A 57,671-nucleotide genomic window follows, 5' to 3' on the forward strand; every position below is an offset into this window, starting at 1 on the left:
TCCACGCGACCACGGATGTAGAGAAGATGGCCGTGTTGACGTACCACTCGGTGAAGATGATCGAGAAGGCGTGGCGGCTGCTGGATCAGCGAGCGCGGACGCCCTACTGAGGCGTCTACTCAAACCGCTCGCGATTGCAACTCGCTCCGCAGCAGGCGCCCCGACTTGTTGTGGCTACTCTGCCCACAAGGCCGACAACCGCGGGAGGGCCGGCCTCGCTTGTTGCCGCTCGAACGTTGACGGGATAGCGAACGCTCCTGGCGGGGGCCGCCAGGCCCTCGCGCGTGCCGTGCAAAGGTAGTCGTGCTGCGTGGTCATGGTCCGTGTCTGGGACTCCAGCCGGGTCCGTTCCAGCCGGTGTTCTGGCCGGCGAGTTGCAGGCCAAAGTGGCGAAGTGCTTCGTAGGCGGCGGACTTCCCCTTCGGCGCCGCCACCCCTCGGGAGGCGCCGTAGTGCTGCGGTCGGCGGGGAGTCGGGCATGTTCGTCCACGACGTCATTCGGATCGCCGACCTGTGTTGGAGATTTGTCGAGGCGTTGCGGAGACTGCAGGCGCTCTTCCAGAGCGACCGCACCTTGGTCGACGCCACTGCGCAAGCTCCGCGCCTCGACCACTAGGCGGATGGCCGCTGCAGGCGGCTGATCAACAGTCCCTTTCGCCGCAGAGCGTCGGCCATGGAAGTATGCACGCATGGCGTTGTCTTTCGAGGTGGTCACCGAGAGTCTCTCCCCTCGGCGTGAGCATGTGATTCCAGCTTTTGTGAAGGACGCGCGATTCAACTCCTCTTGGTGGTGCAGCGGCAGTGCGAAGAGTCCGGTTTCCTACTCCCGCTTCCTGGATGACGATGAGGAGGTGGTGCGAGCAAAGGTCCTTCCGGGCTCTGGCGAGTACCGCGGATACACGTCGTGGGAATGCCCTGTTGGTGGCGGGACGGAGATCGACCTCATCGAAGTTCGCATTGACCTCCGCAGGTCAGACCGTGGTTACGGACGGCAGGCGGTTGAGGAGATCGCGCATCACTACGGCCAGCCTGTCGTCGCAATGTCTCTGGACGAGACTTCAGACGGCTTCTGGCGTTCGCTCGGCTGGACCGCTCACGTCCACCCAGATGACGAGGGCTACCGGACTCTGTTCACTTCCGTCTAGGCCATGGCGGGGCTGCTGCGGCGGCCGGCTTCGCGCGCAAGCGGCGTCAGTCGCCGAGCAGCGTTAGTCACTTTGGCCTCTGCCGGCCGGCTGCGTTGCTGTCAGCGCTGCTGTCGGGGCGCATCCGGTCCACTTCGGCGCTGCTAGAGGCGGATATGCCCGGAGCCGTCGAGGAAGTAGAACTCCACCGGCGCAGTCAACGGGCGCACCCGTCGCAGGTATCGCTCGGCGACCTCGATGTCCTGGCCGAACACCATGAAAACACGGTCTGCCTTTACCTTCTGCAGCAGCCAGATGTACTCCGCGATGGCCTGCCACTTCGCCGCCGGCACTGCGATGTTTTTCAACCACTTGGCGTCGCCCACCGTGCGCGCGTCTTGACTAACGAGATCGAACTTCCAAGGTACCTGTCCAGCTACGTCGATACGGCGCTCCAGCAGGTCGAGGCCCCAGAGCTCGGAGAAGTAGCGACGTGCATAGTCTTCGAACGGTCGCCAGTCTGTGACCCCTGGAATCGGAACGCCCATGTGCTTAGCCTTCAGCGGCGGCTGTCCAACGACAAGACCCCTGTGGCGTGTTGATCGGTCATTGCCCGGCAGTCACGCATCCCCAGCCTGGAACGCGTGTTGTGCGGCCCCCAGTGGCCTCAGGCGGGGCGATCTCGGCGGCCGACGAGGAGCGGCAGGGCCCGCCGGGGTCTCGGGTTGCTCACAACGGGCCGAGGACTTCCTCGGGTAATGCATCCGGCGAGAGTGTCTCGAGCACGGTGAGCAGCTAACGTTCCTCGTACCGGAAATGGTTCTCCATGAGGGCTGCGATGCCCTCGATGTGACGTTCCAACTCCGTGACCGGTGCGGCCCGATCGAGCGCGGCCTGCAGGCCGGCGAGCAAGTGGGCGATCATCGAGTGGTCCTGGGTGAGGTGGTGGAGCACGGGCTCCAACTCCGGGTGGGTTGCTTTGGTCGTAGGGAAGAGGGTGTGTTCCTCGCCCCGATGGTGCGCGTCGAGGGCTGCGCAGAACCCGTGGCAGTACAGGAGCAGGTCACGGGTGGCTGCCTCGCCGGACTGGCCTTCGGGAGTGGCGGTGCGGGTGAGGTCGAGCGCCTCGCGCAGGTGCGTGTGCACCTGGCGAAGGCGTGTCCAGGATCGCGACCACCAGCGCGCGCGGCTCGTCGCGCAGCAGCATCGGGCGGCCCCGACTCCAGCCCAGATCCGGCTCACTGGACCTGACCGCGGTGGCGGCCGAGGCGTCCGGGGCGGTCGTGGCTCCAGGCGATGAGCCTGGTCGTCTCGTGCTCAGTTACGCGAAGACGAAGGATGCGACGTCAACATCGTCGGTCTCCTCGGTCGGGCGCCTCCATGCCTGACACGGTCTGCCATCGGCACGCGACGCTACCCGAAGCGTAGTTCGTTGACGGAACATGCGAAAGCTAAGCGAACCTCGTCGGAGCCGACAGTCGGCCTGCTCGGACTGGACGCGGGCGTATCCAAAGGCTCTGGGCGCCGCCGCAGCTTGTCACGACGCGTGGCAGCACGAGCCATTCCTGCCAGGTAGTCGTGCGGCCCAGACAACGAGGCTGCCAGCTCGTTACCCTCCACGTCGCGACCGGGCGTTGGTCTTTCAGGAACATCGGAGCTTGGCCGACGGTGGTTTTCGCGTGCGCAGGTTCGAGCCCCACCCTGGAGGGCCGAGACGCGCCCCCAGAGGCATTTCTACGTACCCTCTGAGCTGTGCAAACGTGACCGAAGCGCAGGTTGATCTCGATGGCCCGATACAGCCCACAACTGCGCACCATCCGGGCGGTTATCCCTGGTCACCGACGTGTACGTAGGCGAATGATCGCGCCGTAGGCGGTTGCTAGGGTGGTCAGCGGGTGTGGGACCTGCGCAGGTGGGCGGCGTCCGTATGGATCATGACATGCGGTCTTGGCGGGTTACGCCGCGGGGCTTGCGTCTGGGGCGTCGAGTCCTACTGCTTGGGCGAGCTCTATGGCGGTCATGCGTTGGTCGGCCGCAGCACGGCTCCACTGATCGAAGCGGACGCCTTCTGCTTCGAGTACTACGCGCGGGTCGTCGTGGCGATCCGGATCTGCCCATCGGAACTCGGGGGAGATAACGCCGCGGAGCTTGAGGACGCGGTGTCCGTTGGCGATGCGGACGGCGCCGAGGCGGGCTCCGACGGCCACTTGGTGGGAGCCGATGACTTCGGCGACATCGGAGTATGAGGTCCACCGGCCAGCGGGGATGGAGGCGATGACTTGGTTCATTAGAGACCAACGTGGTTGCGTCGGGGCCACCCCGGCGGTTTCGTCGGGGCCGGGCCAGATTCGGATGATGCGATCCGCCAACTCTCGCGAACGGGCGAGGATGTCTCGACGGCCCCAGCGGTCGGCCTGGGCGATGCGCCGGTTCATGGCAAGGCCGCTGTCGGACAAGACCTGCTTCTTGGCAGCGAAGGTGTCGTTGGACAGCTTGGCGTTGTAGGCAGTCAGGGTCAGGTTGCCGAGCGTGTGCACGAGGGAGCTGTGCAGCTCCTCGACGGTTTCCTCGGCGGTGAGGTCGCCCCGGAGCATCGTCAGCCACTCTTCCGTGGGCGACTGGGGTAGAACGTGTTCGATGGTTAGTTTGGCGCGGTCGAAGTCGAGCGGTTCAAGGTTTCGGTAATCCTCTTCGATGCACCGCAGGACGTAGGTGCGTTGCGGTCCGCGTCCGAGCCAATAGAAAGCGTTCGCGAGGACGCTGTCGCGGACTTGCTGGTCGGTGGGGAACCGCTTGCGCTGTCCGGACAGGGCGCGCGTGATCGCCTTGGCGGTTGGGACGTCGTTGGTGAGGTCCTTGACCAGAGTCATCAGGAGTCGGTTGTTGTTCTGGCTTGACACGCCGGCGATCATGCGTCGTACGAGGTAGCTCTCCACGACACGCATCGCCGCGGCGGCTTCGTCGCTGGTCAGGTCGCGGCGCTCGTGCGCAGAAAGGATGTGTAGTGCGATGGGGTGGACGACAGCCACGCCCCACCTATTTAGACGGTCCAGTGCTCTTCGCAGGGTTGGGTCCGGCTCTTGGCTCGGGTCCAGAACCCGACGAAAGAGTCGGGCTTTGCGGTGTAGCTCACTGATCCACTCTTCGATGGCTGCTTCGTCCGGGAGTTGCCGGAGCCGGTCTTGTTGGCTCTGGTAGATGGACTCCTGGGTGGCACGGTCGTCCCCGCGCAGGACTAGGTCCAGCCACACCAACTCCTCGAGCTCCTGGTCGGAGAGCAGTTGTTGCAGGGGCAGCCATTGCCGCTCGTAAACCTCGTCGCCGCGGGCAGGTAGCCGCATGAACAGGTAGTTCCGCAGCAGGTCCGCCTGAGTGAGTGGTTGCCCGGTGTGATTGAGCGACTCGAAGATCCGATGGACGTTGTCGTCCGCGTGGGCAGCGATCTCGACCAAGCTCAGTTGCCCTGCGATGGCTTGTTCGATCCGGGCAACGTCCTGATCGTCGTCTGGATCGTCATACCCGATCAGAGCCGCACGAAAGAACCGGTACGCGCTGCCGACCAGGTCCTCCCCACCGGCCCCCGGCTCGCGTTCCAACAGCGCGATCCAGGACGCCCGGTCGGCCTTGGTGGGCAGGACGGTGTATCGCTCAAGTCCCGAGGCGTACTTGTTGAACAGGTACAGATCGTCGATCTTCGCGGCCAGGCGCGGTTCCGCCTCCTGGATGTGATCCCGGATCGCGCACAACAAGATCCCGAGTGTCGTAAGACGCTGCTGCCCGTCCACCACCAACCAGGTCTGGACGCTTGCAGGGGTGTTGCTCGGACTCGGGGCGAGGACCAGTGATCCCAAGAAGTGCGTGGCATTCCCGCCCGCGCCTGAGACTTGGACGAGGTCAGACCAGAGCTGTTGGAGATCGTTGCGCTTCCAGCTGTACCGCCGTTGATACAGCGGCACGGCGAACTGCCGCTCACCTTGCAACAGATTTCGAACGGTGGTTTCGCTTGCCTTCAAGACTGTCACTCCCGGCGGTTAGAGGTCGTCGCTGGTGGCGCCATCTTGCTATGGCATCGTCCCGAGACTCGAACAATCGGTGCCACCCCTGAAGGCATGCACCTCGTGATACGAAGAGTCAGAACCTTATTTCCCTTGCTGCGTCATTCTTAGTGTGTCCATCTTGACCGGCGTGGCCTGCGCAGCCCTAACGGGGCCACAGGAGCCTATCGCTGGCGGATGCGGGCTTAGATCCCCGTAGCGCGCATCGGGGTCCACGCCAACCGGGCAGCGTCGGCAACGCCACTCACGCAGCTCCGCGAGTCTCCACTTGATCAGTCAGGAGCGATCTCTGAGCCAGTTCAGGATCCCTCGGGCATCCCGGATCTCGTTCGACGACCCCCCGCTCTGACCGTCGTCGTCTTGGTACTCGTATTCGCGGCGGATGCCGACGTCGTCAGTGAACGTGTCGGTGATCGTCTCCCGCCGTCGGTACTTACCGTCGGAGCTCCAGCCATCACGGCTTCTGGTGCGGGTCTCCGTGCGGCCTTTATAGGTCTCGTCGTACTCATCGACGAAGGTGGCCAGACGGGTCGCCTCGTCGTCCGTCAGTCGGGCACCGGAGACATCCAGATGCTCTCCAATGCGATCACGGAGTCGCTTCTTCTCTTGCCGATCCACTTGTTTCTCCTTGCTCCCAACCGGTGTTCTTGAGTTTGCCTGATCAGAACGGTGTGTCAACGACACGGACGGGGTCACCTTCCAGCAGGTCCGCGGTCTACAGATGATCGAACGCCACGGCGACACCTTCGCAGGTGTCGGCCTGGCCAGACCATGACGCCGACGCGGAGCCACGCCGCGCGGCGTGACCGGTCGGTGATCGCTGCGTGGCGGACGCCGGCGGCCTGGAGCACCTCGAGGACCGACGCGGCGGAGATCGGCGGGTCGCAGCCAACCCCGCACACGAGTACGTCTTCGACTGCAACAGCTGGTCGAGAAGCGTTCCTGATCGAGCACAGGTTCGAGCCCCACCTCGACACGACATTCACGACCCGAAACGCGGCCCCAGACGCGCCGAGGCACAGGCCTTGAGCTGGGCGGATACCGTCGAGGCGCAGGTTGATCTCGATGGCCGGATACAACCCACAACTGTGCAAGATCAGGTGCGTTGTCCCTGGTCACAGATGTGTACGTCGGGGAATGACTGGCTGATTCGGCCCAGCGGGCGTGATGTCAGGACCACGGCCTGTGCACGAGTCGTCGGGACGCGCCCCCTCGTCCTCAAGGCTGGCATGCGAGCAGGCGCGGCCCACCTGGTCTTGGGTCAGCGAACACGGCCGCCGTCGAACTGTCGGAGCCCAGTCAACCGCGCTCCGGCGCTGCCGGCCTACGGGTTCGGCTGCGGGGTTATGACCTTCCGTGCGGGAAACAAGAAGTCGCGCTCGATCTTGGCCCGCCGGTAGAGCACTCGCCCGTCGCTGAGCATAACGATCGCATATCCGGTGCCTCTCGCGGTGGAGGGACTCTCATCCGCCGATACGGGCCTGGCGAACTGGTCGTGTACCAGCTCAATATCGACGGTTACGCTGCTGTGGCCCTCGAGGCGATGGTGCAGTTCATCGTCCGAATATCCGCGCCACCAACCAGTCGTTTTCTCGGTCTGCGGGATGTAGGCCAACGCCTCGACGCGAGCGATCGTGGTGGCACCGCGACCTTTGTTGAAAACGGCCACGTGCATCGTGGGGTTACGAGGGTCGCAAGCCGCCTTGGCGTCGACTCGCGGCCCACCTTGCCGATAGGCGAAGAACGCAACGACAAGCGAGCACGTGGACACGATCGCCGCATAGGTCGCGATTGCCAGTGTCATGTTGACATCGTGGAACAGTCGAGCACCTGGCGCTACACGCTCGCGGGCAGATCCGTGCCCATGGCACGTTGTGGATGTCGAAAACCGAGGCCGCGCCCAGATGCTCAACTGCTGCGGCCCCTGCTCCTTGCGGACCTCGAGGTAGCGCCCGGCTACACGACTACCAGTGGAGACCCACGTAGCAGCACCGAGGTCGTTGCGCTGCCCGCCTCGAAATCGTCACGCTGCGTCGCCGGAGAAACGAACCGCCAACGGTGGCCTGGCTTGATCGTCGCCGCGGACTTGTCCTCCGCAAGTGTGTACGAGTGACTTGGTGGCATTGACCGCCATGACCTACACTCTGCGCCAGATGTGACGTGGACTGCTGACCCGCGTTGACACCTGTTCTCCAAGAATCACGCATGATCCCCAACCACCGCCAGGTAGCTCTGACTGTGTGGTTGATATGGATCCGAGTGGATCTTGGATGGAACGGATGTTAGATGGGTTGGTTCCTTGCGGTGATCTTTTTCTCCGCCGCCGCGTTGGGCATGTGGCTGTTCGCCAATGCCATCGCCCAGAGTCTTGGTTGGGAAGATGACCTGAGCTGCGGGCGCTTCGATGTGAGGTGGATCGCGTGGCTCGGCGGCAGCGACGGCTGGCGCATGGTGGTCTGCGTCATCATAGACGCGCGCCGCGCCCACTTCGTCAGCTCGGTCGGCCTCATCTACGCTCCTAGGGCTAAGGCGAGCGCGGCTCGGATGTATCGACTCCGGGGACGGGCGCGGAATTGGTTCCCACAAGAGCACCTTGTTGGCACCTTGGGCCGCGACAATCCGTGGCTCGACGAGTGAGCCGCCGTGGAGCAGGCACAGCAGGTGGCGTGTTAGCAACGGGCGGGACTCTATCGATGTTGGTGCTGGCCGACACGCCTTGGTGGGTACTGACGGTGGTCACCGTCTTGATCGCCATCTGCTCAACGACGATTGCGGTCGTCCGGGCAGTGTTCCCCCAAACGTCCAAAGACCGTCTTCAGTGGTGGCGAGACCGCCGTGCCGATGGCCCCCATCGAGGCCGCAACCGCCGAGCAGCCAGGACGTACGAAGGAGATCGACACCGACTGCTCGCCGAGGAGCACCGAGCCCTTGTCGAGCCGCCGCTTGGGGTTCAGGTCGAACAGGCCCCGACGGAAGGCAGCGCAGGGCACTAGCACCTAGGCCTCGCAGGCGAGGCCGGATGGCTGGGTCTTGCCGACCCCGCCCATCCCGGACACCACCTGGCCCACCACCGCCGTGCCGGCCCGGCCGGCATCAGCCAGGCGCAGGTCGGCGTCCCGGTCCAGACGGTGGTCGGCGAGCGGTGGGACCGCGCCGACCCGGCAGGGCCACGCACCGGCGCTCGCCCGCCGAAGATGTTGGTCTGGACAGGACCGTCCCCAATTTGAAGGCCCTTGGAGTGCCGGGCGTCCAGCCGGGAGCTCGCGTCGACGTTGTCGTCTGGGGGCAGGTCAGGAGAAGGTGTTGTGCTGGACGTTGAAGTCGCCAACCTGCACCCCTTTCGCCTCCCGCACGTCCACCAGGTCCTTGCCCGCCCTGATGCCCTGAGGATCAGCGGCGCGGCGACCCAGCACCACGGTCGTGTCCGCGACAACTAGAGAGGCGATCCCCGCCAGCCACGACATGACCTCGAGGCTCCGCAAACCGTCCAGGAGGGCGATGGCTGCGAGCGCGGCGGCGACGGCCCCGGATACGACGATGATCACCCAGTGTTGTCTCGCGGTCACCTGCCCATCGTGGTGACCGGAGCGGGTCGCGTCCATCCACCGATCACCCATCCGAGTCGAGGATCCGTGATCCACGGTGGCAGGCCCGCCGCGCGGGCCTGCTCCAACAGGCGGCCAACCAGCTCCGCGTCCACACCACCGGCCGGCTCACCGGCCGCACTCCTCTTCGCCACTGCGGAAGTATCCACGGCCATCGTCGTAGCAGTCATCAGGTGCTGCTCCTTGATCAGGAGTTTCACCGTTCGGTCCAGTCCCTCTCCCTACAAGTCTGCGAGCGGTTGCGCAACGAGTCGCTGCTGCCTGCATGTCGCTGCTCATGGGTCTTAGTTGTCGGACGCGTTGTCCGTCGTCCTGCCGCACTGGCTACGCACGGCACACAGACGGTGACGGACGTTGATATCGTGCTTGGCATGGCACGGCGCAGGCGTGAGGTGTCGGACGACGAGCGGCGGCAGGCGATCGAGGACTACCGCGTCGAGGTCCAGCGGTTCCAGTGGGAGGCGTACCGCAACGTCCGGTGGGCGGTGGCGGGCGCGTGCATCTTCTTGGGCCTGATCGGGTTCCGGTCGATGTTCGACAGTCGGGAGGACCTGGCCGCGAACATCTTGATGGTGGTCGGCGCGGTGGCGGGTGTGGTCAGCTTCTGGGTGAAGGACTGGCGTCTGCTCGCGCCGGCGTTCGCGGTTGCTGTCGCTGGTTTCGTCTGGGTCTTGTTGTGAGTTTTCGTGTTGAGCCTGATGCGTTGAACGGGTACGCCCGGCAGGTGACTCGGGCGGCCGAGGACACTACGGCAGTTCGGGCCTATGCGGCGCCGTACGCGGACGCGCCGAGAGTCGGCGGCGATGCGTTCAAGGTCGCGCAACAGGCCCACGACCAGGCTGCGGCGACCATCGACCGGACGCTGACGCGCATCATCGCGCTGCTGGAGGAGTCGGCGCCTGAACTCGATCGGGCCGCGGCCTACTACCGTCGCACTGATGTGGGTGCAGCGGCGTCGCTGGACCGTTTCCTCGTCGGTGGTGAAGCGTGCCCGACGACGGCGGTGGAGATCGAGTTGGCGAGTAACCCGTGTGTCTATACGACGTTTGTGGACTCTCGGGACGTCCAATCCAACCTGCGGCCGCCGGGGCCGGCGGAAACGCCCGCGAACCCACTGGGTTTCATGGACTTGGTCAGCCCGAGTCACTGGGCCAACGAGGCGTTTTCGGTGGTCTTCGGCTTCGACCCAATCGGTCGTGTTCAGCAGTGGGCGTTCGGCGACTGGGAAGCGTTCGCGGCGATGTCGCCGGTGACGACGAATGTCGGCGATGCGCTGTCCGCGATGGCCTACAACGTGCAGACCGGTGCTGCGGTGCTCCAGGACGTCTGGACGGGGAACGCAGGTGCGGCGGCGTACCGGTTCTTCACCGACGCCAACAACGCGGTGTTCACCCTTCGCGAACCACTCGGGAACCTCAGCCACGCGTACTCGGTCATGGCGGGCGCCGTGTGGTCCATGGGGGAGGCGCTCAGCGGGGTCATCAAGGCATTGCTTGATGCGGCGATAATCGCCGGAGTTGCGGCGGCGGCAGGCACGGTGTCGGCGTACACCGTTGTCGGTCCCGTCGTCGGTTATGCGGTGGCCGCGGGCGAGATCGCGAACATGCTCAGGCTGTGGGGCAAGGCAACAGCGCTCTACCAGGGCATGTACGCCGCCGTGCTCGCCTTCCAGGGGCAGATCGTTGGCGAGCTGACCGACCTGGACCAGATGAAGATCCCCGAACTCGGCGGCCGTTACACCCATCCGGCGATCTGATGAGCGACCTATCCGACATCGCCGGCGGGGACCCTCGGCGTAGCCGCGCGCTCCGTGAGTGCCTGGAACTGTTGGCCAACAGCGACAACGAGCTGCTACGCGAGATGGCCCGCACGGTTCTTGACGGCGACATGACGCTTCGTGAGATCGCCGCCAGCCAGGTCTACGGTGCTGAGCTGGCTGGATCGTTCGGCACGTTCTGGTCGCATTACGAGGAGATGACCCCCGAGGAAAGAGCGGCGCTTGAGGACGACGACCGGAACTGACTGAGCGACCGCGCGAGGGCTCGGTTCGGTGAGCGGCCCGGCTGTGTCGTGCCGCGCCCCTCATGCGGCGGTGCGGCGACGTCGCTGTTGAGGCGACTCGTGGATGCGCCGATGGTGCGGTCGTCGTAGATGTGCCAACGGCGATGACGGTCGTGCAGCGTCGCGCGCGAGTTCAACGGCTGCCGGGACGCGCCGTGCATGTCGACGGAACTCCGCCCGCGGGCTCCCCGTCGTCGGATGCTGACAACGGTGACCTCGTGACCAGCACGGTCGGGCTCTGGCGTATGCCCTGGGGATGGCCCTGCTGGCTGCAGCCGGCCGAAGATCGGCCAGCTCCTGGGCGATCAACAGCCACGTCGTCGCGAGGACCGCGCGGGTAACCCCGCGCCGGACGAGCGCGGCGTGCTGGCATGAGATCCCTAGCCACCGCGCTGCTCGCCGGCTGTGGGATTCGGCCGCGACGAGTGCTTGTCGGGATTGAACAAATGCGTGCTGCGGGACGCCTACCCGTACGACGGGTGGACCGAGGTGTAGGCGTAGCCCGTGACAGTGGGTTGAGGCGCGCAGGTTCGAATCATCCAGCCGGAGGCAGACGCGCCCCCACACGCGCGGTCCCTCGTTCCAAACGTGCAGGTCAACGACGGTCCGCAGGTCGAGTCGCACCGGTCGTTGTCGAGGGCGGTCACGCCAAGCATGGGAACGGGATTCGATCAACGCTGACCTGGTGATCGTGGCTGCGTCGTGGCGTTTGCCCAGCTAGTGCAGCTCCTCAATGGATGGCGCGTCTCCGCGCCGACCTGCTGGCGGGGCCGTTGGCCAGGCTGGTGCTGGCCCATTCCGCTGCTGCCGGCGCCACCCCTAGCCCTACCCGGTCGCCCGCCGGGGCCGTCGATCGGCCGCCTGGACCCTCGGCGCCCCCGACCGATCCCGCCACCGACGTACTGCGGCAGGCCCGTTTGGTTGCCCGCGCCACTCACAGCACTGGTCGATGTCTAAAGCGAAGGGCGGTTCTACCCGTCCGCGGCCCGGCAGGGCGTCCGGGCGTCAACGTTGCCCCGTCCCGCGACGATCGTCGCCTGAACCTCGAAGCACGAGCCATCGTCGCGGAGCAGCCCCGTGAAGAAAGCTGTCGTGTGGACCCTTCGGGAGAAGGGCTCTGTACGCCCATCTCCGGCGCGGATCAACCTGACGGTGACGTCCCAGCCGTCGGCCGGCTGATTCTTGGGCTCCACCGCTAACCGACCCCACAACGCCTCGCAATCCAGGGAGTGCATGAGCTGGAGCTTGCCCAGTAGTGCCCCGCCAGGAGTGAAGACGTCCTGCTCGTGAACGCGCCTGGCGTCGCCGGTGCATCCCGAGGGGTCGCCCCCGTCGTGAACGACCTGGTGGCCTCCGCTGGTAGGCCCCGGTGAAGGTGAGGGTGACGCTGAAGGCGAGGGAGTCATCGGCGGCTTGCGCTGCCAGTCGTTGCCCACGAAGTGGATGGCGGGGCGGTCACCGGAGGGCCGGCCGTCGCCACACGTGATGTCGGCTGGCGGGTCGACCGTCACCTCGACGCTGCCGCTGCGCCAGTCTCTCTTGTAGAAGGTGAAGTAGGTCGTCTCGGTCAACATGGCCGACTTCCGACCAACCCAGTTGCCCCACCGGACGGTGACCGTGTGCTCGGCCGGTTTCTCGTCCGGGTCGATCCTGGCCCACACCATCCCTCGACCGATGCCCCAGGAGCCGAAAGTGCATGAGGCGGCGGCGTACCCGGTCTCCTCTGGGCGTGTGACATCCACCAGAAGCAGGCAGGCGAGGACGATGGGGGTACCGCCGGCAACCCAGAGTCCGCGTGGTCGGCGCCGTTCCGGATGCCGCCGCCACTGCCAGACGCGGTAGCCGAACCACAGGACCGCGACCACGGTCGCCAGCATCAGCACGACGCTTGTGATCGTATGGAGCCTGTATGGCAGCTCCGGCGTGAAGAAGATGACGGCGACAGCAAGGAGGAGCCCGAATCCACTGACCAACCACTGCCAGTCGGCGCGCGGTTTATCAGGAGGCTCCTCGGCCGGTTGGCTTTGATCTTGATGTTCAGGCATGGCGATCTCCTGCGATGTAGCACCTGAGACACGCCGTGGCTGTCTCGACGGCCCACCGTGCGCGTCGAGGGGTTCGGCACGGTCGACGGGACGCAGACAGCTCGGTGGAGGTCTTCGCAGCGGGACATGTACCCGGCAGGGCGGCACGGTACACGCGAACGACTGGGGCCGTCGGATCCGAGACATCCGCCTTAGCAACCGTCTCGGCACGCCAACGGCGCAGAACTCACTGGACTGTAGGCGGCCGTGCTACAGCGATCGACCACTGCGGGCCCTCGCCAACTGGGAGGTGCGCGATGACGGAAGCCGGTAGGTCGCTTCGATAATCAATACGCTGGTGTCGGGCGCGCAGTTCTTTGTGGTGCCCCTGGCGACGCTGCAACTGTGCAAGATCAGGTCTGTTGTTGCTGGCCATGGACGTCCGCGTCGGGGAGCGATGGTGCCAAGGGTGGATCTTGGTTTGTCGCCGTAGGGCGAGCCGCGAGTTGCCGTCGTGCGCGTGCGTGCGCTGTCAGCGGTTGGCCGTTCTGCATGAAGAAGATCCATTCGAGTCGCTCGGCCGAGCAGGCGATGCCCTGGGGACGGAGGCCGTCGCTCCAGGCGTGCATGTTCTCCACGTAGGCGGCATAGCGGTGACTCCAGCGGCGGTCCCTGGTGAGCGCCCTCGTTGAGGTCCCAAGAGTGTGGTTCAACGTTCGTAGCACCCGGTCGTCAAGTATCAACAGTTGCCAGCCCCGATCCGGTGTCTGCCCCGCGAAGGCAAACCACTTTGTAAAGAACGACCGGCCAACATCGGGAAGAGAAAATGCGGCGTATGCGGCCGGGAGATCACCTTGTCGGCAGGCGTAAGCGGTCTCGATGAGCCGCGTCGCGCAGAGCGGCGCGGCGAGCGCTCTCGGGACGTTGCGGTACGAGCGGGTGTTCGAAGTTCCCGATCCCCATGCCAGGACCAGCACGAACGCCCGCCGAGCGGCCTGACCGTCGGCGATATTGGTTGCCTCGATCAGCCTCGCTACATCATCGCGTCCGACACATCGGCGTCCGGGCTTGTTGGTCAGCCTCGTCCATTGATCGTCCTCCAGAACGTCGACCTCGCCGGGATGCGTAGCAAGCGCACGCTTCCAAGAGCTCAGGACGTATGTGACTCGATGCTGCTGCCGGCCGCGATAATGCCGGACTAAAGCAGGCAGTCCAGAGGGGAGCGACGACCTCACGCCGTGTCCGGTCTGCGGCCAAACACGGCGTACCGCTGCGTGAGGTCCACGGTCTCAAGGCGGGGGCCGACGGCCACCGATCCGAGCCGGCTTTGGCTGTGCGTGCTGGCCGGATCCGACTCATTGCTCCACCTGGGAACGTGCCGATGGGTGCTCGGGGTTAATCCGCCGGGGCGGCCGACCAGCTCCGCGTCCACACCGTCCTCCGGCGCGCTGGCCGAGTCGCATTTGACCACTGCGGAAGTGTCCACGGCCGCTGTCATTAGTCATCAGGCGCTGCTCCTTCGTCAGGAGTTACACCGTTCGTTATACAGGCCCACGGGTCGCGCTTCGAGCTGATCGCAGACGTCTGCGCAATTGGGAAGGCGTTTGCGCCGGGGTGGTGCGATGCGCCATGGCATGGCAATTTGCGCACAGCGGGATGAGGTCGCGCTTGGGGTCGACTTGGTACCCGGGGCCGAGCACAGAGATCTCGCGGATGTGGTGGACATGTACAAAGTCGCGCCCCAACTCGCCGTACTGTGCCTCGAAGTTGAAGCCACAAACGCGACATGTCGTGCCGTGGTACGCGATGCTCGCCGCTCGCGCGGCCCGGTCACGCTCGTAGCGATTGACGAGGACGCGGGTAACGGCGCCCTCCTCATAGGTCTGATCCGGCAGTTCCTCCGGGATGCGGTACGGGCTATCCGTTATATGCGCGTTCCAGAGTTGATCGAGTAGCTGATCGGCAGGCGGCCGCAGCAGCACGCCCGACCCTTGCAGCCGATCCCACGATACCGTCGGAAGGCTGGTCTTGAGATCCTCGACGGACAGCCGGTCGTTTAGCGGCAACATCTGCTCGAACTCGATGTCCGCGTAAGTCGTCGTGCGCCTCGATCCATCCCAGTGTTTTTCTTCGTAGACGCCGCTGGTGAAGCTGCCCCGCGCGACGATCCCCCGCTCATGACGTTGTCGGACCAGGTAGGCCCTGTCTCCAACTGAAATCCCCGATTTTCGTAGCGCAACGCTCCATCGATTCGCCAGCATCCGGCCCGCAGCGGCCGCCTCGACTGCCTTGGCATGCTCATCGTCCGGCCAGCCTGGGCCATCCGGATTCCAGGTCAGAAGGAAAGTCGCCACCCGAACATCATGCCGAGGCCCGCACTCCAATGTGATGGCCCTGTCAGCCGATCCCTGCGCTGACCGTCTAGCGATGCGGTACGCGAGAGAGCTCTGGGCATCCGCCGGACGTCACCGTTCGTGTACATCCTGACCCGTGAAGCCCAGGAGTAGTCGGCGGTCGCTCAGCTCCGGCTCGGCGGCGGCTGCTCGCAGGTTCGGCTCTTCCTGGACGAGGCAGACGCGCCCCACTCGCGCCGCACCTCGTTCCAAACATGCAGGTCAGAAGCCGGCTGCGAAGAGCTTCGCCGGTCCTAATCGAGGGCGGGTCACGCCAAGCATGGGAACGGGGTGCGGTCAACGCTGATCGGGTAGTGGTCACGGCATCCTGGCGTTTGCCCAGCTAGCGCGGTCTTTGCCTAGAGGCAGGGCCGAACTGGTGGGTCCGCGCCACGGCGGGTGTTCGGTGCCGCAGGTGAGAGGGTCTAGGCCGGTGGCTTCGAGGTTGGTGGCCAAGGCTACGCCGGTGCTGGCGGCGATCGCTGGGTCGAGGTCCTGTCCTCGGCCAACTCGGGCTGGCGCTGATCACGGACGAGCTTTGAGCAGATACCGGCGGGTCTGTCCGACATATACCTGCGACGGACACGGTGGAAGAGGGGTCGCTCTGCGGCTGGCTGTCGATCGTCTGGTTGCCGTGTCTGTGATGGAATTGGTCCGTGGCATCGCGGCGGAAGAGGCACCAGGCAAAGAAGAAGCTACAGAATCGTACGCGGCGAGCTGTGCCGCAGTTCGATGTGCATGCTCAATATCTGATGGACTCGATGGGGTCGCTCGAAAGCCTAGTAAAGAGGTTCGCGGCGATGGGCGAACCAGTAGCGGCGATCGGTGAGGCGTTCGACCAGGCGGTAGCAGATTTCGTCGATGGCCTAAACCGCTTCGAGCCGCATCGCCTCGTCGAGGTCGCCCGCATGGCTTACCTGCCGTGGGGGCACGCGGGACACACGTTAGCGACGCCGGCGGCGACGGCCGCGCACGTGGAGTTGCTAGCGTTAATCGCCTTGACTGCAGCGAACGGGCGTCCCTCCGGGGAAGAGCCACCCGTGGTTGAGGTTCAGGAGATGAGCCACTTCGTGACGAAGGCTTCCGATGGGCTCGACCGCTTGTTGCAGTTGTCGCATCTTCGCGCGATTGCCGCAACGGATCCAACAGACCGGTTGGCGATGATTACGTTGCTGCTGCGGGCTTCGCAGGTGATGGTCCGGCACACCTCATACGCAGAGATGGTCCAGGAAACGGTGACCGAGCTTCTCGATGGCGATGCTGCAGTGAAGACAGCTCTGAACGCCGGGTTGGGCTTCGATGCAATCGATGCGCTTGCCGTATTGAATTCCACTCACGACGTGCAGGAGGCCAAGCTCAACGCGCGCGGCCGGGCCTTCGCGGATGCCATGAACACCATGCGATCCCAGATGGAAGGTGAACCAACCGAGGAGATCCGCACGCGATTTAAGACGATCATCAGTAGCCGGTTCGAGCCCGACGTCATCGGATCGACGGCCGGTTTGGATGAGGTTGTGGCGCGGACGGGCGTTGCCGAAGACCGAGTGCGTGCCGTCATTGAGCGGTTTCGCCTCAACCTAACGGCTTGCACTCCGACGGAAGTCGTGGACGCGTTCATGGCAGGGAAAAATCCGATGCGCACGCATCCGCTGCTGGTAACCGCGGACGAGCGGCTGATGTTGCCGCACAACGTGCTGACGGTCGACGCGGTTAAGGAAAACCTCGAGGAGTATCTGAAGGGCACGTCCGCCTGGAACGCCTACCAAAAGCACCGCGGTGAGGTGCTGGAGGCCCGTACCCGCGCGGCGCTTGAACGGGTGCTCCCAGGCGCGGTGCATCGAGATGGCTTCCAGTACTACATCCCGGCCAACGAGAGGGAGCTCGCGACCGGGGACGCGGCGAAGTACACGAAGCGGGTCGAGGGTGATCACCTGGTGGTCCTCGACGATGTGGCGCTGATTGTGGAGGACAAGGCTGTCGCCTTGAGCGCTTTGGCCAGGGGCGGCAAGACGCAGCGCATCCGGACGGACCTGACCGGCATCATCACCAAAGCGGCTGAACAGGCTGGGCGCCTGCGGGATGCCATCGAGCGTGACGGCGGCATGCGTACCGAGGAAGAGGGTTGGGTAGACCTGTCCAGCGTTCGCGAAATCCACACGGTGGCAGTCAGCTTGGACGACCTGACGAGCATCGCGACGGCGACCGCGGAACTAGTCCGGGCCGGGTTGCTGGACCTGAACAACATCCCGTGGACAGTGTCGCTACACGACCTTGAACTCATCACCGAACTCGTTGACAGGCCGGCCGAGTTCCTGCTGTACCTGAGGCGGCGGCTCAATCCAGACGCCACCGTGATGTTCTCAGCGGCCGACGAATTAGACCTGTTCTTGTACTTCTTCGAAGCTGGCCTCTGGGTCGAACCCGACCCTGACCAGGTGCGGACGGTGTTCGACTGGATGAAGCCACCAAGCACTGCTGAACGTAGGCGCTTCCGCCAACAGATGCCGGTGTTCTTGACGAGCCGAACGGATGCGCTCGATGCGTGGTACCGCGCTAAGCGCACGCCGGCGATGCATCCGGCGCCGAAGCCATCGATGTTCGAGTCGCCGCTGGTCGACCTTGTCGACGACCTGCAGGCGCGTGGCATGTTCGGTTGGTTGAGTATCGGCGCCACGTTGCTCGAGCCAGCAACCGGGATTCAACACAGGATGGCGCGGTACGCGGACCAATTACTCGACACACCGGCGCCAAGCGGTGAGGGTCGGAGTCTGACATTACCCATGACCGGCAGCGTCAGGCGCGCCGACGGCTGGTTGATGGTGTGGGGCACTCGCCCGGCGGGTCGGGACCCTGCCGTCGATGAGAAGCTCTGGCGTGACTATCTGCGCTTGAAGAAGCACCAGTTGGGCCTTCCTCGAGGTGTGGCGCTGGTCTATGACGAGCCCACACGCAACCTTGTCGACGCCTACTACGACGGGCATATCGGTGACTTGTCCGCTGACCAGAGCAGCAAGCTCGCCGCGCTTCGCCCGCCGTCCGCGTTCCACAGGGCGCTTCACCCGAACTCAAAGCGTTCACCGATCGGGCGGCCAAAGCCCAAGCGCCGCAGGTAGCTTGTGCGCCGGCGGCACGCCGTCGACGAACCGTGCAGGCCGGGACCTCCCAAATGGCAAGCGGTGTATCGACTGCAGGTGGCGTGGGTTTGAGAGCGCCAACGCACCCGAGCGGCGATGTTGTCCTAGAGTCGGTGCCCGTCGAGGAGGGGGGCGAGGCAGATGGCAGAAGACCTGCGTGAGCAGTTTGAGCGGCTTGAGGAGATGCAGAACTCCGCTGAGCGGGGGCGGGAGTTCGAGAACTTCGTGTGGGCGCTGTTCATCGCGAGCCACTTCGAGGTCATCAAGGATCCGGGCACCGCCAGCCCGCGTCAGACGGACCTCCTCGCGCTGCAGTCTGGGGACGTGTATCTGATCGAGTGCAAGTGGCGGACCAGTCGCGCCGACATCGCCGACGTGGACGGCCTGCGCGCTCGACTCGGGCGGACGAACAAGTCCGCTACGGGTTTACTCATTGCCATGGCGGGCTTCTCGGGCACCGCGATCTCGGAGGTTGCCGGCAACCGCGGACAGCCGATCCTCCTCATGTCCGGTGACGAGATCAGGCGCCTGGCCCGCCGCCCGGATGAGCTTCGGCAGTTGCTATGGCAGAAGAAGCAGGCGCTCCTTGTGAACGGGACCGCGCTCGTCGATGAACCGCCCGAGCAGACTCCCAGCCGGAGGCGGTGGCCGCTCCCAAGCTCTGAAGCGCGAATCGTGGTGTCCGACCAGCCGGACTCGACGGTTCTCCCGTGTGGGGGCGGATTTGACAGATTCACCTACGCCCACGAACTCGTCGATGTCGACTGGGTGATCGCGAAGGGAATGGGGGTCACTCTCGACGTCGATATCCCGGCTGTCGGCGAGACGGACGTGTTGGATGTCCTTGACAAGCTCGCCGCGCTCGGTTGGGCCTCACGCGATGCCCGCTGGAGCATCCAGCAAAGCCGCATGAACTACCACGGGTTCGGCGCTGCCGCGTTCGCCGAGGAACTCGGCCGCTGGCAGTCACGAGCCGAACGAGCCGATGCACACCACAGCGAGGAGTTCTGCTACGTCGACAACTGCGATGGCGGCTTCTACACGCTGAGCTCAACGATCGGCGCGCATGAGAAACGGCGGGCGACGCAAACCCACCTTTCGTTCCAACTCCAAGGCGTGCCGCTCGACACCGGCCCGCTGCTGCAACTGTGTCGATCAATTGGTGTCCATGACGGAGTCTACTTTCGATCACTGACCGATAGGTCCCGGCGAGTTCTTCACCTACCTAAGTGGCTGACGACACCGACCAAGCCTGTCGGCCTGGTTTGTGAGCCCGGGATCAAAGATGGACGACGACGCCACGGAATGGGTCACGGGCATCGTCATCCCGAACCCGCTACGCGAACAGAGGTGGCGGCAGAGCGACGAACGAGCGGACACGGACCTCTACCAGATCGAGGGCGCAGAGTACCTGGTGTGTGATCTCGGCGAGCACCACCGCCACGACCAGGACACCTACGTCTACCGTCTCACGAAGATCGAGGTAGCAAAGACGTCCAGCGGCGCGGTCTTCGTGCCCGGTGCCCGCTGGGACCGGCAGCACGAGCGGGCCGAAGATTCCGGCGTCGACGCCCCACCCACCGCTAGGCGTCGCCGCCGCTTCTTCGCTACATGACGACTTCGCGAAACCAGGACGCAGAATCAGTCATGTGAGACCGAGTTCCGGTTCGCTAGGGATTTGGCTGGCGGCCAGGGCAAATCTTTGCCGCCGGTGACGTGCTGGGGCGACTTCGCTAGGCCGAACCGGCGGTCTGGCGCGCGCAGGTTCGAATCACCCAGACCGAGGCAGACGCGCCCCACACGCGAATCGGCTCGTTCCAAAGTTGCAGCTCATCTGCCGTTGGTGGGCGGAGTCGCGCCGGTCCTTGTCAAGGGCGGGTCACGCCAAGCATGGGAACGGAATTCGATCAACGCTGACCTGGTGGTCGTGACCGCGTCGTGGCGTTTGCCCGGCTAGCCGCGCCGTCTGCCGTCAGACTCGGCGGCTGGCCGCAAATGCAGTGTCTCGGATCTCGCGGAGGGGCGCTCGTGTGCCGTCGGGCAGACTGACTTGGCAAAACTTCAGTCCCTCGTAGCGGCGTCCCCTGACGGCTCGTCCAGCGTCGCCGGCTTTGCGGAAGACGTCGCCGGTGGACAGGCGGAGTGCTCCGTCGGCTTCGATGGTCGCCGTGACCTCACTGGTCCCGACGACGGCGGTAAGAATTGTGCCAGCAGCTAGAACGCCGTCCCGGAGCATGCGCCATTCTCTTGCGTGCACGATCCAAGCTGTGACCGTGCTCGAGGGAGGGACGAAGCCATGGAGCTTTGGACGCTGATCGGTGGCCCCGCGGTTGCGTTGTTCAGTGTTTGGATGGGCGCATCGCTGTCCTCGCGAGGGCAACTTAGAGCCTGGCAGCGGCAGCAGGCCGAGCGCGACCGCGGCGAGCGGTTCGCGGCCTATGCAGATCTTGTTACCGCGACCCGTCGGTATATCGCCTACGTCACCGGCCCGGACGCGGACGTGGAAACGATTGATCACCCAGATGGAGATCACCGCGTTCCTCTGTTCCGAGGTGAAGGCGCCGTCTACAAAAACAACATGGAAGCGGCAGCGGCCAAACTTTGGCTCTTAACTCAGTCGCAAGCGACTGCTAACGAGGCTCACAGACTTGGTCGAGCCGCTCGCCGGATCGCGGCCGCAGCGGTAGACGGCGTACAGGCCCCCGAGACTATGAACGACAAGCTCATCAAGTACTTCGCGATCGAGTTGGGCTTCGTCAATCAAGCTCGACGCGAGCTCGGACTATCGCTGGAGATACTGAACCCGCACGACGAGCGTGCGGAGCTACCATGATCGCATGGTGGGGCAAGGCGTCCGTTACGTTCGGCCGCGCCGCGACCAGTCCCCGTACGACGTCCCCCAGGCGCCCGCGGTTCAAGTTCCGCTCACGCGCCCGGCCGACGCTGACTGGGCTTGGCGAGCGGCAAGGGCCGAAGGTCTGACCCGCGCAGGTTCGAATCATCCGGACCGAGGCAGACGCGCCCCCACACGCGACTTGACTCGTGCTAAACACGCAGGTCAGCGGCTGTTGGCGGATAAAGCCGCGCCGGTCGTTGTCGAGGGCGGGGCACGCCAAGCATGGGAACGGGATCCGATCACCGCTGACTTGGCGATCGTGTCTGCTTCGTGGCGCTTGCCCAGTTAGACGACGTGCCCGATGGCTGGGAGGCGGAGTCAACGCTTCGGCGGTTGGGCCAGACTGGATCCTGACGGTGCGGGCCTCGACGCTGTCATAGACAAAACTTTCGCCGAGGCCCTGTGCACGTGTCTCGCCTGGGCTGGCTAGCTCTGCCACCGTTGCATGGTGTCGGTGGGGCGACAACGCTCGCAGACAAGGGCTCCTGCCCGACTAGCCAATCCACCACCGGCTGACTGGCCAGTCCGGTGCGTCTGGGCCGGCCCATCGCGACGGTGGGAAGGTCCGGATGACGCGACGACCATCGGACTCGAGTTCCTGAAACGCGACCGGGTCTGGTGCCGGCGGCACCGAGACTCGCTGTGTGAAGTGCCGTCCGGGCCGCTCGAACGCCCAACGCGCCGAGGCTCCGAGAATCTCCCGGTTCAGTTCCGCAGTCTCGACGTGCGTGAGCTGCCAAGGCGGGGAAGCGCGGAGGTCGGATCGGAACATCGCCAGGACTGCGTGGGGTGCCAGCGGAAGCACGACGACGCCAACGGACGCGAATCCGCCACGTTCACCGCGACGGTGGTCAGGGCCACCGATCGGCACGACAGGCTCGTCGCACGTGATGAGGACCGGGGGCGCCTTGAAGATCTGCCAGTCTCGGTTGATGAACTGCCGGCCGACGTCATAGGCGGACATCGCCGATCGGGCGGCCACGGCCGCCTGCTGTTCGGAGATCCACGCCGTCCCGGCGTTGACCTCGTCGATGACCCGCCTGGCAGCGGCTACACCGGCGTCGTCTGCGGGCCGGCCCTTCCTTTTAAGCAAGCGCCGGAGACCATCGTCGGTGACCTGGCCAAACTGAAGGCGGAAAAGTTCGTTCGTTAGGTGCGCCTGAGCGCGCCTGTACCCGTGTCCGCGGGTGGCTTGAAAGCCGAGGAACCATGCTAACTCCGCGGCCTGCTCGGGATCGAGGCGCGCTGACCCAGTAGCGAGCATGTGGTCAATCGTCGCCTTCGCTGATCCCTCGACCTCACCAAGCATGACTTCCATGAGCAGCGGTGGGACTGCAGCGGGATCAAGGTCGGGGGACTCCAGACGGTAATAGTCGGTTTCCCTGGCGGCCTTGCCTGGCGACGTGGTGTAGCTGTGCTGGTCGTCCACTCGGGTCACACGAACGGTGCCACCCTCGGCCCACCTGCTCAGATAGGAGCTCGGGACCAGGTGGTGTTTGCGGGAGCGGAGTTCTGTGCCGCCCGTCGAGCCCGCTCGAGCAGCGCCAGATGTCCGGGCGGCATGTTCTGCTGCGCCCGACGTCTAGACATGACCGAACCGTAACAAGCGGGACGGCCGGGGCGCGCCGCATTATCTTGCCGCCCTCGTTCGCGAGGCGGCGAGGCTCACCAACGACTGGTGAGCGTGAGCAGCCTGCCGCCGCGATGGTCTGGCATTGCCTCATCGAAAGACGACGTTGTGAGCCGCACGCGCTCTCGGAGCGTCGATAACCCTGAGGCGCCGACTTCGTAGCCGGGCAAGAGCCACCCGCCGCTGCACGAGCTGGATCCGCGATGTCCACACCTGGGTCGTGTCGGCCGGGTATGCACAAGGTCGATACTGGAGTCATGACAGCCGAAGTCGGTGGTGACGGTTCACGGGATCTTGCGGTCCGTGCCGTCGCGGGAGCCGCAGCGCCGGAGTGGGTCTGGCTCTGGCAGGCCAGCGGGCGCGTTAGCTGGGGCGGCCCTGACACCGGTGACTCGGCTTCGTTGGTCGGGGCTACGGTGACCGCGTGGATCTCTTTGAGCTGCCCGGCCGGAGCACGTGGCACAGCCGGCATGGGATTCCATCGAGCTTGCCCTGAGCAGGCTGCGGCGTGCCTGGGAGTTCAATGACTTGCCGGACGTCGTGGGGAAGGCCAAGGAATTGGCGGAGACCGTCGCGAAGGTGACGGTAGAGGCGGCCGAAGGGGCCGTGTCCGACTCCGTTGAATTCCAGCCGATTGTGAAGGCTGCGCAGAAGGCACTCGGACGCCAGCCGGGAGCTGATCTTTCACAAGATCAAAATCTTCGTGCCATGGCACAGGCGGCGCAGACGATTCCAACGAGCCTCGCGCCAATCCGGAACGGGTATGGAACGGGGCATGGCCGCGCACGGGTCCCAGATGTTGTCATAGAGATGGCAACACTCTCGCTGGAGTCGGCCCTGCTGTGGTCTAGATGGGCCCTGCGGCGACTCGGGCACTTGCTCGCCGACTACCCGAACGAACTCATTGCCTCAGTCCAGACGGGTACGAGTCGGAGAGTATTGAAGGAGAAGTTTGAGGCGAGTTGCTATGGCCCAGCAACCAAGCGAAGTGCAGCACCGGATCGGTGTCGTCTTCGGCCAGCAGTCTGCAGGAGGTTTCGGCAATGCAACCGAGGTGGGCGTAGAGCCCGCGGTCGATGGCGGATACGACGAGTATCCCATCGACTATCGGCGTGGACTCCTGGAGGGGATGCTGTTGACTGGCGGAGGCTCTGTCGGGCTCACTGGCTTCTACGCGCCGTGGTTCGTCTCCCTCCTGTCCTCGCTTCCGGAGCGGGAGGCGCAAAGCGCGCTTGGAGCTCTTCGCGAGAGCGTGACCGGGGCTCCATGGATTGATACATGGCGAGGTTCTACCAAGGTCGAGCCGGCGGATGTCGTTTCAGCCCTACGCAGGGAAGGTGAGCGGCTCCCTCCGGGACTCACAGAACCTTTCCAGGCTCTGTGTAACGACCTCCTGCAGGTAGGAGAGTCGGCGGGACTTGAGGACACGGACTGAATATCAGCCCTCACTCGTGGACGTGCGGACATGCCGCGTAGCGGCGCGTGCTCCCGGCCGACGCCAACACCGGCAGCGCGAGGGCGTCGACGTCGACCCCGCAAGGCGTCCGGGTCAGCCTTGGCCCAACGACCTCCGCGCCGCTGGCGGGTCCGGGATTTGAGTCAGGTGTGGCTGGCCGCGGTGAGCACGAGGTCGTGTGGCCATTGGTCGTGCCGCGGTCGAGCCGAAGGTCGTCGGAACGATCGCGGTACGGCGTCTGGTCGGGGTCGCGCACTGCCGTCTCGACGGGGTGCCGCCAGCATGCCACGGAGGGATCGCGTTCCCGTGAACCGTAGATCGCGCTATTCGGGTTCCCGCCACACAGCGAAGATGGCCTGGAACTCACGGGGATCGACGGCGAGCCAGACCCCAACCATGATCGTGTGGCCTCCGGTCAGGTTGATCGGGAGGAGAGCGCGGACGAACGCGCCGATTTCGGGGACCTGCAGTGGTGTGCGGGCGAGCGGGTCGCGCGCATAAAGCGTTGGCCGGATCGATAGCGACTGCCCGCTCGAGCAACGTGGCGGCCCGCCTCGGGTTCGGCCTGGTCGGAGGCCAACGTAGGCATCCAGAACGGTACAGCGGAACTGCTCGCGGAACGGCGATAGCCATGACCTGCGGCGTCCCCCGGCGAGTTCCCCGCGATCTCGACCTCCACCCCACCGACCAGGGTCCGATCACGACCCAGCCGCAAGGGCTCAGCCACGAAGCCGCCGGCGGCACCATCCACCGAGGTGCGCCACGCCGTCTCGCCCGCGATCACCGCCCCAGCCGGCCCCACGACATCTGAGCTGGGCAGCACCTCATTGCCGCTTATCAGCAGCGGCGCCCAGACGCCGTCAGGCCCGGCGACCAGCGCAGCCGTGGTCAACGTGCCGCAGCCCCCGACCAGCCGAACTCGGGGCAGCCGCCATTCAGTGATAAACGACGACCGAACACCGCGTAACCCTCAGGCCGCTCAGCGTGAAATGAGGTGTCGCGCCGCCTTCGTCGCGCCACCGACTCGAACGGGTGATAGAGCTGGCGTTGATGGATCAATCGAGCCAGCATCTCGTTTGTGAAGATTCCCCGCCCCACCGCGGACTGGGTACGCCTCGTGAGATGGCCCGTTGTGGTTGTCATCGCATTGTTCGCCCTGCGACCGGAGTTACGTGATCTCATCCGTCGGATGAAATCTGGAAAGGTCAAGGTCGGCGGCTTCGAACTCGCGTTTGGAGCTTAGGCAGCGGCGGCGCCGAGCAGATCGCCGGGGCGGCCTCAGCAAACCGGCAGGCCGAGCAGCGAGCCCTCGCTCCGGGGTCTTCCGTGACCAAGATCGCCTGAGTTCTCCAGCGAGGCCCCGCTGCCGTTGGCCGATAGGACGCCCACGCGCGGATGAGGTCTGCGGCCGGCCAAAGTCGGCGTGCTTCCGTTCGAACCGTTAGATGCCGTGGACTCGAGGTTCTCACTTGACCTCGCCTTAAATGGGGGCGAGCCCTCCGGACGAGTCGAGCCCGAGATACCCACCGGCGCGTCCAGTCGCGAGTGCCGACGCCGGAATGCGCCATCGCCGGCCACGGCCGAGGCGAGGTTCAGGCATTATGGTGCAAATTATGCTCCGTCGAGCAGGCATGGCGTCCATTACCGATGAGTCAACGGCGGTGAAATCGTTTGCCTTGCCCGGCGCTCAACTCGTGTTGGAGTCCGGCCGCGTGCCAACTGTTTGGGGACCGTCCGTTGAGGCCTGCTCACCCTTGGCCTGCGAGAAGACATGCAGGTACGGCAGCAGGACCATACGGAGGCAGAGCCACCATGCGTAGGTGGCCGCTGAGCTCCACGATCGCGGATCGTTGAGCAGCCCGTGTGCGAGATCGTTCCGAAGGTTCGGCCCGAGCTGTTCGCATAGCAGGGCGCGCAGCTCGAAGGTCAAACTCGGCCCGAGTACCCGCTGGGACTCCGGCATCTCCAGGAGAGCGTTCAAACTCTTTTCTGACTCGACCCCGGACTCGTCCACGAAGAGGGTGAAGGCACCGTGGGCTTGGAGATTAGCCCGCACTAGCTGCTCCACTTGCGGCACGAGCAGCGAAATGGCGGACGGGAGATCTCCGGACAGCCCGTGCCAGAGCCCGCGCGCCCACAGGTTTGTGTGTCCTTGTGGTACCACCGGAGACTCAGCGCAGATTTCCGCGATGAAGCCGAAGTCGAAGTGGTGTTCGAACACAATTAGCTCAAGTGCCGGACGGATTAGTGCTTCGACAGTGAGTTCGATCCGCCATGGGAACCAACGGACTACCTCATCGAATGCCGCTTCATCGGAGACGTCGGCGGAACCGTCACGTGCCGCGATCTTGCGTCCGTCCGCGCTGAACGTGGAGGACCTGAACAGCCGCGAGATGCTTTGCTGCATGCGCTCACGTGCATCAGCCAAAGCCGTCGCAGGGTCGATCAGTGGCGCGATCGTTGCGAGCGTCCCAAGTGCTTCGATGCGTTCCTTCCCTGTCACTGACTTCTGCGCACGTTCAACATAGAGGGAGATGTCGACCGAGTCTGACTCGATCGAATGCATCTCCTCGAGCGACAGCTCGCGTGCGTCGCCAAGCCGGCGGCGGAGCTGCTGAAGCTCGTCATCAAGGCCGTGCGCGGACCTATACGCCCGCGGGAGCGCACGTATGACCGCGATGGCCTTTTCCACGAGGGTGCCAGCGACAAGTCCGCCTCCCTCGTCCGCCAGCCGGTCGTCTGCCTCGTCCACGTACGCTCGGGCGATCCGTTCGAGGCACTCGTTGGCGAGCTCTGCTTCCCCAGCCCGAGCAAGCCAGCCTCTGGCGGTACGCAAGTACGCACGCTTGAGCCTGTGGTCTCCGGTCACAGTGCCGGCGAGAGACACGAAATGGTCTCCGAGGCTCCGGGCGCCCGCCTTATCGATCGACCTGGTTTCGGTCAGCAGGTCGGATACGTGAGTCGCCATGAATTTCGCTGTCGCGTCACTAGTCAGAAGAAACTTGACGAGCTCGGCCGCCATCTCATCCACAGCGACGCGCCCGGGCTTGCCCCGACGCAACGACAGCTCGAGCGCTCGCCGCAACCCGTCCCCACCGCCGCCATACCAGGAGCTCGCCTCGAGCGGCGCAGCTCGGTAACTGTTCACCGCCTCTCTCAACAGTTCCATATCGCGTCGGTTTCCATAAGTCCAGGCGATGTCAGCGACCCTGGCCCTTAGGAACGGTTGCTCGATCAACGGCACAAGGAGAGCCAACACCTCGAGTTCGGCGGCGTTCAGATCCTCCGGAACGATGGTTCGCCGGCCGCCGATCTGCATGGCTGGCGCGTACGGCTGGCCCCAGTTGTCTGGAACGAGCATGGGCGACGTCGCCTTCGCTAGTACATCGAGCACCCGTGTCCGAAGGCTGTCCTCACCGAACTCCTCTTGAGCCTTGGCCTTCAACTCAGTTAGACGGCCAGAAAGCAACACGGGATCCTTATGACTGCGCGGGACGTCCTCGTCATCCGTCAGCCCCTCAGACCACCAGGATGGATCGATCGACTCCTGGCCGATCCCTTCGTTCACGTCTGCGCTGGTCAACGTCACCCTCCGCGCTCGTATTGGCACGCGCTCGCGAGTCGCGCGACGCCAACCCTGCCGGGCTACGATCGTTCCCTAAGCGGGATCTGACCGCAGCCACTTTTCGGTTGGACGGGCTGTCGGATAGAGCCCATCGCTGCGGACCATCGGTTGGTTTCGCATCACAGTCGCGGACCGGGCATGCACGTTAGCCAAGGCGGCTTCTCATGGTGCCCTAAGGTGCAACTGCTCACATGTGGAGTTGAGCGATGCCCTGTGGAGGCTTGTGTCGGACTACTCACACAGATGCCCAGAGACCAGCCGCGTTCGCGGCACTAGACGAATCTCCTGAGCCGAACACCTAGCTGCTTTGGCCGCCCCTCCGAGCGCCGGCTGTCGACTCCAAGACGAACCTGGGCTATCTATGGGCTGCAAGAGCGGAGAGGCTACTTTGGATGGCGTGACCTTGTGGCAGGCGGTGCAGGGGCCGCGGGCGGGAGGAGATCCTCGGGCTCAGGATCGCGGCCGCGAAATGGGTTCGGTGGTTTGCCCGGCCTGCAATAACGTCCTGATGCGGCTTTATGATCATGTAGCGGGCATCGAGGTCTACTGCTGGGTTCCTGCGGCATCTCCTGGCCACCAAGAGACGCGCGGCCTGGGCTGGGCGATGTGGGGAGTCATCGACACCAAGATCTCCGATGAGGATCACCAGTGTCTGACCTGCTGGAGGGGCCATGATCGTTTGGCTGTCACCGCAGGGGATATCCGGAAGATGGTGGCGACCTACCGCCGGAGGGGGCGGCGGGTGCGGCGTCCCGCTGCCAGCGACGACCACGACAATCCTGGCTGATAGTGTTTGAGTAGAACTTTTTCGCCTGAGGCGGGACCGCTCGCCGGCGTTGGGCCTGAGGCACCCGACACGACATCCCCTTGGAGGGACCGTGTCGGCTGTCCTGACGATGATCGGCGCTGCCACTTCTGCGATCTCAGTGTTCCGCTGGGCCGTCGTGTTCTGGCTCGCTCGCACCGCTATCAAGGCTTCCAGCGATGATGGGCAGCGCCGCGAAACGGCCTTGGAGGTCTTGCGGCTGGTCCTGTCGGGGAAGGACTCGTCTGCCGAGGACCCCAGCGGCGATCGACAGGTGAGCTCGTAGGGCGGCGCTGATCGTCGTGCGGCTCCATCTGCCCGACATTTCTGTCGGGCGCTAAGGGTGCTTCAGGGACAGGAAGCGATCGACGAGGTACCGCGCCGCGCTGGTGAGGGCCTGCACCCGAAACTGCGCCTCACCCGCCGGAGAGGTACCTGGATGCGGCCCGTTGGTGTGCGTAATGGCCCAAAGGCCATGGATGTATTCGCCGCCATCATCCATCGGAAGCGCATCACTCTGGATCAAATAGGCCAAGGCCTTGCCGCCTTCGCCTTGCCGCTTGCGTGTGAAGCCTTGGACCACGGCGGCCTGGACAATGACTTCCTCCAACATCGTACGCATCTGCCCGTTGGCTGCCTCGGCGCGTCCGTCGACGAGCGACTCGACAGCCTGTCGATAGTGCCGCCGCGCAACTGTAAGTCCGGCTCGATCGAGATCCGCGTCGAGGGCGGTAATCGCTTGGCTGAGCGGCGACGCGGGTTCATCTAACGGTAGCAACCGCATTTCCCCATCCACGTCCACAAGATCGAACCCCGCTGCGCGAACGGCCTCGACCATACTGGCAAGCTGCTGATTCGAGGCGCGCTGTGCAACAAGACGAACGAATTCTTTGAGAGCGTCGACAGTGTCCGGGTCGTGCTTTCGAACGACGGCTGCCACCGCAGCGTGCGTAGTACTGGCGACGAGCTGCGTCTTGGCGTAGCGCTGGTCGCCAGCCCGAGGCAACGGCTGAAAGCGTGCCAGGCCCGCCTTCATGATCAGAGTCTCGAGCGCCGCGCTAGTGAACAACGAGGTCGCGACGTCGGCTGCGTGACCGACGGCACGATCCAGTCGGAATGACATTCGTTCATTCTCGCGTTTCATTCTCTGCCGGCCAACTGGATTGCGCGGTGCGTCTATCGCCGGGAGCGGAAGACAGCCGCGCTGTCGATCATCGCGCGTGAGGCCGACAACGCCAGCTGCGATAACGGAGGGGCACGATTCTGAGAGAGCGTCGGGGTGGATCTACGGTGACCGGACGCCGTCGACGCAGCCGCCGCCCGGCCAACGTTCGGCTGACAGGTCGCGGCCAAACCGCATTCTGACCCAGCTCAGGCTGCCGAACGCCCAACCTGCACCACCAAGAGCCCGAGTCGACGTCTCCGTCCGCTTGGCGAGCAGCCATCGTTGAGCCCTGCGGACGGGCACCTGCCTGATTCTGTGACAGCCCACTCCCCTCGGCGGCCGCAACGGCGCGACCTCGCCCGACGCAGGCCGGTGCGAGGCTGGGCAGGTCGTCTGATTCCCGGGGGCTGCCGGCGTGCCAGCGGTATGGGCCTGCGCGTTCTGTTGCCGCTCGTGAAGGCGGTGCCGCTAGAGCCAGCCCTGCGTTCACCTCCACGAGTGAGATGCTCGCCCGACCGGGGAAGGTCTGCCAGGCAACCACTGACAGCGGACCTACACATGGCTGATCGTGGATCCTATGGAGCGATCAGCCGGCGCCGACCAGCGGTTCGCGTTCTACGGACGGGTTTCGACCGAGGACCATCAGGACCCCATCGCCTCGCGGGCATGGCAGTACAGCCGGGCCTATGACTTGATCGCTCAAGCCGGCGGCCAGATCGACTGCGAGTATTTCGACATCGGGATCTCCCGGTCTCTTCCCTGGAAGCGTCGCCCGCAGGCCGGCGACCTTCTCGAGGCCATCAAGAGCCCTTCGCGACAGTTCGGCGCCGTGGTTATCGGAGAGCCACAGCGGGCGTTCTACGGTGACCAGTTCGGCATGACGTTTCCCATCCTCGTCCACTATGGCGTCGAGCTCTGGATCCCCGAGATCGGCGGACCGATCGATCCAGGCAGCGACGCCCACGACCTGGTCATGGCTCTCTACGGCGGAATGAGCAAGGGCGAACGGAACCGGATCCGCAAAGCGGGTCCGCTCCGCCATGACGGCCCAGACCCGCGCAGAAGGCCGCTATCTCGGCGGCAGGCCGCCATACGGCTATCACATCGCGGACGCCGGACCACACCCCAAACCCAGTCGAGCCGCCGACGGCCGCCGCCTGCACCGACTGGAGCAGAATCCGGACACCGCTGCGATCGTCGTTCGAATCTTCGCCGAATACCTCGCCGGCCGCGGTCTGACCACCATCGCTCGTGGGCTGACGCTCGACGGCATCCCGTGCCCGTCTGCACATGACCGCGCGCGCAACCCCCACCGCCGTGGTACGGCCTGGCAGATCAGCGCGGTGCGCGCCATCCTGACCAACCCGCGCTACACCGGCCGGCAGGTGTGGAACCGCCAACGCGGAGACGATGTTCTCCTTGACGTCGACGACGTTGCGGCCGGTTACGCCACCGTCCACCGCTGGAACCACCCCGACGACTGGGTCTGGTCCATCGGCCAGGCCCACCAAGCCCTCGTCGACGCGGACACCTTCGACCGGGTCCAGGAGACTCTGCGCACCCGCGGCGCCGTCGGCGACACTGGCAAGGCCCCGCGACGGAGCAGCCGGCCCTATCTATTCCGCGGTCTGCTGACCTGCGGTCTCTGTGCGCGCCGGATGAACGCCGGCGTCCACCACGGCCACATCTACTACCGCTGCGTGGCCCGCGATCTCACCAACGCCCCTGCGGACCACCCACCCACCGTCTACCTGCGCCAGGACGCCCTCACCGCCCCGGTGACCGCGTTCCTGCGCCAGACTGGGTACCCGATCGGCGCAGGCGCGGGTCCCAATGCGCCGGTCGACACCCGTTCACCAGGCGGCAACACCGAGCTCGACGTCGCACGCCAAGCCGAGGCCTACGCGCGCCGCGGACTTCGCCTTACCTATCACTGGGACCGGGACACCGTGGTCCTTGAGCTCGTGGATCCGGCAGCGTGCGTGGCCGCAGCCGCGCCTGCGGAGCGGCAGGCCGAGTTTGTTATCGGCTGACGGCGAACGTACAGGCCCGAACGCGAGGGGCGCGCACACAATTGGCCTTATGGTGTAGCTCGCGGATACATCCCGAGATCCGAAGGACTCACCGTGGGGGTGACCGCCGGAGCGCAAGCGTGTCCGTCACCACCGATTGGGGCCACTGACGAAACACTTGGACGCGTACTCGACGTACGCGAGCGGCGCTGACGGCTGCAAGTCATAGCGTTGAACTCGCACGACGATGAGACTGTTCAAGGGAGACAGTATGGCAGCTGAACTGGCGCGAATGATCAACAACTTGCCCGCGATGATCTTCCTAGTGGCGACTCTGTCGCTGGTTCTGTTCCTCGGATGGGTAGTTATCAGCAGGCAGCGGACCCGCCACTTGACTGCGCTGATAGATGCGGTGAAGGGCAACCGCCGACGTGGCGGTACTCCCGTCCGCCGTCGGGCGGGTCAGTGACCATGCCGTTCCCCGAAGGCATGATGACGAGGGATGACTTGGCGCACGCTGCGGCCGTCACTCCCCAGGCAGTTAGCACGTGGGCTCGCCGACATCACGACTTCCCGGCCGCCGTCTCGAACGGATCGCAGGCACTCTTTTCGACTCAGGCCGTGGCGCTGTGGCTCGACAGCCGCAAGATCCCGCGCAATGCATTGCTTTCAGGGGAACGCAGTGGAGCAACATACGGGACGCGTTTCCGTTCCGCGGTTGGACTGCCGACGTCCGGTGCCATCGACGAAGGGTCAGCCCGACAGTCGAAGGAACGACTCAACCAAGAGCTGTGGGTCCCGCTTGAGCAGCTCTTGCGGAAGAGCAGCGACCCAGAAGTATTTGAAGCTGTTGCTATGTCGCTGCTATGTCTTCGAGGAACCGATTCCCTTGGCTGGACGGAGTTGGCAACGGCCTCCGCCGCCACGATCCAGGAGACCCTGACGCACGTACGGAGCCGGCAGCCCGAAAGGCTAGCCAAAGCCACCGCTGCCTTACAGGACCTGCCCGCCACATCATGGTGGTGCTACCAGCTCGTCAAGCTCGTGTCAGTCATTGGGTCGGAGCGGATAAACCCTGCACAAGCATTTGACTACCTGCTTGATCGGTTCGCACAGGAACGGCACAGCAGCCGCGATGAATACCTTCTGCCTGCGGAGTTAGCCAACCTGATGGTCCAGATGCTCGGGCCCAAATCCGGAACGCGCGTGCACGACCCTTGCTGTGGAACCGGCAGCCTACTGCTCGCCGCCGCGAACCAGCTCGGTGTTGACAGCGCGCAGGCGTCAGCAACCATGACCGGCCGGGCAGCATCGATGAGGACCTGGCGTATGGCAAACATCAACATCGCTTTACGGGGCATACAGATCGACCTCGGCGATGGGCCGCCCGCAGATCCGCGAGAAGTCGATGCCGGCTCTGGCCCCTTCGACGCGGTGCTCCTCAACCCACCCTTCGGCATGAGGACCTGGAGCACGCCTACCCGACGCGATCCGCGATCGTGGCCCCATGGCGAACCGTCCCCGCACAATCCGGCCTTCGCTTGGTTGCAGAGTGCGCTCGAGGTACTGGCGCCGGGCGGCCGAGCCGCCATAGTCATGCCCAATTTGACCACGTTCGCAAGGACCGGTCGAGAGCGGAGTATCCGGCGAAGCTTGGTCGACGACAGAGTCGTTCACTGTGTGGTAAGCCTGCCCAACCAACTTTTTCGCGAAACGACAGTCCCGGTTACCCTTTGGATTCTGGCGCATCCCAACGACAGCTTCGGCGACGAGGTCCTGCTAATCGACGCTCGCTCGGCCGCCCACCGGGACGGACCCACCCATCGGGTGCTGAGTCATCGCGGTTGCCGGGCGATCCTCGATGCATATCGCAGTTGGGGTAGGGGCGCCGGAAAATTCCCAACGACAGTCGACGATGTACGGTCAGCCGCGGTGGCCATCGCTGAAATTCGAGAGCGGGGCTACGACCTTCAGGCGACCACCTATCTAGATCAACATAGACTCGCCCCAGTCAGGGGCCGGACCGACGAACAACTCAGAAGCCTGCCAGCTGAAATGACGAGACTGGACTCGGAGGCGCAGTCAGCGGACGCGGCTCTAGATCGGCATCTTAGGGAGCTCGCGCTGTGGACACGTTGATCGGAAAGGTCCCGGACGCTTGGATGGCGCGACGCTTGGATGACTGCTGTGAGCTTCAGACAGGTCCGTCTGGCTCCGTGCTCACGCGCTCGGACCATCTCATAGGAGGCATCCCAGTGGTGAAGGCCGGCGACGTCGGTCCGGACGGCATCGCCCTCAACCCCAGGGCTTCCGTCGGTGCCACTACCGCCGAACGGCTGCAGAAGTATCGTCTCGAATCCGGTGACATCGTATTCGTCCGCATCGGACGGACAACTAGGCACGCTGTGGCGACCGACGCGCACCGCGGTTGGGTGCTCGGCAGCTCCTGTATCCGCGTTCGTGCGCTCCGGGAGGTGTTGCCTGCGTACCTTTCTTGCTACCTGACCCATCCGGCGGTCCAGGAATGGCTCGTTGGCAACACCAACAGCGGTGTGCTGCCGACACGCAACACGGGCAACGTCGGCAGCCTTCCACTTGTCCTTCCCCCAGTTGCCGTCCAAGAAGGCGTGGTTCAGGTCGCAAGACTCATCGATGCGAAGATCAGTGCACACAAGAACGTTATCGAGGCAACGCATACGCTCCGCGACCTGCTGATCCCACGGCTGCTTGCGGGGAATCCCATGCCGCCCGGCTCTCCGGGAGGGGAGGGCGCCATCGAGAATCAGCCTTATCTCAGCGGGTGATTCAGAGTGGACCGGCAGCTGGCGCCTCTCGCTGCTCGGTCCCAGCGCCGACGCTTACCACACAGACCATAGTCGGCCTTGTGGTGTGACCGCGGACCGCTCCGGACGCCGGCGATGCGCAACCCGCAAGCGAACTCTCGTCATCGCTCGACACCGCGTCTGGGCGTTGGCGAGGTTCGACGACCATGCCGATCTGCCCGTCTGCGCGACTGGAACAGATACTTCTCCGCCAAAACACCGCGGGCATCGCTCCGGCGAACGTGTTGGCCTGAGCGCCTCCCCATGGCGGCGCGGGCTCGGCGTTCGCGACAGGCTTCCCCGACAGCGACGGACTGACCCTAATCAGTCGTGGCAGTCCGGTCGCAGAGGGACGGTGCCTGACTCTGCTGGCGGGCCTCGGGCGAGCACGCCGCTGGCACGAGCCGTCTAAACCTAGGCTGATCGTTGTGACCGAGTGCGGTTACGAGACTACCCTTGAACGCCCGCGCGCTGTTTCCGTAGGAGTTCACCGTTCCACATTGACCTACCCTCCAAGCCCAAACGGCGACTACGATCGGTCGTAACGACCTTACCAACGAGGAAACTGGCCGTTTGCATACGGAGCGGAGGAGGAGACGCCTGGATGAGGTCTTACCTATCACTTTCTGATCACGACTTCGAGTTGTTGATCGCAGACTTGCTCGGCGCCGAACTCGGAGTGACGTTCGAGGTATTCGCCAGAGGACCTGATCAAGGAATAGATTTACGGAGAATTCGTGATCCGGAGCCGCCTGACGTTATCCAATGTAAACACATGCAAGGAAGCTCGTATGCGCAACTTAGGAATTCCGCGCGCCGCGAGGCTAGGACCCTTTCGGACAACGCGCAAGTAACCTCCTCATACCGCTTTGTTACCAGCAAGCCTCTGTCGCCAAACGGGAAGAAGGAGCTGGCAGGCATCCTTTCGCCCTGGGTCCTGCGGGAAGACCACATTTATGGGGCTGACGATTTAGAGGGCCTACTGAACCGCCACGAAGCAGTGGAGCGATCGCATATAAAGCTTTGGCTCTCCAGCTTCTCTCAACTCGACGAACGCCTACATGCGGCCACGTGGACCCGAAGTCGACAACTCCTGGAAGAAATACTTCTCGCTCTGCCAAGGTACGTCGAGACCGGAGCGTTTCGGGGCGCGAGAAGACGCCTTCGTCAAGAACGGGTACTTGCAATTTCCGGACCACCAGGCATCGGAAAGACGACGCTTGCGCGTTTGCTGTTGGCTGACGCCGTCCACGACGGATACGAGCCCGTCGAGATCTCGGCGGATATCGAGGAGGCCAACGAGGTCATACGTCGCGATGGCAAGCCACAAATCTTCTACTATGACGACTTCCTCGGTAGCACCTTTCTGCAGGACAGACTGGCCAAGAATGAGGACAGGCGACTGACGGCATTCATGCGCCGCTGCGCGGGTAGCGATCGGACGCTTTTGCTCCTGACGACCAGAGAACATATTCTTGCACAAGCAACGCAGTGGTACGAAGAGTTGGATCGCTCTGGCCTGCAATTGAGGCGCTTCCTTTTGGAACTATCTGCCTACACGAGGCTGGATAGAGCCCGGATCTTCTATAACCACGCGTGGCATTCCGGTCAGCTTTCGCAAAGCGCGCGCGAACAACTCTTCGAGAATGAGAGCTATTTGCGCCTAATCGATCATCCCCACTACAACCCTCGGCTCATCGAGTACGTCACCGGACTTGCGTCTCGGAAAATATCGGTCCTAGAGAATGCCGAATACGTCAAATTCGCGTTAGAGACCCTCGACAATCCTGATCTGATCTGGCGCCGCGCATTCGAGCAACAGCTGAACGACGACTGTCGCGATCTCCTGATCGCGCTGGTATCCATGCCCGGCGCAGCGACCCCTCGCGATGCCAAAGTGGCCTACGAAGCACTGGCGAAAGCTCGCGGGCGATTGCCGTGGAGCGGCGCCTATCGCGAGGCGCTAAAAGTACTCGACGACTCATTTATGCGCAGCTATGAGCGCGATGATGAGACATACATAATGCCTTCAAATCCCTCCATTTCGGACTTCGTAGCCTCGTGGCTAGTAGACCACACAGACGAAGCGGTGACTGGCCTTAAAGGATGCGTGTACTTCGAGCAGCTGAGATGGTATTCAGCAAAGATTCTGGCTGGAGCTATGCATCATCCGTCGGTGCTTGCTAGCGCGATGGCGGATGCCACGGTGCGGTGCTGGGGCAGCCCTAATCCGGGCTGGCGCGACGTCTATTGGCAGGGGGAGTCCACCGCACGCTTTAGCCAGGACTATGTGAGTGACGAGACTAGGCTGATCTTTGTGATCTTGGTCATGGCCAAAAATCTACATTACGCATCAGCCGTCCGACCTTGGCTATTGCTACGACTTAACGACCTCGAGCATCGCTGGATGAACGAGGCGCATCACGTGCCTGATCCTGCGGTCGTGGTCTCGCTGATTTCAGCGACCAAGGAGGCTGGACTGCTCACTGCAGGATTGGCAGAGGCCGCCCGTGTTGAACTTTCAAAGCGTCCGTACCTATACAAGTGGAGTCAGCTTGCACGTCTCAAGCGTCTGGTCCCTAACATATTTGATCGCGCTGGCGCCGACGCTAGGCCAGCATTGAAGACATTTCTGGATGAATCACTGAGTCCTGAGACTAGCGAACTGGAGTCGGCCTATCACCTGTACGAATTGCGCGACGTCGCGCAGTTCTTCGGGGTCGATGTCGAAGATGAACGGTTCGAAAGTGCGCTTGACTGGCTTCAGGAGCGCGAGCAAGACGCCGAGGGCGAAACGAGGGACGACGAGCCGCAATCGCCGATAAGTCGAGTTGGTCCTCCAGGAGAGAATGCGGCCATACGGGAACTCTTTGGTCGTCTGGCAAAGAATTCTGGCGCCGAATAATGAGATTAGATTCGTGGTAGCGCATCGCCATCGAAGTCCCAGACATGCTCCAAGAGGTCACTGCTCGCAATATCAATGCGAGGTGGTCCAGTTTGCAAACAGCTCCGGCTGCTAGAGCACGAGGTCGATCGCCTTCTCTTCGCGATCTGGCGGATAGTGGTACTTAGCGAGCAGCCGGCGGACCTTAGAGCGCATCGCAGCGCGAACGCTGTCCTTGAGGTTCGAGTCGATAGTCGCGCTGGAGCGCACCGCCGACACGAGGTCGCGGGCGATCCTTCCTGAGTTTCGTCGCCCATATCCGCCACTGCCGCGTCATTCTGCACAATGGCGCCGTAAAACGCGATCTCATCGTCGCGCAAGCCGAGTTCCTTCTGACTGTTGGCGTCGTTGCGCCTCTCTTTTGCCAGCCTGACAAGCTCGGCGATAATTTCCGCGGTCGTTCACGTGCGGTTGGTGTACAGGTTGATGGCCTCTTTTAGTTGCTCGGAGATCCTGCGCGCCTGCACAACATTGGTGCGCTGCACCGTTCTGATCCGATCATTGATTAGCCGTCGGAGTAACCCCATCTGTAGATTGGGCTCTTATGCGTCAGGCTATCCTAGGAACTCGTCCGAGAGGATGGACGACTCGGGGTTCTCAACGCCGGCGAGCTTGTAGATGTCTACCACTTGGTCGGCGGCGATGGCTTCGTTGACGAGTTGCCCAATTGCGGTATCGATTTCGACCGCGCCAGGGCGGCCGCGCCCTGAGTCAGGGTTCTGGATCTTCAGAATGGCTGAGCGTACGTCCATGAGCATGCGGGCGTTCGTTGCGGATCGCGAGCGCCGCACCACGGGCACCACACAGGGCAATCGCCTTGGCAAGCGCAAGCACCTGGTCGTTGAAACTCTCGGTACGATCGGCGCTGGCCGTCACGAAGTCGAGCAACACGGCGTGCTGCGCCAACCGCTCCGCCGCGGGCAAGCCGGACGACGAGTCGAAGTCGCAGTCGGGTAGAAGCCCTTTTACGATGTCGTGCCTCTCCAACATCGCTGTGACCAGTTCTTCGATGGGCACACCCGCTTGGTCCTGGTCGGAGGGTGAGTACTCCGTAAGGGCTTGCTGCAGGCTGGCGAACACGCCGATGTAGTCGACGATCAGGCTTCCGGGCTTGTCGCGGAAGGTTCGGAGGCGAAGGGCTGTGGCTGTCAAGGACCGATTGACGGGGCGGCGCAGCCACCGGCTAGGTTGTCCATAATGTAGCTACAAGCCCGATTGCTACGGCGGCGGAGCGACCAGGACACTGGACAGGCGGAGCAGGGCGGAGCCGAGTGGACATCTCGACGAGCTGCTTGGTCCGGGTAGGCTAAAGCTTTGATCTTGTAGACGGCCCGAGATGGTGTAATCCTAGATGAATATAGACAATCTTGACGCTTCCACGACCCAGGGATCACGCTGATGGCTGGACGCCCCCGGAAGCAGCAACCAGTAAAGCCCCCAAAGCCACTTGAGGCTCGCCTATGGGACGCCGCTGACGCACTGCGAGGCAACCAAGAACCCTCCGAGTACAAGCACGTCGTCCTCGGCCTGGTGTTTCTCAAGTACATCTCTGACCGCTTCGAAGAACGCCGCCGCACGATCACAACGTCGCTTAGCAATCCGAGCTCGGACGACTACATCCCGAACGAGGCCCGTCGAGCGCAGTTCATCGAGGACCGCGACGAATACACGAGCCACAACGTCTTCTGGGTGCCCCCAGAGGCCCGCTGGCAGGCGATCCAGGACCGTGCGAAGCTGCCCAGCGTCGGTCAGGACATCGACGCCGCGATGGACGTCATCGAGAAGGAGAATCCCAGCATCCGCGGCGTCCTGCCGCGCAACTACGGCCGCGAGGGACTCGACAAAAGCCGGCTCGGCCAGCTCGTGGACCTGATCGGCTCAATCGGCTTCACCGAGTCCGACGACCACGGCTCAGACGATGTGCTGGGCCGCGTGTACGAATACTTCCTTGGCCAGTTCGCCGGCAAGGAAACCGGCAAGGACGCCGGGGCGTTCTACACACCTCGGTCCGTCGTCAAGACGCTGATCGAGATGCTGGAGCCCTATCACGGTCGCGTCTACGACCCAGCCTGTGGTTCCGGTGGCATGTTCGTTCAGTCCGCCGAGTTCGTGAAGGTCCACGACGGCAAGCGCACTGACATCTCGATCTACGGCCAGGAGTTCACTGACTCCACCTGGCGGCTGGCCAAGATGAACCTCGCCCTGCGCGGCATAGAAGCAGACCTCGGCGACCGCTCGGCCGATTCGTTCGCGCAAGACCTCCACCCGGACCTGCGGGCCGACTTCGTGCTCGCCAATCCGCCGTTCAACGTCTCCAATTGGTGGGACCCCAAGATGCAGGACGACCCGCGTTGGAGGTACGGCAAGCCGCCCGTAGGCAACGCCAACTTCGCCTGGGTGCAGCACTTCATCTACCACCTCTCCCCGAGGGGCACAGCCGGGTTCGTCTTGGCAAACGGATCTTTGTCATCGAAGTCTGGCGGGGAGGGCGATATTCGCCGCAGGCTCGTTGAGGCCGATCTCGTGGACTGCATCGTCGCGATGCCTGACAAGCTCTTCTTCAACACTGGCATCCCGGTCAGCCTCTGGTTCATCTCTAAGGACCGTCATGGCAACGGCCACCGCCAGCGTAAGGAAGAAGTCCTTTTCATCAACGCCCGCAAGCTAGGCGCCATGCAGACCCGCCGCTTGCGCGCACTCGCCGATGACGACATCGCCAAGATCGCCGATACCTATCACGCCTGGCGCAGTCACGGCGGCGGGTACGCGGATGTGTCCGGCTTCTGCAAGGCAGCAACTCGCGACGAGATCGCCGGCCACGACTTCGTGCTCACACCTGGGCGGTACGTCGGCGCCGAAGAAGCCGAAGCAGACGACGAACCCATCCAAGAAAAGGTCGAACGGCTAACCAAGGAGCTGTTTGCGGAGTTTGACCGTGGAGACGAGCTTGAGGAGGCTGTACGGCAGCAGCTCGGAGCGCTCCATGTCGACTAACTCGGCGAAGGCTCCACTTGGTGCAACGCTTGCGCGAGGACTTGGATCTGTCGAGTCGATTCTGTGGCCCCTCGTGAGGGCTAACACGCTGTTCGAGCTGCGCTACGGAAGGGCTCTCGTCGAGGCCGCGCGGCGGCCCGGCCGAATTCCTGTATACGGCACGAACGGCCGATGCGGCAGCCACGACACGCCCCTGTTTAAAGGGCCCGGGCTGGTGCTTGGGCGTAAGGGCCAGGGACCGCTAGGTGTTGAGTGGGTTAACGGCGACTTCTGGGTTATCGACACGGCTTACGCGTTGGAACCAATTACGAATGACGTCGATCTCAAATTCTCGTATTACCTGATCAAGCACGTCGGACTTAACCACCTCAAGGACGGTACGTCCAATCCGTCGCTTGGGCGGGACACGTTCGCCTCACAACTCTTTCCGCTGCCGCCGATCGAGGAACAGCAGCGGATCGCGAAGACATTGGGCGCCTTGGACGACAAGATCGCGTCGAACCGCCGAGCCATCAGCCTCGAATTTGGGCTAGCGAGTTCCCAGCTTTCGACTGGCACGAAAGCGTTGCGCGTCGGTGACGTTGCGACGATGAAGAAGGGGCTGTCCTACAAGGGCGCGGGACTCGATGATGGCAGTGCAACCAACGCCCTGCCGATGCTGAACCTTGCGAACTTCACGACGACAGGCCAACTCAACGCCGAGGGAACCAAGTACTACGCAGGCGACTTCAAGCCCGCACATCGCTTGCGAGAGTTCGAATTACTCGTTGCGAACACGGACTTGACACAGTCGCGGGAAATTCTCGGCCGAGGGTTCTTGGTGCCCCCCGCATTTGCAGGCTCAATTCACACCCATCACACCTCGGTTGTCCGTTTTACTGGCTCTCCGTGGATGGCCGCGTTCCTGTGGGCTCAACTCCAATCGCCTGAGTTCCGCGAACGAGCCGAAGGCTTCGCCACGGGGACGACTGTGACTGCACTTCCCGTTGAGGCATTGCTCGACTTCACGTTTCGCGTGCCCGCCAACCCAGAACGGCTCTTCGAACAGGTGTCGACTTTGATTAGACACGCGTGGCAGCTTGAGGGGCAGAACAACCGACTTGTTGCAATCCGCGAGGCACTTTTGCCGGAACTACTGTCAGGACGTATTCGCGCCACCGGGGGCCGATAAGGCCGAGGAGGTCCTAGCATGAGAGCCCTGAATGAGTCGACGGTCGAGTTGGCCGCGCTGGAGTACCTCCGGCAGCTGGGCTATTCGACAATGTTCGGGCCTGACATTGCGCCGGGCGGGGAGCACTCCGAGCGATTGTCGTACGAGCAGGTATATCTGTACGACCGGCTGCGTGGTGCTGCGCTGAGGATCAACGCTATTAGCCACAGCGGCCTAGTAGATGAGGCGATCAAGCGCTTGCAACGAGCCGAATCGCAAAACCCGCTTGCCGAAAACCTCCGTGTTCACAAACTGCTAACGGAGGGGGTGCCAGTCGAGCATCGCGGCAGCGACGGCAGAATCCGTACCCACCGGGTGTGGCTGGTCGACTTTGAGGATCCCACGAATAACGACTGGTTGGCCGTCAATCAGTTCACAATCTTGGAGAACGGCAAGAACCGTCGGCCGGACATATTAGTGTTCCTCAACGGCATCCCGCTCGGGCTGTTTGAGCTAAAGAACCTAGCTGACGAGCATGCCACGCTTAGGAGCGCCTGGAATCAGGTCCAGACCTACCGATCCGACATTCCTGCCATCTTCACGCCGAACGCCGTAACCGTTATCAGCGACGGCACAAGTGCGGCGATGAGTAGCTTCACCGGCGGCTTCGAACACTACGTGCCGTGGAAGACGATCGACGGCCGAGAGGTCATCACCAGCCTGCCAGCGCTGGAGGTGCTGATTAAAGGCGTCTTCTACCAGAAGCGATTCCTCGATTTGCTGCGAAACTTCGTGCTGTTTTCCGACGAAGCGAACGGGCTCGTAAAACGGGTTGCCAGATACCACCAGTACTGGGCGGTGAACGCGGCCGTAGAGTCGACGGTGGAAGCGGCCGGCCCGGACGGCGACCGGCGGGGCGGTGTTGTCTGGCACACGCAGGGATCGGGCAAGTCGATCGAGATGCTGCTGTACGCGGCCAAAATCATGCGCGATTCACGCATGGGGAATCCAACGCTGGTGTTTATCACCGACCGCAATGACCTTGACGATCAACTGTTTGGTGAGGTATTTGCTCCGGCCGAAGTCTTGCCCGAGAAGCCAGTACAAGCCGACTCTCGGGCCGAACTGCGGACGCTGTTGCGCCGAGCCTCTGGTGGCATTGTCTTCACGACTCTGCAGAAATTCGCCCCGGAGACGACCGGCGACACCAACCCCGTCCTGACCGCTCGGCGCAACGTTATCGTCGTGGCCGACGAGGCGCATCGTTCACAGTACGGCTTTAGGGAGTCCCTAGCTCCCGACGGCACGCTTAAAGCTGGGCTAGCCAAGCACATGCGCGATGCGCTCCCGAACGCCACGTACCTCGGTTTCACCGGCACCCCGATTGAGGCGAGCGACCGGTCGACCCGCTCGGTGTTTGGCGACTACATCGATGTCTACGACCTCACCCGCGCCGTCGAAGATGGCGCGACGGTGCGGATCTTCTACGAGTCACGTCTGGCCAAGGTATCCCTCGACCCTGACGACCACGATGCCCTCGACGCGCTTGCCGATGAGATCACCGAGGGCGTCGAGCAAGATGAAGCGATTCGGGCGAAATCGAGGTGGGCGCGCCTTGAGGCCATCGTGGGTGCTGACGACCGGCTCGATTTAGTTGCCGCCGACATCGTGAACCACTGGGAGAAGCGTCGGAGCGAGCTTTTCGGCAAGGCCATGATCGTCACGATGTCACGGCGCATCGCGGTTAGCCTGTATAACAAGATCATATGTCTGCGGCCCGACTGGCACAGCGACGATCCCACAGTAGGGAAGGTCAAAGTTGTCATGACCGGCTCCGCCGCTGACCCGGCCGAATTCCAACCGCACATCTACCCGAAGGATGTCCGGAAGGCACTCAAGCTGCGCGTCAAGGACCCGAACGACCTCCTTGAGATCGTCATCGTCCGGGACATGTGGCTGACAGGCTTCGATGCGCCCGTCATGCACACCATGTACGTCGATAAGTCGATGCAGGGTGCCGGGCTTATGCAAGCCATTGCCCGCGTCAACCGCACTTTCCGCGACAAGCCCGGCGGCCTGATCGTCGACTTCATTGGCGTGGCCACCAACTTGCGTAAGGCGCTTGCGGAGTACTCGCCCAGCGACCGTGACCAGGCCGGTGTGCCAATCGAAGATATGATCGCCGTGATGCTCGAAAAGCACGACATCGTTCGCGGCCTGCTTCACCGTTGTGCTTTCGACGCCTCACCGGCCTTGCCGGCGGCCGAGCGCCTAGCCCAGCACGCTCTAGTCCTCGACTTCGTCATGGCCGACCCTGATCGCACCGCCCGCTTCCTTGACCAAGTGCTCGCTCTGGCCAAGGCCTTTGCCCTTTGCGGCTCGCGACACGAGGCCGCCGCCATCCGCAATGACGTCCGCATGTTCACCGACGTCCGCGCCGCCATCATGAAGATCCAGAATCCCGACTCGGGTCGAGGGGGTAGCGGGGCGGTCGAAATCGACACGGCGATTGGGCAGCTCGTCAATGGAGCCGTGGCCGCGGATGAGGTCGTCGACATCTACAAACTCGCAGGCATCGACAGCCCCGAGCTATCGATTCTTTCTGACGAGTTTCTCGACAACCTGGCCGGCAAGGATAAACCGAATCTGCAGATGGGGCTACTCCGTCGGCTCATCAATGACCAGATCAAGACCGTGAAGCGCACCAACGTTATCCAAGCGCGGCGCTTTTCAGAGCAGCTCGACGAAGCCATCAACCGCTACACCAACCGGGCGCTGACAACGGCCGAGATCATTGCCGAACTTGTCAAGCTCGCCAAGGAAATGCGCGAGGAGAACGACCGCCACAACAAGCTCGGTCTGAGCGTGCCCGAAGCTGCGTTCTACGACGCGATCGTGCAGAACGATGCCGCGGTTTTGCAAATGGGCGACGATGTCCTTAAGAAAATTGCCATCGATCTTGTTCAGGCCGTGCAGACGAGTGCCACGCTTGACTGGTCGCTCAAGCAATCAGTCCGGGCGGCCATGCGCTCCAAGGTACGCCGCCTCCTAGCCAAGTACGACTACCCGCCGGACCGCGAGGACAAGGCCATCGACCTGGTGTTGCAACAGGCCGAGTTGTTTGCCGGAACGTCTGTCGATATCGCTGGACTAGCCTCGAACCCAACCAGATCCACCCGAGTCGCCACCAGGCAGTACCACAACGTCGTCATTGATGACCAGATTGCCGACAAGCCGTCGACGTTCTAGGTGTGGTGTGCGAGTAGTAGTACTGGCGACGAAGGTCGAAGCGAACCACTCGACCACACTCGGAGTGAGCCGCTCCTCGATGCTGGGCGGGCGGATGCAGGAGCTCAGCAGTGCCGCTGGGCTGAACCGCGACCTGGGCCGGCCGTTGGTCTGCTTTCTACCGACAGCAGTGGGTCCAGTTTCAGCCGTCGGTGACGTCGCATAACGCCGACGGCATGCCGGCTGCAAATCGAGAAAATCACCCTAGCTTTGGCTCGTAAAGCCAGATGGTTCTCCGGTGGCGCTCAGGCGTTCGCGATTTCCTATCGCGGAGTCGACCCTCGTCTCTCGTGCCCGCTGGCCGTAGTGTCTTTGCCGATTCGATATGCCTGCGGCCGTGCAACCTGGTTGCTCCGTAGCTGCTCGGATGTCGACAACTCGCGACGGACAGTTTGACACGCCGCGGACGGCTCTCAGCTCTGCCACTTCGTACGTCACAGGCCTCTGGAGGAAGGGTAGCGTGACCAGCACGGACGCCCTCGGACGTTCAGCTACGTTCGCGGACCTCGGCGGGACATGCTTCAAGAACGACTCGGAAGCCGCCCTACAGGGGACTTTTAATCCGTTGGGTTAATGTCCGGGTAGCTCGCTGCGATCCAAGTGTCCGATCGTTGCCCACCTTGCCAACATGGACCAGAGCGAGATTTCAACCTCGGCGGACGCTGCACCCTCCGCCCTGCCCCTGGTGCCATCTGTAGACTTGGATGCTGTGGCGCGAGACGCGGGAACCCAGAAATGCGCGGGTTGCGTCAGCCAGGCGGCCGAGGTGGCTAAACACGAAAGCGCTCGCCGTCCTCGTTCGCGCGTGCTCGTGTGGCGGCGACGGGTTTGACCTGCCTGCTTCAGTCCTCGGCGGTGATTCCTTCCGCCCGTAGGTATTTGCGGATGGTCTCGCGGGTGAGTCCGGTTAGCTGCGCGATCTCCTTCTGGCGCATGCCGTTTTGATACGCGACGACAGCGGCGCCGGCGACCGCGATCTTTCCCTTCGCCACCTCTGCTCGTGCGGCGTCGAGAGCCTTGCGAGCGCGCCCAACCTTTGCCTGCGCTCGGGCTAACGCGCGGACTGCCTCGGGAAGGCTCGGCGTTGAGGGTTTTTCCGTCACAGAGGCATTCTTCCTTGGCATGCTATGCCTGTCTACGTGCCGGCAATTGGCCCGATTAGCTATTGCTGAATAGGCCAATGTGCGCAACGATGATTGGCATGGCTGACCACCCTGGCCGGCCCCAACTATGTGGACAGCCGGAAGGGGAACTGTGGAATCACTGATCGCGCATCCCCCATGGTGTCGGCGCGCCGATTGCGCCGATCGCGGTGAGCACACGTCCGCACCGACGCCCATGAGCAGCGCGGGCGACCTGGTGGGCATCGACGCCACGCTCGTCGAGCTCGCCGATGCCGGAGTCACGCTGGTGCGGTTGACCTTGACCGACGATGGCGAGGCCACCGTGTTCGCACTGTCGCTCGACCAAGCAAAAACGCTCACCCGCTCGCTCGGCGACGTCGTCGACGCGGGCACTCACCAGCCTTCCTGAGGTCCTTGGATCGTCCGCTTCCGGGTTGGCACTCATCGCGGCGACGAGGACGAAGGGCCCCGACCTTAGCGGTCGGGGCCCTTCCCTATGTATGAACCTGCCTTGCGTGATCGCAGGTCGCGGACGGTTACACCTCATTTACCGCCGACCGGCGGCGGGGGTTGCGGTCGACCGCTGCCGAGGACGCGCACAGTAGTGCTGGCCTTGATCGGGGAGTCGGCAGGCCCGCGCAGGAACGGATCGATCCAGCGGGGACGCCGAAGCGCTCTGCGGGGGCCGTAGGCGACGTTGCGCCAGTGCGGCGTGACCCAGACTCTTTCCATCAGCGGCGGCCGGGACGCGCCGTGGGTGTCGGCGCGGCTCTGCGTTCGGGCCGCTCGCCGCCGGATGCTGACGATGGTGACCTCGGGAGCAGGACGGCCGGCTCTGGCGTACGTCCCGCGGACAGCCTTACTGGCCGTCGACGATCGAAGCTCGGCCAGCTCCTGGGCAATCAGCAGCCACGTGGTAGCGAGGGCAGCTGTCGGCTCGGCGGCCCCGCCGATCGTCTGGTCGTCGACGACGCTGCGGACGCTCATCGGGACCAGCCAGCCGATCTGCTCGCGGACCCGTTGCAGCGGCGTGCCGTGCAGGCCTTCGCCGATGGTGCGGTAGCAGACGATGTCCCATCCGGTGCGGGTCCTCGTCCAGGAGGCGGCGGTAGCGTGCTGCGCACCGATGGGACGTGACCAGACGAGCAGGCCGTCATCTGCGGGCAGCAGGTCGCGGCTGATTGTCACATCGGGGAGTCTGGCGCAGGCGCCGTCGGTGAGGTCGGTGAACTCGCCGTCGATCCAGATGAGGTGCCCGCGGTCGAGGCCGTCGGCGATTGCGGGCGCGGCGGCCCGGAACGTCGACGGCAGCAGGCGCGGGTAGCGGTACAGCCGACCGAGCCGGTCGCGGATCTTGGGGATGGTGCGTGGGTCGATGGCGGTGGCGGGCCATGCCGTGGTGGTGAGCAGGACGGTCCGATCCTGGTCTAGGCGCTCGAGGAACCCGCGGTGGAACTCGGCGACATGTCGGAACGCGCCCGGGGATGCGATGCCGAGAGCGCCGGCGGCGTGCCGGGAAAGGTGGTCAATTTTGCCGTCCTCGATCAACGTATGGCAGGTGGCGCACGCCGCCCAGCGGTCGCCGTAGCGGTTGACGAGGGTGGTGTCGGCGCCGTGCGCGATGCTGGTGAGGTCGCCACCGTGCAGCGACCACAATGGGTGCGGGTCGCCGCAGAAGTCGCATCGGCGGTGGACGGTGTCCAGGTTCCGCGTCGGGACGGGATCAGGTCGGTGGTCGGTCACGGGACCGTGGCCGTCGGGGTGGACGTAGACGGCGGGGTCGCCGGATGTGTTGAGGACGCGCAGGCAGGTCCGGCAGGCCATCTCCTCAGGCGGCTGGGTCACGGGTTCACCTCCCCGGTGCGGTGGTCGCGGGGGCGGGGTCCGCGGCGGGCGGCTTGGGCGGGGATGGTCATGCCGGGCCGATAGAGGCGATGGGTGTTGCCGCCGCCCTGGTGCTTGGCGTGGTACATCGCGGTGTCGGCGTGCCGCATGGTCACCGCCTCGAAGTGCTCGTCGGGCTGGGCGACGGTGACTCCGACGCTGACGGTCGGCGTGATCTGTGTGGTGATGCCGTCGGGTCCGCGCACGTAGGCGGGTTCAGCCACCCGCGTGACGAATAGGGCGGCGATCTGGGACGGGTCGCGGCCGGCGGCGGGTAGCAGCGCGGCGTATTCGTCGCCGGACAGGCGAGCGGCGGTGCCGCCGTAGGCGGCTGCGGTTTCTTTGATGCGGCAGGCGACGGTGACGAGCAGTTCGTCGCCGGCTTCGTGGCCGAAGGTGTCGTTGACTGCCTTGAAGTCGTCGATGTCCAGCAACAACAGGATCATCGGCGTCGGTGGGTCGAGCGCGGCGGCGTCGGCTTCGATGAGCAGACCGTCGCGGTTCAGTAGCCCGGTGAGCCGGTCGGCGAGCAGCATCCCGGTCATCTCGAGGACTCGTGTGTAGGCGTCGCGGATTGCCCGCTGACGGACCAGCAGCCCGATGGCGAGCCCGATTAGTCCGCTGGCGATCAAGGCGAAGAGTAGGAACACTGGGATCCTCCTTTGGAGAACCCGGGACGCCGTCGTTTGGTAGGCGTAGGCGTCCCGGGTCCATAACGACGAAGGCCCGCCAGCTGGCGGGCCGTTTCTGTGCTTCTAGGGAGTTGCTGGCTAGGTGGTTGGTCGACCGCTCGTAGCTAGGGTTTGCGGGCCGATCTGCCACGCCGAGCCGACGCGGACGGGGAAGCGACCAGCGCTAGTTGCTTCTCCGTGCCATGACGGCTGTTGGGGTTCATCGGTTCGCGGGCGCCGGCGCAACACGATGGTGGGCTCGGTGGGTGCGCCGGGTTGGCGGTGCTCGTACCGCTCGGAGAGCAGGTTGACGTAGTCGACGGCGGAGAAGAAGGCGGCGTAGTCGCCGTGCACGGTTACGCCACCGAGGCGGTCGCAGCAGGCGACGTTGACCGGGTGCCAGCCGTTGACGGCGACGGTGGCGATGTGGCCGCAGTCCAGGGAGAGGTCGAATACACAGAGCCTGTGGAGCTCGGCGTCGGGTTGGCTGTGGGCGGGAAGCTCTGTTGCCGGCTTGCCGCGAAGGTACGGGCGGAGGGTGTCGACGTGTAGCGGCGGACCGTCGATCCGGGTCGGAGTCGCGATCGGACGCCAGCCGTCCGGCTCGCACGCCAACCAACTGGTCGCGTCGTGCTGATCAGGCCAGACGGCGACGACGTCACCGACCGACAGCGACCGCAGGCTGATGAGTCGGTATACCTTGGCGGCGAGGGCAGTCTCCGCACTCACGGATCCGGTTCGGGGCAGCGTGAACTGGTCGAGGTCGGCGTTGAACGTGTGGAATGCCCAGTCGGCGGCCGTGTCAGGGCCGGCATGCGTCGAGGGGTCGAGGCGGCATGAGAGGGCGCCGGTGAGCCAGTCTCCGTCGGTGTATGCCGAGAACCTGGACTGCATGTTGTGGTAGGTGCTGACGAGGAGGGCATTCATGATCGCCCTCCGGATCGACCGGTCAGTGCGAGGTACGCACGGTTCAGGTCGCTGGTGACGTACTCTCCGCCGTCCCCGGCGGTCGCGAGAGCGTCGCTGACCCTCCGGCTGATCGGATCGGCAGGTGCTCCCATCGCGACGATGATTCGTGCGTTGTCGGCGAGCCGCTGGGCGGTTTGCGCGAGGTAGGCGTGGAGCAGTGCCATGCCGCGTAGCAGGTGGGCAAGGTCGTCTTTGTCGTGGATGGCCGCGCCGTGCGTGGCCGTGTCCAACAGCCGCGTCGCGGAGAGCAGTCCGAGCCGGACAGCGAACATCGTGTGTTCGCGGTCGAAGAATCCTTCGTCGCCGAGGATGCCGGCGGCTGCGGCGTACACGGTCGCGATCTGCTCCGTGTCAGGGTCATCGGGGTCCGGCGTCGTGTCGGCGAGGAAGTCGCCGTCCATGAGGTACCACGCGGGTTTGAGCATCTCCCCTCCTGAGGGCGTGAAAGGTCGGCGGCCGTGGAATGGCCGCGCAGTGAGGTGGGTCCCGGAAATGGGGCGACCGGGAGGGAGGCTGGTTGCTTGAGCGGGCGATGTGATGGCCGCCGACCGAGTGAGGTGGGCGCGAATGCCGTCGCGGCGCGTCAGACCAGCCGAAGAGAACAGCGAACCCTCAGGCTAAGCGCGTCAACGATCCTTGCGGCTGCGCTGTCAGGCCTCACGATCTGGCGAAGCCTGACAGCGCGAGCCGGTCGTCGAACGGACACGCACCATGCGTTCGTCCGCGAAATCCAGCCGCTTTCAGCTGCGCCGAAGGATGAGGACGTCTTCGTGCGCGACCAGGTGCGCCGGTATCCCTTCCGCGCGAGATCTGCGCACGGCCATGAGCCCGAACATCGACGCGCGGTGCACGATCTGTCCCTCGCGGACCGCGGCCAGCATCGCGGCACACCGTTCTACCGGTACGAAGCCGACCGATTGGGCTACGCCCATGAGCTCGCCCGGCAGGTCGATGAGGTCGTCGGGGCGCCGACGGACCGGGCGGCAGGTGATGATCAGGGTGCCGCCGGGTCGCAGCAGTGTGTGGCTGGCGGCGAGGATCGTGGCGAAGCCGTCGAGAAGTCCGGACCAGCCGGCGTAGGCGAGGTTGCCGCGGTTCCGGTCTCCGTAGATGTGTGCGCGTTTGCTGACGCCGGCCCTGGTGAGGGTGACTAGTCCGTGGGTGTACCGCCCGTACGGTGGTGAGGTCAGCACCAGGGCGACCTGCCCGAGCGCGGATGCCGGGACCAGGTCGAGCAAGCTGGTGGCGTCGCCGGTGATGACCTTCGCGGTGCCAGTCGCGCCGTGCGACGCGGCGTGGGCGACGTTTGCCTCGGCCAGGGCAGTGAACCGGGACTCGATGTCGACTCCGAGGGCGTTGCGGCCGAGGTGCATGGATTCGACCAACGTCGTACCGGATCCGCACATCGGGTCGAGGACCAGATCGCCGGGTGCGGTGTAGGAGGCGATGGCGTGCGCGGCGAGGTTGGGCAGCATCTTGCCCGGGTGTGTGGATGACTCGGGCAGGTACCGGCCGCGCCGCTGGTCGCGGGATGGCCGCTGGCAGGTCAGCCAGATGGACGTGACCGGCACGGGCTCAGCCATCGTGGTCTCCGTCGGCGTGTGACCGGGTCAGGACGAGAACATCGGTGTGGATGTTGAGCTGTGCGCGGCTGCCCGGTGTTGGCGCGCGGTGCGCGGCGACGATGTGCTGCAGGTACGACAGGCCGGCCTCCTTCGCGGCGATGACGACGTCGACCGGCTGGACGGGATCGCCGTGCGGGAGCAGGACGGCCACACACCCGCCGGCGATGAGGCCCGCCTGGCAGCGCCTGAAGAAGTCGGCGCTGTCGGCCGGCGGCCATTCCGTGACGATCAGGGCGGCAGTCTCATGGCCCCAGCCTGGGGCGTTCGCCGGGCCGGAGTGGCTGCGGCGATGAGCGGCGATGATGGCTCGGGTCAGCTGCGGACCTGAGGTGAGGTCGATGATCAGGTCCGAGGTGTGGGTGAGGTTGTGGACGAGCCGCACGCCCATCGGAGCCGACATGGTCTCGTCTGGTTGCGGTGCGGGTACCGCCCAGACGGTGATCGGGACGGGCGGGTCGCCGGGCACCACGTCCCCGATGGGGACGGGCGCGGCATGGTGGTTCGGGTCGGTCATGGGCGTGGTGGCCCCCGGACCGGCGCGGGCGTACTGACGACCCCTAGTGCGCGGCTGTCAGCGCGATCGAACCCACCGCCGCGCTGACAGACCCCGTCACATCCGACCGCCTGTCACGCGAGTGCAGTCGCCTGGTGTCTGACAGGGCCTGTCAGGACCTGACCGCAGCCGCACATGTCCTCGTCCTGTCAGCACGGGGTGTCCCAATCGAGGTCTCGCTGCCGCCAGCTGGCGGCAGCTGACTCCACGAGAGGGACTGCCATGCCGACCCATGTCCGCTCCGCACTCACCGCCGCCGAGACCGCGTTCGGGTTCCTCGCCTGCGAGCCGGCGCCACTGGCCCTGGACGCGAGGCCCGTGCCCGGCCTGCCCGACCGGATGCTGCCGCTCGACGAGCTACGGGAGCTGTTGGTGACGCAGACCTACGACAGCTCCACCACCGACGCGGTGTGGCGGCAGCTCGCCCACCAGGCCCGCGAATGGGGACCGGCCTGGGTCGTCGGTGCCGTCGGGCTCGCGCTGCCTGGGCTGACGCGCATGGCCGCGAAGATCAGCCGCGGGTACGCACGGCACGCCGACGACGTCGACTCCGAAGTCCTGGCCGGCTTCCTGCAGGCGCTACGCACCGCCCCGCTCGAGCCGCCGCGGCTATGGCTGCGGCTGTGCTGGGCAGCATGGCGAGCCGGCGTCGCCGTCGTCACCGCCGACGAATCTGACGAGCTGCCACCGGACGTGCCAACCGGCTCGCGATCGCCGTCCCTGCCATACGGTCACCCGGATCTCCTGCTCGGCCGGGCCGCAGCGGCCGGCCTCATCTCAACCGAGGCGGCCGAACTGATCAGCTCCACCAGGTTCGGCGACGCGCTGATCGAACAACTCGCTGCCGAACGCGGGCTCACGGCGCCGGTGCTGCGGATGCGCCGCCGGCGAGCCGAGCGCGCCGTGGCCGCCGCCGTCCGTCGCGGCGACCTGTCCAGCCCGAAACCTGGCCGAGCTCGCCGGGCCCCAGACGTGGCCGCGTGACGCGGGTGGCTTGTTCGCGAGTTTGGGCGCCAGATGTTCGCGCCTCTTGGCCATGTTGCCGGACCCGCGAACCATAATGCTCGTGAGAACCGGCACCACCCGCGGATCTTGGCCGCCCGGTGGTGCTGGCGGTCGCTCCCGAACCCGTTCACGCTGCGTTCAAAGCGACAGAGGCCACGCGGGGCGCGAATGCGCGGATCTGCCGAGATGAGTTCATCCGGTCCTCCGTCCAGGCACACCATCCCCGAACGCGCCGACCAGCAGGCCAACCGCCGCCGACGCGGCGACCGAGGCGGCCGTCCACCCGAGTTCGACCGGCAGCTCTACAAGCGCCGCAACGTCGTCGAACGATGCTTCAACCGGCTCAAGCACTGTCGCAGCGTCACGACCCGCTACGACAAGACAGCCACGTCCTACCGGGCCTGCGTGACCATCGCCGCGCTACTCCAATGGCTATAAGCCTTTGAAGACACGGCCTAGAGCCGCAAATGGAGTCCAGCCCGGTGCGCCGAGACGGCCTCGTGGTGGGCGCATCCGACTGCTAAGGCCAGAGGCGTTTGACCTGGCGGGGACGGTCGACCGATGGCTGGGCGGCCCAGTCCCGGCCGCGCACGCAGAGGCTTTCCGGCACGGGCTGATCAGCTGGGAGATCGCCTGGGACGCCGACCCGGCGGTGTCCTACCTCGCCGCTATGACGCCCAGCGGTGACGGCCTGACTGTCGGCCGGTGGTAGCTCGAGCCCTGCGCGCCTTTCAGTTCGGCAGTACTGAGCGGATGTGAATCAATTGTCGATCATCAATAGTGGTCGACATTCCGGGTTATGCTCGGGGTCAGCTGGGTTAAGGGGGACGGCGTGGGCGACAGTTTCACGTTCAATATCAACGGCGGCCAGGTTACCAACATCATCGGAAAGATCGAGGCCGAGCAGGTCTCCTTCGCCGCCGGCCTTCCGCAGGCGCTAACTGCACTGGCGGCCGAGGTGCGACAGGCCCAGGACGCCGGCGTTATCGACGGCGTGACGACCGCGGCGGCCGACCGGTACCTGGCCGACGCGCACGCCGCCCTCGCCCTGCCGGAGCCCGCGCGCCGGTCCGGCCTACTCAACGCGTTGCGCGGTTTCGCCGAGGCTGTCGCCCTGGCACCCGGACTGGTGCGCGGCGCCAACGAGATCATTGCCATGGTGCAAGGCATGCAATGACCGGCACCTTCAACCTCAGCGCGAGTGACTCCGCGCGGGTCGGCAACATGGTGGGCGTCGTCCACGGCAACGCGACGTTCTACCACGTCGGCGAGGGCGCCTCTCCGACCGAGAAGTACAGGGTCGGCCTGAACTACCTGCGCGGCAACGTCCCGCGCAAGGCGGAGGAGCTCATCCACGAGGCCGCCGTGCACGGCCACCGCGGCGCCGAGGCCGCGTACTACTGGGTGCTTGCGCTGTTCAGCGGCCAGACCTTCGACCACCTCGACGACGCGGACTTCGACAAGATCAACCAAGCCATCCGAATGGCCTACGACGACCGGCGGGCGGTTGCCGACAGCTGGCGGAGCGCGCTGGACGTGGTGATCCGGCTGGTGCAGTGTCTCGCGATCGAGATCGACGACACCGCCGAGGACGGCAGCTCCTTCGACGAAATTATGGCCAATTACCAAAAGTTGCCCGAGGCCCGCCGCGACGAGGTCCGCCGCCACCTCAACATGATCCTCGTCGGCGGCGTGCAGGACCAGATCGACGAGCTCGACGAAAAGGCGGTCCGGCAACAGCGGCTGGCCGGCGAACGCGTGAAACGCAGCCCGCAATTCTTCCTTCCCCCGCAGGCCAAGCCGGTATTGCGGCCGCTGGTGCTGCGCGGCACCGCGACCTGGCGGGAGATGCTACCCGGGGCGATCATGATGGCCGTCGGCACGGGCCTTTCATTGTGGCTCACCGCGGAGCACAGCGTGATCGCGGCCGGGCTGATCCTCGTACTCTGGGGCGGCGGCGGTTACCTGGCCGTCCGGTTGGGCGTCGCCCGGATCCGGCTGACCGCGGTCCGAGACAGCGAGGCGCCCTCGTGGGACACACGCGACGACAGCGTAAGCGCGCTACTTCGGGCGCTGATCGACACGCACTTCCGGCAGGTGAAGCCGGACGGCATCGCGGAAAAGACCTGGATGTCGGAGACCGGGAAACTGCGCGCCTCGATCGGACGCCGGCTCACCGCGCAGTACGGCTGGCGAAATTCGAAGTTCGCCCCGTTCGACATCGACTGGCTGGTGTCTTGGCACGCGTCCCGGGCGGCCGACCGCTGGCGCGAGTCACGGTCCGTGTCGGTGCCCGCGGCCGAGCCACTGTCCGTCCCGCTGCGGACCACGCTCGCGTACGGCGGCGGTCTGGTCGCGATCGGCGCTGGCGCCGTCGTCGCGCTCGAGACGCTTTCCGGCTGGTTCGTGCCCCTCGGGCTGATCGTGCTGGCGATCGGCGCGCTAGGAATCCGATCGATGGTCCTCAACGGGCGGGCGGTCATCGGCGACGCCGAGCTGATCCGCCGGGACGAGGACCGACGGCAACAAGAGCTGCGAGAGGAGGAAGAGGCCTTCGAGCGGTGGCACACGAATCGGCCCGATCGGCCCAGTGATGCGGAGATGGCGCGCTGGCTCGACTACGACAAGGCTCACATCAAGCACCTGGCGATGAGGCAGTTCGGTCTACGGAACCGGGACCTGATCGGCCATGTCCTGCTCACCCAGGCCGACGACCTCTGCATGCGCGCCCGGGTGCTCTATGGACCGCCCCGCTACTCGCGCTATCAGATCCGGCTGTTCCTGCTTACCACCCGGGGAATCCGGGAAGTAAACGTGCACCTGAACTTCATTACCGGTGCCGTCTTCAACGAACGGCGGACCGTCTTCCAGTATGGGTCGATCACCTCCGCCGAGGTTGGCGAAGTTAGCGTCCACGTTGACGGCGACGAACGGCAGATCAAGCGAGTAGAGAACAGTTCCCGGGCAAGGTCGGAGAACAACAAGCTAACCTTCGCGCATGCCCTGCACCTGACGCTGAACAACGGGCGGTCAACCTTCGTGCTGATCGAGAATTTCGACCAAGGCCTGCTCGATCGGGTTCGCGAGGACGCCTCCTACCTGGAGGAGCTGGCCCGCGACGCGGCCGGTGTCACGGGCGCGTTGCGCATCCTGGAGTCGATTGCGGCGGAGGGTGCTGCCTGGGTCGACGAGGAACGCCGCCGGCGCGACCGACGGCTCCGGCACTACCGCCAACGGCAGCGGCGCAGGGCGGCGGAACTCGACGGCGTGCCTTACCTGGACCTTTCGCCCCAACTCCCAGACGGGCGCAGCCCCGTGACGGTAACCATCGCCTTCAACGACCGGATCACCGCGGCCGATTTAGGCGGACTGGCCGCGCTAATGACCGAGGACCACACGTTCGTCGACTCCGGCGGCCGGGTGATGACCGGAAAGCGGGCATGCATCGACGCCTGGCGCGGCCTCCTGCACGTCTTTCCGGGGTATCGCAACGTCTTCATCTCGATCACCGCCGAAGGCGACACCGTCACCGCTACCGGCCACTCGGAGTGCGACGTGGCCCAGCTGGCTGGCCCGGCCCGCTGGACCGCCACTATCCGGGACGGCAAGGTCGCCCGGTGGCAGGTCAGTTCAGACGCCCGGTGAGCTTTACGACCACCCCGTCGCCTACGGACTTGCCGATCGCTCTGCGAATCTCGGCCTGACCGGAAGCTTGCGCCTGGCAGCCTGACGCAAGTCAACGCGGTGACCTTCAGTGCCTTTGCCAAGCAACGCGGTGAACTTATGTCGAGCTTCCGCCGGCATCAACGAGATCGACACCCTCGTCGTCGACGAGCGAAGTAGACACGTTGAGAGCCCCTCGCGTCGCGCGGATGCCTAGCAGCCTTGCCAAGCGGCCGGCGTCTGCGGACTTTGGGGTGTTGTCGTATTCCGCATCTCGTACATACCGGCACCGAAGCGGCCTCCTGGTCAGCCGTAGCGGCGCACGCTCATGCCGCAGACAAGGTGCGCCTGTCTCCGGCATCCGTCAACGTGCGTGAGTGACGCCCTGACGACACGGGGAGCCGGTCCTCGCCAAGGGAATTTGCCCAAGCTTGCGAACACCGAGAGGCGAGATCTCGATGGGACCCAAACTCAGCGACATCTGATTCCGGAACTCGCGAACAAAGCCAAGGGAGCGCGGCACCGACGCAGCCGCATGCTGTCAGGGCGTGACAGCGGCGGGCCGGGTTCGATCGGCCTGACAGCCGAGATCTGCGGAGTGCGTGCCAGTCACGGCACGTCCGCCCGGTGGGACCATCCGGCGCGGCCAACGGTCCGGCACGGCTGGCGACGGCGTACTGACATCGAGCCCTTCGCTACCCGCAAGGGAGGAGCGCCCCCACCGGACCAACGGTCTCCCAGGCCCCACCGCGGCGGCCCACCTCCCTCGTGGAGCGCCGCAATGCACACGTCCCTCTCGCTACTGGCCGACGCACTCGCCGTCGCGGCACCGCCGACGCCCAAATCCATCCCCGAGGTCATCGACGGCATCACCGGCTGGGTCATGGCGATCCTCGCCGCCGTCGCTACCATGTTCTTCGTCATCGGCGCCCTGCTCTACATGGGCGCTGGGAGCGAGAACCGGACCGAGCAGGCCAAGGGCTATTTCAAACGC

The 57,671-nt window shown here is 64.6% G+C and carries 47 protein-coding genes and 3 pseudogenes (2 of these 50 running past the window's edge); 27 read left to right on the forward strand and 23 right to left on the reverse strand.

The genetic code is table 11. The features are described 5' to 3' along the window. Both AB0J88_RS04985 and AB0J88_RS04990 read left to right on the forward strand, forming a co-directional pair. Positions 1–110: the final stretch of a hypothetical protein gene (locus AB0J88_RS04985; protein WP_364352470.1), read on the forward strand. 670 nt of this gene lie to the left of the window's left edge; only the last 110 of its 780 coding nucleotides appear in the window; its start codon lies off the left edge, out of view; the stop codon is at positions 108–110. 579 nt (positions 111–689) lie between these two features. Continuing rightward, a complete protein-coding gene (locus AB0J88_RS04990) occupies positions 690–1,145 on the forward strand; it encodes a hypothetical protein (RefSeq protein WP_364352473.1) in 456 nt (151 codons plus the stop codon). A gap of 143 nt (positions 1,146–1,288) precedes the next feature. Here AB0J88_RS04990 and AB0J88_RS04995 read toward each other — a convergent pair whose 3' ends face one another. From AB0J88_RS04995 to AB0J88_RS05015, 5 genes are all read right to left on the reverse strand, one after another. Continuing rightward, positions 1,289–1,672: a hypothetical protein gene (locus AB0J88_RS04995; RefSeq protein WP_364352476.1), complete on the reverse strand. Its 384-nt coding sequence runs from the start codon at positions 1,670–1,672 to the stop codon at positions 1,289–1,291. A 247-nt stretch (positions 1,673–1,919) separates the two neighbouring features. Continuing rightward, positions 1,920–2,366, reverse strand: a complete 447-nt coding sequence (locus AB0J88_RS05000; RefSeq protein WP_364352479.1) for a hemerythrin domain-containing protein — start codon at positions 2,364–2,366, stop codon at positions 1,920–1,922. A 713-nt stretch (positions 2,367–3,079) separates the two neighbouring features. Next, the gene (locus AB0J88_RS05005) at positions 3,080–5,137 is read right to left on the reverse strand and encodes a DUF262 domain-containing protein (protein ID WP_364352482.1); all 2,058 of its coding nucleotides are present in this window, start codon (positions 5,135–5,137) and stop codon (positions 3,080–3,082) included. Between the two features lie 318 nt (positions 5,138–5,455). Next, the gene (locus AB0J88_RS05010) at positions 5,456–5,797 is read right to left on the reverse strand and encodes a hypothetical protein (RefSeq protein WP_364352485.1); all 342 of its coding nucleotides are present in this window, start codon (positions 5,795–5,797) and stop codon (positions 5,456–5,458) included. Between the two features lie 706 nt (positions 5,798–6,503). Then, the gene (locus AB0J88_RS05015; protein WP_364352488.1) at positions 6,504–6,983 is read right to left on the reverse strand and encodes a hypothetical protein; all 480 of its coding nucleotides are present in this window, start codon (positions 6,981–6,983) and stop codon (positions 6,504–6,506) included. Between the two features lie 482 nt (positions 6,984–7,465). Between AB0J88_RS05015 and AB0J88_RS05020 the strand changes: the two genes are divergently transcribed. After that, positions 7,466–7,816 carry a hypothetical protein gene (locus AB0J88_RS05020; protein WP_364352491.1) on the forward strand — a complete coding sequence of 117 codons (351 nt, stop codon included), beginning with the start codon at positions 7,466–7,468 and terminating at the stop codon, positions 7,814–7,816. Between the two features lie 653 nt (positions 7,817–8,469). Here AB0J88_RS05020 and AB0J88_RS05025 read toward each other — a convergent pair. Beyond that, on the reverse strand, positions 8,470–8,781 hold the full coding sequence (locus AB0J88_RS05025) for a hypothetical protein (RefSeq protein ID WP_364352493.1): 312 nt from the start codon (positions 8,779–8,781) through the stop codon (positions 8,470–8,472). Between the two features lie 374 nt (positions 8,782–9,155). On the opposite strand from AB0J88_RS05025, the gene AB0J88_RS05030 reads away from it, so the two are divergent. Genes AB0J88_RS05030 through AB0J88_RS05040 form a run of 3 tightly spaced genes read left to right on the forward strand, consistent with a single transcriptional unit; the run spans position 9,156 to position 10,806 of the window. Beyond that, the gene (locus tag AB0J88_RS05030) at positions 9,156–9,464 is read left to right on the forward strand and encodes a hypothetical protein (protein WP_364352496.1); all 309 of its coding nucleotides are present in this window, start codon (positions 9,156–9,158) and stop codon (positions 9,462–9,464) included. 23 nt (positions 9,465–9,487) lie between these two features. After that, the gene (locus AB0J88_RS05035; protein WP_364352499.1) at positions 9,488–10,540 is read left to right on the forward strand and encodes a hypothetical protein; all 1,053 of its coding nucleotides are present in this window, start codon (positions 9,488–9,490) and stop codon (positions 10,538–10,540) included. Then, positions 10,540–10,806, forward strand: a complete 267-nt coding sequence (locus AB0J88_RS05040; protein ID WP_364352502.1) for a hypothetical protein — start codon at positions 10,540–10,542, stop codon at positions 10,804–10,806. Before AB0J88_RS05035 ends, AB0J88_RS05040 begins: the two co-directional genes overlap by 1 nt. A gap of 1,010 nt (positions 10,807–11,816) precedes the next feature. Here the strand turns inward: AB0J88_RS05040 and AB0J88_RS05045 are convergent. The 3 genes from AB0J88_RS05045 to AB0J88_RS05055 all read right to left on the reverse strand — a co-directional run bounded on the left by AB0J88_RS05045 (position 11,817) and on the right by AB0J88_RS05055 (position 15,223). Then, complete coding sequence (locus tag AB0J88_RS05045; RefSeq protein ID WP_364352505.1) at positions 11,817–12,890, reverse strand: hypothetical protein; 1,074 nt, start codon at positions 12,888–12,890, stop codon at positions 11,817–11,819. A gap of 392 nt (positions 12,891–13,282) precedes the next feature. Next, on the reverse strand, positions 13,283–14,104 hold the full coding sequence (locus AB0J88_RS05050; protein ID WP_364352508.1) for a hypothetical protein: 822 nt from the start codon (positions 14,102–14,104) through the stop codon (positions 13,283–13,285). Between the two features lie 306 nt (positions 14,105–14,410). Continuing rightward, positions 14,411–15,223 (reverse strand): HNH endonuclease, encoded by an 813-nt coding sequence (locus AB0J88_RS05055; protein ID WP_364352511.1) that lies wholly within the window; start codon positions 15,221–15,223, stop codon positions 14,411–14,413. 758 nt (positions 15,224–15,981) lie between these two features. On the opposite strand from AB0J88_RS05055, the gene AB0J88_RS05060 reads away from it, so the two are divergent. The 4 genes from AB0J88_RS05060 to AB0J88_RS05075 all read left to right on the forward strand — a co-directional run bounded on the left by AB0J88_RS05060 (position 15,982) and on the right by AB0J88_RS05075 (position 21,229). Beyond that, positions 15,982–18,375 (forward strand): hypothetical protein, encoded by a 2,394-nt coding sequence (locus tag AB0J88_RS05060; RefSeq protein WP_364352514.1) that lies wholly within the window; start codon positions 15,982–15,984, stop codon positions 18,373–18,375. A 162-nt stretch (positions 18,376–18,537) separates the two neighbouring features. Then, complete coding sequence (locus AB0J88_RS05065) at positions 18,538–19,818, forward strand: restriction endonuclease (RefSeq protein ID WP_364352517.1); 1,281 nt, start codon at positions 18,538–18,540, stop codon at positions 19,816–19,818. Continuing rightward, on the forward strand, positions 19,811–20,011 hold the full coding sequence (locus AB0J88_RS05070) for a hypothetical protein (RefSeq protein ID WP_364352520.1): 201 nt from the start codon (positions 19,811–19,813) through the stop codon (positions 20,009–20,011). The genes AB0J88_RS05065 and AB0J88_RS05070 overlap by 8 nt, the downstream gene beginning before the upstream one ends. Before the next feature lie 681 nt (positions 20,012–20,692). Next, positions 20,693–21,229, forward strand: coding sequence for a hypothetical protein (locus AB0J88_RS05075; RefSeq protein WP_364352523.1), 537 nt, complete (start codon positions 20,693–20,695; stop codon positions 21,227–21,229). 556 nt (positions 21,230–21,785) lie between these two features. On the opposite strand, the gene AB0J88_RS05080 is transcribed toward AB0J88_RS05075, so the two are convergent. Next, complete coding sequence (locus AB0J88_RS05080; RefSeq protein ID WP_364352987.1) at positions 21,786–22,781, reverse strand: DUF4238 domain-containing protein; 996 nt, start codon at positions 22,779–22,781, stop codon at positions 21,786–21,788. Between the two features lie 777 nt (positions 22,782–23,558). On the opposite strand from AB0J88_RS05080, the pseudogene AB0J88_RS05085 reads away from it, so the two are divergent. Together AB0J88_RS05085 and AB0J88_RS05090 are read left to right on the forward strand one after the other, a co-directional pair. Next, a pseudogene (locus tag AB0J88_RS05085) lies at positions 23,559–23,768 on the forward strand (abortive infection family protein); the annotation flags it as partial. 121 nt (positions 23,769–23,889) lie between these two features. After that, a complete protein-coding gene (locus AB0J88_RS05090) occupies positions 23,890–24,357 on the forward strand; it encodes a hypothetical protein (RefSeq protein WP_364353012.1) in 468 nt (155 codons plus the stop codon). A 1,708-nt stretch (positions 24,358–26,065) separates the two neighbouring features. On the opposite strand, the gene AB0J88_RS05095 is transcribed toward AB0J88_RS05090, so the two are convergent. Continuing rightward, positions 26,066–27,961 (reverse strand): DUF4209 domain-containing protein, encoded by a 1,896-nt coding sequence (locus AB0J88_RS05095; RefSeq protein ID WP_364352526.1) that lies wholly within the window; start codon positions 27,959–27,961, stop codon positions 26,066–26,068. A gap of 439 nt (positions 27,962–28,400) precedes the next feature. Between AB0J88_RS05095 and AB0J88_RS05100 the strand changes: the two genes are divergently transcribed. Beyond that, a complete protein-coding gene (locus tag AB0J88_RS05100) occupies positions 28,401–28,790 on the forward strand; it encodes a hypothetical protein (RefSeq protein WP_364352529.1) in 390 nt (129 codons plus the stop codon). Positions 28,791–28,881: 91 nt separating this feature from the next. Continuing rightward, entirely contained in the window at positions 28,882–29,094 is a 213-nt protein-coding gene (locus tag AB0J88_RS05105; protein ID WP_364352532.1) for a hypothetical protein, read from the forward strand. 51 nt (positions 29,095–29,145) lie between these two features. On the opposite strand, the gene AB0J88_RS05110 is transcribed toward AB0J88_RS05105, so the two are convergent. Both AB0J88_RS05110 and AB0J88_RS05115 read right to left on the reverse strand, forming a co-directional pair. After that, complete coding sequence (locus AB0J88_RS05110; protein ID WP_364352534.1) at positions 29,146–29,931, reverse strand: hypothetical protein; 786 nt, start codon at positions 29,929–29,931, stop codon at positions 29,146–29,148. 628 nt (positions 29,932–30,559) lie between these two features. Continuing rightward, entirely contained in the window at positions 30,560–31,015 is a 456-nt protein-coding gene (locus AB0J88_RS05115) for a hypothetical protein (RefSeq protein ID WP_364352536.1), read from the reverse strand. On the opposite strand from AB0J88_RS05115, the gene AB0J88_RS05120 reads away from it, so the two are divergent. From AB0J88_RS05120 to AB0J88_RS05135, 4 genes are all read left to right on the forward strand, one after another. Further along, positions 31,014–32,006: a recombinase family protein gene (locus tag AB0J88_RS05120; RefSeq protein WP_364352538.1), complete on the forward strand. Its 993-nt coding sequence runs from the start codon at positions 31,014–31,016 to the stop codon at positions 32,004–32,006. The genes AB0J88_RS05115 and AB0J88_RS05120 overlap by 2 nt on opposite strands. Positions 32,007–32,456: 450 nt before the next feature. After that, positions 32,457–34,124: an N-6 DNA methylase gene (locus AB0J88_RS05125; protein ID WP_364352989.1), complete on the forward strand. Its 1,668-nt coding sequence runs from the start codon at positions 32,457–32,459 to the stop codon at positions 34,122–34,124. Between the two features lie 23 nt (positions 34,125–34,147). Next, entirely contained in the window at positions 34,148–34,789 is a 642-nt protein-coding gene (locus AB0J88_RS05130) for a restriction endonuclease subunit S (protein ID WP_364352991.1), read from the forward strand. 622 nt (positions 34,790–35,411) lie between these two features. Then, positions 35,412–37,712 (forward strand): ATP-binding protein, encoded by a 2,301-nt coding sequence (locus AB0J88_RS05135; protein ID WP_364352541.1) that lies wholly within the window; start codon positions 35,412–35,414, stop codon positions 37,710–37,712. A 111-nt stretch (positions 37,713–37,823) separates the two neighbouring features. Here the strand turns inward: AB0J88_RS05135 and AB0J88_RS05140 are convergent, their stop codons facing one another. The 3 genes and pseudogenes from AB0J88_RS05140 to AB0J88_RS05150 form a co-directional block, all read right to left on the reverse strand. After that, entirely contained in the window at positions 37,824–37,985 is a 162-nt protein-coding gene (locus AB0J88_RS05140) for a type I restriction enzyme endonuclease domain-containing protein (protein ID WP_364352994.1), read from the reverse strand. 68 nt (positions 37,986–38,053) lie between these two features. Continuing rightward, positions 38,054–38,509, reverse strand: a pseudogene (locus tag AB0J88_RS05145) (type I restriction enzyme endonuclease domain-containing protein); the annotation flags it as partial. Continuing rightward, on the reverse strand, positions 38,463–38,903 hold the full coding sequence (locus AB0J88_RS05150; protein ID WP_364352544.1) for a type I restriction enzyme endonuclease domain-containing protein: 441 nt from the start codon (positions 38,901–38,903) through the stop codon (positions 38,463–38,465). The gene AB0J88_RS05150 and the pseudogene AB0J88_RS05145, both read right to left, overlap by 47 nt. Before the next feature lie 246 nt (positions 38,904–39,149). Between AB0J88_RS05150 and AB0J88_RS05155 the strand changes: the two genes are divergently transcribed. From AB0J88_RS05155 to AB0J88_RS05165, 3 genes are all read left to right on the forward strand, one after another. Then, the gene (locus tag AB0J88_RS05155) at positions 39,150–40,745 is read left to right on the forward strand and encodes a class I SAM-dependent DNA methyltransferase (RefSeq protein WP_364352547.1); all 1,596 of its coding nucleotides are present in this window, start codon (positions 39,150–39,152) and stop codon (positions 40,743–40,745) included. A gap of 73 nt (positions 40,746–40,818) precedes the next feature. Then, positions 40,819–41,916 carry a restriction endonuclease subunit S gene (locus AB0J88_RS05160; RefSeq protein WP_364352550.1) on the forward strand — a complete coding sequence of 366 codons (1,098 nt, stop codon included), beginning with the start codon at positions 40,819–40,821 and terminating at the stop codon, positions 41,914–41,916. An 18-nt stretch (positions 41,917–41,934) separates the two neighbouring features. Next, positions 41,935–45,144: a type I restriction endonuclease subunit R gene (locus AB0J88_RS05165; protein ID WP_364352553.1), complete on the forward strand. Its 3,210-nt coding sequence runs from the start codon at positions 41,935–41,937 to the stop codon at positions 45,142–45,144. An 881-nt stretch (positions 45,145–46,025) separates the two neighbouring features. Here AB0J88_RS05165 and AB0J88_RS05170 read toward each other — a convergent pair. After that, positions 46,026–46,286 (reverse strand): hypothetical protein, encoded by a 261-nt coding sequence (locus AB0J88_RS05170; RefSeq protein ID WP_364352556.1) that lies wholly within the window; start codon positions 46,284–46,286, stop codon positions 46,026–46,028. A gap of 151 nt (positions 46,287–46,437) precedes the next feature. On the opposite strand from AB0J88_RS05170, the gene AB0J88_RS05175 reads away from it, so the two are divergent. After that, complete coding sequence (locus AB0J88_RS05175; protein WP_364352559.1) at positions 46,438–46,716, forward strand: hypothetical protein; 279 nt, start codon at positions 46,438–46,440, stop codon at positions 46,714–46,716. A 134-nt stretch (positions 46,717–46,850) separates the two neighbouring features. On the opposite strand, the gene AB0J88_RS05180 is transcribed toward AB0J88_RS05175, so the two are convergent. The 6 genes from AB0J88_RS05180 to AB0J88_RS05205 all read right to left on the reverse strand — a co-directional run bounded on the left by AB0J88_RS05180 (position 46,851) and on the right by AB0J88_RS05205 (position 51,970). Next, complete coding sequence (locus tag AB0J88_RS05180) at positions 46,851–48,152, reverse strand: hypothetical protein (protein ID WP_364352561.1); 1,302 nt, start codon at positions 48,150–48,152, stop codon at positions 46,851–46,853. Further along, entirely contained in the window at positions 48,149–48,841 is a 693-nt protein-coding gene (locus tag AB0J88_RS05185; RefSeq protein ID WP_364352564.1) for a GGDEF domain-containing protein, read from the reverse strand. Before AB0J88_RS05185 ends, AB0J88_RS05180 begins: the two co-directional genes overlap by 4 nt. Before the next feature lie 120 nt (positions 48,842–48,961). Further along, a complete protein-coding gene (locus AB0J88_RS05190) occupies positions 48,962–49,789 on the reverse strand; it encodes a hypothetical protein (RefSeq protein ID WP_364352567.1) in 828 nt (275 codons plus the stop codon). Next, entirely contained in the window at positions 49,786–50,256 is a 471-nt protein-coding gene (locus AB0J88_RS05195; protein WP_364352570.1) for a hypothetical protein, read from the reverse strand. Before AB0J88_RS05195 ends, AB0J88_RS05190 begins: the two co-directional genes overlap by 4 nt. 315 nt (positions 50,257–50,571) lie before the next feature. Then, a complete protein-coding gene (locus tag AB0J88_RS05200; protein WP_364352573.1) occupies positions 50,572–51,414 on the reverse strand; it encodes a DNA methyltransferase in 843 nt (280 codons plus the stop codon). Continuing rightward, entirely contained in the window at positions 51,407–51,970 is a 564-nt protein-coding gene (locus tag AB0J88_RS05205; RefSeq protein ID WP_364352576.1) for a hypothetical protein, read from the reverse strand. Before AB0J88_RS05205 ends, AB0J88_RS05200 begins: the two co-directional genes overlap by 8 nt. A gap of 261 nt (positions 51,971–52,231) precedes the next feature. On the opposite strand from AB0J88_RS05205, the gene AB0J88_RS05210 reads away from it, so the two are divergent. From AB0J88_RS05210 to AB0J88_RS05230, 5 genes and pseudogenes are all read left to right on the forward strand, one after another. Continuing rightward, a complete protein-coding gene (locus AB0J88_RS05210) occupies positions 52,232–52,993 on the forward strand; it encodes a hypothetical protein (RefSeq protein ID WP_364352579.1) in 762 nt (253 codons plus the stop codon). A gap of 312 nt (positions 52,994–53,305) precedes the next feature. Further along, a pseudogene (locus AB0J88_RS05215) lies at positions 53,306–53,452 on the forward strand (transposase); the annotation flags it as partial. Between the two features lie 394 nt (positions 53,453–53,846). Next, a complete protein-coding gene (locus AB0J88_RS05220; protein WP_364352582.1) occupies positions 53,847–54,191 on the forward strand; it encodes a hypothetical protein in 345 nt (114 codons plus the stop codon). Beyond that, complete coding sequence (locus AB0J88_RS05225; RefSeq protein ID WP_364352585.1) at positions 54,188–56,659, forward strand: nuclear transport factor 2 family protein; 2,472 nt, start codon at positions 54,188–54,190, stop codon at positions 56,657–56,659. Before AB0J88_RS05220 ends, AB0J88_RS05225 begins: the two co-directional genes overlap by 4 nt. Positions 56,660–57,458: 799 nt before the next feature. Then, positions 57,459–57,671: the 5' portion of a pilin gene (locus AB0J88_RS05230; protein WP_364352588.1), read on the forward strand. Its footprint extends 75 nt past the window's final position; only the first 213 of its 288 coding nucleotides appear in the window; the start codon lies at positions 57,459–57,461; its stop codon lies beyond the right edge, outside the window.

It is taken from the genome of Asanoa sp. NPDC049475 (assembly GCF_040676915.1).
GTDB lineage: Bacteria > Actinomycetota > Actinomycetes > Mycobacteriales > Micromonosporaceae > Asanoa.

Excerpts from the sequence above, each read along its gene's own strand:
- AB0J88_RS05090 (WP_364353012.1), top strand. The coding sequence starts at position 23,890 with ATGGCCCAGCAACCAAGCGAAGTGCAGCACCGGATCGGTGTCGTCTTC.
- AB0J88_RS05190 (WP_364352567.1), bottom strand. The coding sequence starts at position 49,789 with ATGAATGCCCTCCTCGTCAGCACCTACCACAACATGCAGTCCAGGTTC.
- AB0J88_RS05165 (WP_364352553.1), top strand. The coding sequence starts at position 41,935 with ATGAGAGCCCTGAATGAGTCGACGGTCGAGTTGGCCGCGCTGGAGTAC.
- AB0J88_RS05025 (WP_364352493.1), bottom strand. The coding sequence starts at position 8,781 with ATGGACGCGACCCGCTCCGGTCACCACGATGGGCAGGTGACCGCGAGA.
- AB0J88_RS05030 (WP_364352496.1), top strand. The coding sequence starts at position 9,156 with ATGGCACGGCGCAGGCGTGAGGTGTCGGACGACGAGCGGCGGCAGGCG.
- AB0J88_RS05225 (WP_364352585.1), top strand. The coding sequence starts at position 54,188 with ATGACCGGCACCTTCAACCTCAGCGCGAGTGACTCCGCGCGGGTCGGC.
- AB0J88_RS05205 (WP_364352576.1), bottom strand. The coding sequence starts at position 51,970 with ATGACCGACCCGAACCACCATGCCGCGCCCGTCCCCATCGGGGACGTG.
- AB0J88_RS05075 (WP_364352523.1), top strand. The coding sequence starts at position 20,693 with ATGGAGCTTTGGACGCTGATCGGTGGCCCCGCGGTTGCGTTGTTCAGT.
- AB0J88_RS05115 (WP_364352536.1), bottom strand. The coding sequence starts at position 31,015 with ATGGCGGAGCGGACCCGCTTTGCGGATCCGGTTCCGTTCGCCCTTGCT.
- AB0J88_RS05015 (WP_364352488.1), bottom strand. The coding sequence starts at position 6,983 with ATGACACTGGCAATCGCGACCTATGCGGCGATCGTGTCCACGTGCTCG.
- AB0J88_RS05195 (WP_364352570.1), bottom strand. The coding sequence starts at position 50,256 with ATGCTCAAACCCGCGTGGTACCTCATGGACGGCGACTTCCTCGCCGAC.
- AB0J88_RS05210 (WP_364352579.1), top strand. The coding sequence starts at position 52,232 with ATGCCGACCCATGTCCGCTCCGCACTCACCGCCGCCGAGACCGCGTTC.
- AB0J88_RS05135 (WP_364352541.1), top strand. The coding sequence starts at position 35,412 with ATGAGGTCTTACCTATCACTTTCTGATCACGACTTCGAGTTGTTGATC.
- AB0J88_RS05110 (WP_364352534.1), bottom strand. The coding sequence starts at position 29,931 with ATGTCATTCCGACTGGATCGTGCCGTCGGTCACGCAGCCGACGTCGCG.
- AB0J88_RS04990 (WP_364352473.1), top strand. The coding sequence starts at position 690 with ATGGCGTTGTCTTTCGAGGTGGTCACCGAGAGTCTCTCCCCTCGGCGT.
- AB0J88_RS05155 (WP_364352547.1), top strand. The coding sequence starts at position 39,150 with ATGGCTGGACGCCCCCGGAAGCAGCAACCAGTAAAGCCCCCAAAGCCA.
- AB0J88_RS05040 (WP_364352502.1), top strand. The coding sequence starts at position 10,540 with ATGAGCGACCTATCCGACATCGCCGGCGGGGACCCTCGGCGTAGCCGC.
- AB0J88_RS05130 (WP_364352991.1), top strand. The coding sequence starts at position 34,148 with ATGGCGCGACGCTTGGATGACTGCTGTGAGCTTCAGACAGGTCCGTCT.
- AB0J88_RS05020 (WP_364352491.1), top strand. The coding sequence starts at position 7,466 with ATGGGTTGGTTCCTTGCGGTGATCTTTTTCTCCGCCGCCGCGTTGGGC.
- AB0J88_RS05045 (WP_364352505.1), bottom strand. The coding sequence starts at position 12,890 with ATGCCTGAACATCAAGATCAAAGCCAACCGGCCGAGGAGCCTCCTGAT.
- AB0J88_RS05120 (WP_364352538.1), top strand. The coding sequence starts at position 31,014 with ATGACGGCCCAGACCCGCGCAGAAGGCCGCTATCTCGGCGGCAGGCCG.
- AB0J88_RS05125 (WP_364352989.1), top strand. The coding sequence starts at position 32,457 with ATGCCGTTCCCCGAAGGCATGATGACGAGGGATGACTTGGCGCACGCT.
- AB0J88_RS05065 (WP_364352517.1), top strand. The coding sequence starts at position 18,538 with ATGGCAGAAGACCTGCGTGAGCAGTTTGAGCGGCTTGAGGAGATGCAG.
- AB0J88_RS05200 (WP_364352573.1), bottom strand. The coding sequence starts at position 51,414 with ATGGCTGAGCCCGTGCCGGTCACGTCCATCTGGCTGACCTGCCAGCGG.
- AB0J88_RS04995 (WP_364352476.1), bottom strand. The coding sequence starts at position 1,672 with ATGGGCGTTCCGATTCCAGGGGTCACAGACTGGCGACCGTTCGAAGAC.